Origin of the sequence: Pseudomonas sp. Q1 (assembly GCF_009935975.1) — a bacterium.
GTDB classification, from domain to species: Bacteria; Pseudomonadota; Gammaproteobacteria; order Pseudomonadales; family Pseudomonadaceae; genus Aquipseudomonas; species Aquipseudomonas palleroniana.
The window spans coordinates 56,420-114,090 of record NZ_QODI01000016.1; the positions used below are offsets into that span (position 1 = coordinate 56,420).

The window sequence follows — 57,671 nt, forward strand, 5'->3', positions numbered from 1 at the left end:
CTCAAGGAGTACCTGGCCGGTCATGAGCCTGACCTTGAGCGCCTGGCGCGCCGTGCGATCAACCTGCTGGAGAGTTTTTCGATCCTCAACGCTCTGGAGCAGATGCGTCAGGAATCCACCCACATTGCCTTCGTGATCAACGAGTTCGGCGATTTCATGGGCGTGTTGAGCATGACCGACATTCTGGAGTCCATTGCCGGTGAATTGCCCGATGCCAGCGAAATCGAGGGGCCGGATATCGTCGAGGAAGGCAACGGCTTCCGCGCCAACGGCGCATTGACCCTGAGCCAGGTCAGTCAGCGCACCGGCTTCAATGCCGTGGCCACCGAGGATTACCAGACCCTGGCCGGCCTGGTGATGAGCCTGCTCGACCGCCTGCCGGTGGTGGGCGACAGCCTGGAACATGCAGGCTGGCGCCTGGCGGTGGCGGCGGTGGAGGAGCGGCGGGTCACGCAGGTGCGTCTGATGCCCCTGGCTGGGCATAGCGGCTGAATATCGCTTCGATGGTTTGCTCCTGGGTTTCCCAGGGGCCAAACCCCTTGAAGACTTCCTTGAGTTTGCCATCCACATGAGTGACCAGGGTCGGGGTGCCTGTCACCGGCTCAAGCCGCGGGGTGGTTGCCGTATCAAGCACCAGGCTCTTCACCCTGTGTTCATAGGCTTTGGCGACGGGCTCGAAAAGCTGCACGGCACGCACGCACGCTGGGCAGGTCGCTGAAACAAACAGCAGGAACACCGTCTCGTACGCGGCCAGTATCGAGTGATAGTCCTCATTGCTGTTAATGACCTCTTTAGCGATTCCCATGATGATGTCCCTGTCGACGGATGGTTTTCGGACCAACGCTAAGCCCAGGGATTTCCCGCGTCTACTGTCAACCTTCACAGGTACCTGCACCTCACGCGCCGCGGTCGCGCTCCAGTCGCTCGCGTTCCTTGCGCGCCTGGCTCGCACATTTGCGGTATTCCTCATTGTCCCGAGAGGCCTTGGCCTTGCGATAGCCGTGGTGGTTCTGGCTGGTGTAGTTGGTGTCGAAGGCTTCCTTGAGTTTTTGCAGTTCTTGCGTGCATTCGTGGCGGTCGCTGGCGGCTGAAACGCTGCCGGAGGCCAGAAAGCTGAGCAGAACCAGAATAAGGCTGAGCTTCATCAGTGAGGTCCTTGTGGGGCGGCAATCTGCCAAGGCTAGTCCAGCGCAGGCGTTTTTGCACCGGTGTGGGCGCACTCGAAGGGGGCGCGGTAACACGCTTGTGACGCACTTTGCTGGAGCAATCACTGCGTGGTGGGGCATTGGGTAGCAAGGTGACCCTGGATGCTGGCGCAACGCCTTGTATGGTTATTTGAATTAGCGCGCTGATTTATAACGACTTTATCCCGCTCATATTTTTCTGCTGGCGCCTGTGGCACACTTTCTGCTGTCTATTCCGTTGTTACAAACCAAGTTCCGGTATAGCGGAATACACAATCCCTGGAGTGCTTGTCATGCATCACCGACCTTCCGTGTTTAAAGCGTGTGTTTTTCTCTTCGCCGCATCGGCTTCCCTCGCAAGCCTGGTGCAGGCGGCGGACAGCAAGCTCGATGATGTGCTCAAGCGTGGGCATCTGATCGTGGGTACAGGCAGTACCAATGCGCCGTGGCACTTCCAGGGAGCGGATGGCAAGTTGCAGGGGTTTGATATCGACATCGGCCGCATCGTGGCCAAGGGATTGTTCAACGACCCGAGCAAGGTGGAGTTTGTGGTGCAGTCCTCCGACGCCCGTATTCCCAACCTGCTGACCGACAAGGTCGACATGAGTTGCCAGTTCATCACCGTTACCGCCAGCCGTGCGCAGCAGGTTGCCTTTACCTTGCCGTACTACCGCGAAGGGGTGGGCCTGCTGTTGCCGAACAACAGCAAGTACAAAGAGATCGAAGACCTGCAGGCCGCCGGCGACGGCGTCACCGTGGCCGTGCTGCAAAACGTGTATGCCGAAGAGTTGGTGCACCAGGCACTGCCCAAGGCCAAGGTCGATCAGTACGACAGCGTCGACCTGATGTACCAGGCCGTGAACTCCGGTCGCGCCGATGCCGCCGCCACCGACCAGTCTTCGGTCAAGTACCTGATGGTGCAGAATCCCGGTCGCTATCGCAGCCCGGCCTATGCCTGGAGCCCGCAAACCTATGCGTGCGCCGTCAAGCGTGGCGACCAGGACTGGCTGAACTTCGTCAACACCGCGCTGCATGAAGCCATGACCGGCGTGGAGTTCCCGACCTACAAAGCCTCGTTCAAGCAATGGTTCGGCGTAGATCTGCCGGAGCCTGCGATTGGTTTCCCGGTTGAATTCAAGTGATGTGTAAACCGCGGGCGCCGCACATGGCGCCCCGTTTCAGGTACTGCCGACCATGAACTATCAGTTGAACTTTGCCGCCGTGTGGCGCGACTTCCCCAGCTTGCTGGCAGGGCTTGGCCTCGGCCTTGAGCTGGCGTTGCTGTCGATCGCCATCGGCTGCGTGATCGGCCTGATGATGGCGTTTGCCATGCTGTCCAGGCACCGTGCGTTGCGCCTCTTCGCCTCGGTGTATGTGACGGTGATCCGCAACACGCCGATCCTCGTGCTGATCCTGTTGATCTATTTTGCATTGCCCAGCCTGGGCATCCGTCTGGACAAGATCCCGTCGTTCATCATCACCTTGTCGTTGTACGCCGGTGCCTATCTGACTGAAGTGTTCCGCGCCGGGCTGTTGAACATTCCCAAGGGCTTGCGTGAAGCCGGCCTGGCCATCGGCTTGGGTGAGTGGCGCATCCGTGCCTACATCACGGTGCCGGTGATGCTGCGCAACGTGCTGCCGGCGCTGTCGAACAATTTTATTTCGCTGTTCAAGGACACCTCGCTGGCCGCCGCCATCGCGGTGCCCGAACTGACTTACTACGCCCGCAAGATCAACGTCGAGAGCTACCGGGTCATCGAAACCTGGCTGGTCACGACGGCGCTCTATGTGGCCGCCTGTTACCTGATTGCCATGCTGCTCCGTTACCTGGAACAGCGTCTGGCGATCCGTCGTTAAGGAGGGTTTCCATGTACGAATCTCCCAGCTGGTTGCACGAGTTGTGGGTCGCCCGGGATACCCTTTGGGCGGGGTTTGAAACCAGCGTGTATTGCTCGGCGCTGGCGATTGTTTTCGGCACGCTGATCGGCATCGTCGCCGGGTTGATCCTGACGTACGGCAAGTTCTGGATGCGTGCACCGTTTCGTCTGTATGTCGACCTGATCCGCGGTACGCCGGTGTTCGTGCTGGTGCTGGCGTGTTTCTACATGCTGCCGGCCCTCGGCTGGCACATCAGCGCATTCCAGGCCGGCGCGGTCGGGCTGACGTTATTCTGTGGTTCCCACGTCTCGGAAATCGTGCGCGGCGCACTGCAAGCCATTCCGCGTGGGCAACTGGAGGCGGGCAAGGCCATCGGCCTGACGTTCTACCAGTCCCTGGGTTACGTGCTGTTGCCCCAGGCGCTGCGCCAGATCCTGCCGACCTGGGTTAATTCCTCCACGGAAATCGTCAAGGCCTCGACCTTGCTCTCGGTGATCGGCGTGGCCGAGTTGCTGCTCAGCACCCAGCAGGTGATCGCACGTACCTTCATGACCCTGGAGTTCTACCTGTTCGCGGGTTTTCTGTTCTTTGTCATCAACTACGCCATCGAGCTGTTCGGGCGTTACCTTGAAAAGCGGGTGGCCTTGCCATGAATCAACCTCAAACCCAGCAACCGCTGCTGAACATCAGTGGCCTGCGTAAACAATACGGTCAGGTGGAAGTGCTCAAGGGCGTCGACCTGTCCATGCAACGCGGTAACGTGGTGACGCTGATCGGCTCCAGCGGCTCGGGCAAGACCACGCTGTTGCGCTGCGTCAACCTGCTCGAAGAGTTCCAGGGCGGGCAGATCACCCTGGACGGCGAGTCCATCGGCTACAGCGAAGTTGCCGGCAAGCGTGTGCGCCACCCCGAGCGCGTGATCGCCCAGCACCGGGCGATGACCGGCATGGCGTTCCAGCAATTCAACCTGTTCCCGCACCTGACGGCGCTGCAGAACGTCACCCTTGGCCTGCTCAAGGTCAAGAAGATGAACAAGGATGAAGCCGTGGCCCTGGCCGAAAAATGGCTGGACCGCGTCGGCCTGCTGGAGCGGCGTAACCACTTCCCCGGGCAATTGTCGGGCGGCCAGCAACAGCGCGTGGCGATTGCCCGCGCCATTGCCATGAACCCCAGCCTGATGTTGTTCGATGAAGTCACCTCGGCCCTCGACCCGGAACTGGTCGGTGAGGTGCTCAGTGTGATCAAGGGCTTGGCGGAAGAGGGCATGACCATGCTGCTGGTCACCCACGAAATGCGCTTCGCCTATGAAGTGTCTGACAAGATCGTATTCATGAACCAGGGGCGCATTGAGGAACAAGGTTCGTCGAAGGACATCTTCGAACGCCCGCAATCGCCGCGCCTGGCTGAATTTTTGAAGAACATTCGTTTTTAATCAGGAGTTATTTTATGAGCATTACTCGTTACGGCACCGGCAGCACCGCCGGCGGCGGCCAGCCACGTCCTTTTGCGCGTGCGGTGGAAGCGGACGGTTGGCTCTACGTCTCGGGCCAGGTGCCGGCGGTGGACGGTGAAATCATCACCGGCGGCATCGTCGAGCAAACCCGGCAGACCCTGCGCAATGTGGTGGCGATCCTCGAAGAGGCCGGTTACGAACTCAAGGACGTGGTCCGCGTTGGCGTGTGGCTGGAAGACCCACGGGACTTCTGGAGTTTCAACAAGGTCTTCGGCGAATACTTCACCCCGGAACACGCTCCGGCGCGGGCCTGCGTACAAGCCAGCATGATGGTCGATTGCAAGGTCGAGATCGATTGCGTGGCTTACAAGAAAAAAGGCTAAATGCCCCGACTCTAAATGATTGTTCCCGCGCTCTGCGTGGGAACGCCGCCTCGGACGCTCTGCGTTCGCTTCTGTGACGCAGAGCGTCACGGTATGCGTTCCCACGCGGAGCGTGGGAACGATCAATAACTCGGACCGATTACCGTTATGACCGAAGACACCATCAAACGCCGCGCCAAAGGCCTGGACCGTGCATTCGATATCCTCGATTTTCTCAAGGAAGTCGGCCAGCCCCTGCGCCCGAATGATATTGCCAACGGCATCGGCAGCCCCAAGTCCACGGTCTACGAATTGGTCGCCTCCTTGCTCGAGCGGCGCATCCTGGAAACCGTGGGCAAGGACGGCCATGTCTACCTGGGCCGCCAGCTGTATTTTCTCGGCCAGGCGCACCTGCGCCATTTCGACCTGACCCGCGAGGCTGACCATGCCTTGCAGGAAATCGTCAGCCAGACCCGCGAAACCGCGCAGATGTGCCTGCTCAACGGGCGCAAATACACCGTGGCGCTGATGCGCGAAGGCGAGCGGCATTTCCGCATTTCGTCGGACATCGGTGAAAACGCGCCGATCCCATGGACCGCGTCCGGGCGCCTGTTGCTGGGGCACTTGAGCGACCAGCAGATCATCGACTTGATCGACCCCGACGACTTTATCCTGCCGGACGGCCAACGCTTGCCGCTGGAGACGTTCCTGGCGCAAATCCGTCAGGCCACCCTCGACGGGTTCTTTTCCTTCGACAGTGTGGCCGACACCTTTACCCATTGCTTTGCCGCCCCGGTCAGGGACGCGCAGGGCGTCAGCATCGCGACGCTGTGCATCGTCGCACCGCGTGCGGATGCCATCACCCATTACCACGACTATCGCCGGGTGCTGATCGAAAGCGCCAACAACCTGGCCCGTCGCATCAACGAATAGGAGCATGTCATGTCTGCCTTCAATGCTGTCGAAAAGGGCGCCGCCGCAGTGGGAGCCCACCTGGTCCGTGATGTCAGCCTGCCGGCGCTGGTGCTGCATCGCGACGCCCTGGCACACAACATCCGCTGGATGCAGGCGTTTGTCAGCAACAGCGGCGCCGAGCTCGCGCCCCATGGCAAAACCAGCATGATGCCCGCGCTGTTTCAGCGCCAGATCGCGGCAGGCGCTTGGGGCATCACCCTGGCCAACGCCGTGCAAACCCGTGCGGCCTATGCCGGTGGTGTGCGCCGTGTATTGATGGCCAACCAGCTGGTGGGCGCACCGAACATGGCGCTGATCGCCGACCTGCTGGCCGATCAGGATTTCGACTTTCACTGCATGGTCGACCACCCGGACAATGTCGCCGACCTGGGCCTGTTCTTCGCCGCCCGTGGCCTGCGCCTGAACGTGATGATCGAGTACGGCGTGGTCGGAGGCCGTTGCGGTTGCCGCAGCGAGCAGCAAGTGCGTGACCTGGCCAAGGCGATCAAGGCGCAGCCGGCGCTCGCGCTGACCGGCATCGAAGGGTATGAAGGCGTGATCCACGGCGAGCATGCCGTCAGCGGCATTCGCGAGTTCGCCGCCAGCCTGGTGCGTTTGGCGGTGGAGCTGCAAGACAGCGGCGCTTTCGACCTGCCCAAGCCGATCATCACGGCATCGGGCTCGGCCTGGTATGACCTGATCGCCGAGTCTTTCGAAACCCAGAACGCCGCCGGCCGTTTCCTCAGCGTATTGCGGCCGGGCAGCTATGTGGCCCACGACCATGGCATCTACAAAGAGGCGCAGTGCTGCGTGCTCAACCGCCGCAGCGACCTCGACGAAGGCTTGCGCCCGGCCCTGGAAGTCTGGGCGCATGTACAGTCGCTGCCTGAACCGGGCTTTGCGGTGATCGCCCTGGGCAAGCGCGATGTAGCCTACGACGCCGGTCTGCCGGTGCCGCTCAAGCGCTACAAGGCCGGTATTGTGCCGGCGCAAGGTGATGATGTGAGCGCGTGCAAGGTCACGACGGTGATGGACCAGCATGCGTTCATGACCGTGGCGCCGGGGGTCGAACTGCGCATCGGCGATATCCTTTCGTTCGGTACTTCGCACCCGTGCCTGACCTTCGACAAGTGGCAAGTCGGCTGCCTGGTCGATGAGCAGTTGCAGGTGATCGAGTCCCTGGAAACCTGCTTCTGAACCGAGTCGCTCCTTTCGCGAGCACGCCCGCCCCACCGTTGAAATGCATTCCAAATGTGGGAGCGGGCTTGCTCGCGATGAGGCCATCAGCCACACCCGAGACCATCGCTATGAGCACCCATCCGCACATCGCCCTGATCGGCGAATGCATGATCGAATTGCAACACCGCGCCGACGGCAGCCTGCACCAGAGCTTCGGCGGTGACACCTTGAACACGGCGGTGTACCTGCGCCGTGAGCTGGGCGACAGCGGCAGTGTCGACTACGTCACCGCGCTGGGCGATGACAGTTTCAGCGATGCCATGTGTGCCCAGTGGACACAAGAAGGCGTGGGCCTGGGCATGGTCCAGCGCTTGCCTGGGCGCTTGCCGGGGTTGTACTGCATCCAGACCGACGCCAACGGCGAGCGCAAATTTCTCTATTGGCGCAACGAGGCCGCCGTGCGTGATTGTTTCACCACGCCTGCGGCCGAACCGATCCTCGCGGCCTTGCCGGGTTACGACGTGGTGTATTTCAGTGGCATCACCCTCGCGGTACTGGGTGAGGTCGGGCGTCAGCGCTTGCTGCAGGCCCTGATCGAAACCCGTCGACGCGGCGGCAAGGTGGTGTTCGACAACAACTACCGCCCCCGGCTGTGGGCCACTGTCGAGGCGGCGCGCGCGGCGTATCACCAGGTCATGGCCGAGGTGGATATCGCCTTGCTGACCGAGGATGACGAACGTGCATTGTTTGGCTATGCCGACAGTGAGCAGGTGTTCGCAGCGTATCCGAGTTTGGCCGAGGTGGTGCTCAAGCGTGGGGCGGATGCGTGTCTGATCCGTTGTGATGGCGAGCGTTTTGCGGTGCCGGCCTTGAAGGTGGAGAGGGTGGTGGACACCACGGCAGCGGGGGATTCGTTCAGTGCGGCGTATCTGGCTTGTCGGCTGAAGGGCGGCTCGCCTGAGCAGGCGGCTTTGGCTGGGCATCGATTGGCTAGCCGGGTGATCCAGGTGCCAGGGGCATTGATTCCCAGGTGAATGGCCGCCTCTGGCGGATCGGGAGCAAGCCCCCTCCCACAGTTGTGGGAGGGGCGGTGCGACGGTTCGACTTGCTCCCGATAGCGGTTTGAAGTCGAACACTCAGTCGCGGTAGAACACCTGTACCAGGTGGTACCCGAACTTGCTCTTGATCGGCCCGTGAACCACCTTCACCGGTTTCTTGAAGATCACCGCATCGATCGCCCCGACCATCTGCCCTGGCCGTACTTCGCCCAAGTCGCCGCCGCGCTTGCCCGATGGGCAGGTGGAGTACTTTTTGGCCAACACATCAAACGCTTCGCCCTTGGCGATGCGTTGCTTGAGCTGTTCGGCTTCTTCACTGGTTTTCACCAGGATGTGACGGGCTAGGGCTTTCATCTTGTTACCTTGCAACGGTCAAACGTCAGGGCGCGCGATTATGCCTGAACTCAGGCGTCAACGCCGATCATGCTGCGGATTTTCGTGGCCAGCAACTCGATGGAAAAGGGTTTGGCGACCATGTCCATGCCGTCTTCCAGAAAGCCTTGGCGCTCGGCGGCTTTTTCGGCGTAGCCGGTCATGAACAAGACCCGCAGGCCCGGGCGGTGCTGGCGGGCGATTTCCGCCAGTTGCCGGCCGTTCAGGCCCGGCAGGCCGACATCGGTCACCAGCAGGTCGACACGCAGGTCCGACTCCAGCAACGGCAGCGCCGTGCGTGCATCGCCAGCCTGGTGCGCGGTGTAGCCCAGTTCACCGAGCACGTTGACCACCAGCATCCGCACGGCAGGGTCGTCCTCGACCACCACGACGGACTCACCGGCCAATGCCAACGGGGCTTCGCTCAAGTTCGCGGGCTGGCGGCTCTCCAGTGCGGTGCCATGCAGACGCGGCAGGTACAGGCGCACGCAGGTGCCCTGGCCCGGTTCGCTGTGAATGGTCACATGGCCGCCGGACTGCTGGGCAAAGCCGTAGATCATCGACAGCCCCAGGCCCGTCCCCTGGCCGATGGGCTTGGTGGTGAAGAACGGGTCGAAGGCTTTGGCGAGGATTTTCGGCGCCATGCCGGTGCCGTTATCGCATACGCCGAGCATCACGTAATCGCCGGCCTTGACCGGTTCCAGGGTGGTGATATCAGTGCCGTCCAGATAGCTGTTGGCGGTTTCGATCAGCAATTCGCCGCCGTCGGGCATGGCGTCGCGCGCGTTGATCACCAGGTTGAGCAGGGCGTTTTCCAGTTGGCTGGCGTCGGTGTTGACCGGCCAGATGTCCTTGCCCAATTGCACCTTGAGCGTGATATGCGCGCCTTTGGTGCGGCGGAACAGATCTTCCAGGGAGGCCACCAACTGGTTGGGATCGATCGGCCGACGGTCCAGCGACTGGCGCCGTGAAAACGCCAGCAGCCGGTGGGTGAGGGCGGCCGCGCGGTGGGCGGAGGACACCGCCGCGTCGGTGAAACGGCCGATTTCGTCGCTGCGCCCGGCGGCGATATAACGCTGCATCAGGTCCAGGCTGCCAATGATGCCGGTGAGCATATTGTTGAAGTCGTGGGCGATGCCGCCGGTGAGCTGGCCCACCGCCTCCATCTTCTGCGCATGGCGCAGTGCGTCTTCGGCGCGCTCGCGCTCGAACATTTCGTTTTGCAGGCGCTGGTTGGCCTCGGCCAGCGCCTGGGTGCGCTGGGCCACGCGTTCTTCAAGGTTTTCGTTGAGGTGACGCAAGGCTTCTTCAGTGAGGATGCGTTCGGTCTCGTCGATCACAAAGATGTAGAAGCCGTTGACCGAACCGTCATTGCTGAAACGCGGCAGGTACTTCATCAAGGCGTGGCGCGCCCGGCCGTCGCGATGCGGGGTGATGGTCAGGAAACTGCAGGCCTTGCCCTTGAGGGCGGCGGCGATCTTGTCGGCGCGCCCGGCATACACCTCGTCGCCGAGCACTTCACGGATGCTCTTACCGTACAGCTCCTGGGGCGTCAGGCCGTACCAGTCGAGGTAGGCGCTGTTGTTCAGGCGAAAGCGCTCTTCGTGGTCGACGTAGCCGATCAGCACCGGCATGGCGTTGATGATCAGCTGCAATTCGGTCTGGCTTTGACGCAGGGCCTGCTCGGTGTGCTTGCGTTCGGTCAGGTCCAGTGCGGCACCGAGGAAACGTGCCGGGCGACCCTGCGGGTCCTTGTAGCAGCGGCCGCGGGCAAACACCCAGCGCAACTGGCCGTCGGCTTGCAGCAAGCGGTACTCCTCGGCGTATTCGGTGCCGAAGGTGATGCAGTGCTTGATGCTGCGCGCCACCATGCCACGGTCTTCGGGGTGCACGCCTTGCAGGTACGCGCTGATCGGCAACAGGTCGGCGTCTTGCGGGTCGACGCCGTGCAGGTAGGCGAAATGGGCGTCGGCGATAAAGCGGTCTTCGCTGATGTCCCAATCCCAGGTGCCTACCGCGTCGGTCGCGGCCAAGGCCAGTTGCAGGCGTTGTTCGGTGTTGTGCTGGGCCTTGAGGCTGTCTTCGGAGCGTTGCTGCAGTTCGAGGGTTTTGCTGCGGCGTTCGTTGGTTTCAATCGCGGTGACCAGGATGCCGGCGACCGTGCCGTGCTCATTGCGTACCGGGCTGTAGGTCAGGTCGAGCCAGATCTCGGTGTCGCGGTGGTTACGCTGCAAGACGAAGCGCTGTTCGCTGAAGGTGCGTACCTGCCCGCCAAGGACAGCGTCATAGATCGGCGCAGCGAAACTCTCAAGCTCCGGCCAGGTTTCATGTGCCGGTCGGCCCAAGGCCTCGGGGTGCTTGTTGCCGGCGAGCCGGGCGAACCCATCATTGTAGAGCTGGGTCAGTTGGCTGCCCCACAACAGCAGCATCGGCATCGGTGAGTGGACGACGATATCGACGGCGGTGCGCAGGCTTTGCGGCCAGTTAGCCGCATCTCCGAGAGGGCTTTGCGCCCAGTCCAGCCGCGCGATCAAGACTGCTGCTTCGCTGTCGGTGGATGTTCCATTCATGAAAAAAACCCTACGCTTGACGCTTTGAAATACGACAAAAGCCGATTATCCCGTGATAGGGGAACGGCTGACTACCCCACGAAAAATAGCATGCATTGGGCGTTTGTCTTCAAATCAGTGCGTCAGGCTGAAACCTTTCCGCTTCATGTCGCCAGTTCAGGGCGGTCGCGAAACTGCGCCAGGGCCTGCGGGTTGGCCAGGGCGTCGGTGTTTTTCACCGGCTCGCCGTGAACCACATTGCGCACCGCCAATTCGACGATCTTGCCGCTGATGGTGCGCGGGATATCGGAGACGGCGAGAATCCTGGCCGGCACGTGGCGCGGTGTGGTGTTGGCGCGGATCACCTGGCGGATCTGCTGTTGCAGGGCGTCGTCCAGCTCGATACCGTCATTGAGGCGTACGAACAGCACCAAACGCACATCGTCTTGCCAGCGTTGGCCGATGGCCAGGCTTTCCAGCACTTGCGGGATTTTTTCCACCTGGCGATAGATCTCTGCGGTGCCGATCCGCACGCCGCCGGGGTTGAGCACGGCGTCCGAGCGCCCGTGGATCAGCAGGCCGCCATGGGGGCGCTGCTCGGCGTAGTCGCCCTGAGCCCACACCCCGGGAAACTGACTGAAATACGAGGCGCGCAGTTTCTGCTGGTCCGGATCGTTCCATAAGCCGATCGGCATCGCCGGAAAATGTCGGGTGCACACCAGCTCGCCTTTTTCGCCGATCAACGGCCGGCCGTGTTCGTCCCACACTTCGATGGCCATCGCCAGGCTCTTGCACTGCATTTCGCCACGCCGCACCGGCAGCACCGGGTTACCGATCACAAAACAGGAGACGATGTCGGTACCGCCCGACATCGACGCCAGGCACAGCTCGGGTTTGATCTCGCGGTACACATAGTCGTAGCTGTGGGGCGACAGCGGCGAGCCGGTTGAAATCAGGCCCTTGAGGCTGTGCAGATCATGGCTCAGGCGCGGTTGCAGCCCGGCTTTTTCCAGGGTGGCGAGGAATTTCGGGCTGGTGCCGAACACGCTGATGTGTTCCGCATCGATCAGATCGATCAACCGCTCAGGCCCAGGGTGGAATGGCGAGCCGTCATATAGCACTGCGGTTGCGCCAAGGGCCAACACCGACACCAGCCAGTTCCACATCATCCAGCCACAGGTGGTGTAGTAGAACAGGCAATCATCCCTGGACAGGTCGGCATGCAGGCCGTGCTCCTTGAGATGGGTGAGCAGCACGCCGCCGGTGCCGTGGATGATGCATTTGGGCACGCCGGTGGTGCCGCTGGAATAGAGAATGTACAGCGGGTGATCGAACGGCACGGCCACAAACTCAGGCTCGCCGCCAGGTTGATAGAAGTCGTGCCACAGCGTGACCCTGGCTCGGCTGCGGTAGTCGTCGACCCGCGCCTGAGGCCGTGCGTACGGCACGATGATCAGCTGCTCGAGGGACGGCAGGCGTTCGAGGATTTCATTGAGCTTGGCGCTCTGGTCGATGTCTTTACCTGCATAACGGTAACCGGCGCAGGTGATCAACACTTTGGGCTCGATCTGGCCGAAGCGGTCGATCACGCCCTGGGTGCCGAAGTCCGGCGACGAACACGACCAGATCGCGCCGAGGCTGCTGGTGGCCAGCATGCCCACCAGGGTTTGCCAGGTGTTGGGCATGCACGCGGCGACGCGGTCGCCCTGGGTTACGCCGGCGTCGCGCAGGCTGCGCTGCAAGCCGGCGACATGCTGGGCCAGTTCGGCGTAGGTCAAGGCTTCGCGGTGGCCATCCTCACTGATGGCGACCACGGCCGGGTGCTCATCGCGGCGGCGCAGCAGGTGTTCGGCGAAGTTCAGCGTGGCGCCGGGAAACCACTGGGCGCTGGGCATCTCGGCCTCTTCGATCAGCGTCGCAATGGGCGGGCTGCGAAACGCTACGTCGAAATAGCTGACGATGGCCTGCCAGAAATCCGGGCGCTGGTCGATGCTCCACTGGTGCAGGGCGGGGTAATCGTCGAGCTGCACGCTGTAGCGTTGGTTGATGTAGCGGCGGAACTGGTCCATGCGCGTGTTGGCGATGCGTTCCGGGGAGGGTTGCCAGAGGATGTCGGACATAGGCGAATCTCTTGTTCGTCAACGACGATCAAATAGGGGGGCGGGCTGCCCACCCCTATTTGAATCTTCAGTGCCTGGATTACTGCGCCAGCCAGCCGCCGTCAATATTCCAGGCGGCGCCGCGCACCTGGGCACCGGCTTCGCTGCACAGGAACAGCACCAACTCGCCCAGCTGCGGTGGGGTGACAAATTCCAGCGACGGTTGTTTCTCGGCCAGCAGGTCGTGCTGCGCCTGCTGCGGATCGACACCCGCGGCGGCACGATCGTCAATCTGCTTCTGCACCAGCGGTGTCAGCACCCAGCCTGGGCAGATAGCGTTGCAGGTGACGTTGCTGGTGGCCGTCTCCAGGCCCACGACTTTGGTCAGGCCGATGACGCCGTGCTTGGCCGCCACATAGGCCGCCTTGCCCACCGAGCCGACCTGGCCGTGCACCGACGCGATGTTGACGATGCGCCCCCAGCCCTTGGCCTTCATCCCAGGCAAGCTCAGGCGTGTGCTGTGGAACACCGAGGACAGGTTGATCGCGATGATCGAGTCCCAGCGCTCCACCGGGAAATCTTCTACCGCCGCCACATGCTGGATACCGGCATTATTGACCAGGATATCGACGCCGCCGAACTCACGCTCGGCATAGGCGATCATGTCGGCGATCTGCGCCGGATCGCTGACGTCGGCCGGGTGGTGGCCGACCTTGCCGCCGAACGCCTGTACCTGGGCGATCACCGCGCTGGCATCGCCGAAGCCGTTGAGGATCAGGTTGGCGCCGGCCTTGGCCAGGCTCAGTGCGATGCCCAGGCCGATGCCGCTGGTGGAGCCGGTAACCAGGGCGGTCTTGCCATTCAAAGTCGTCATGAAAACCTCACACAATGCCGGTGACGTAGAAAGTACCAATCACCACGAAGACCGCGAGGGTCTTGATGAGGGTGATGCCGAAAATGTCCTTGTAGGCTTCGCGGTGGGTCAGGCCGGTGACCGCCAGCAGCGTGATCACCGCGCCGTTGTGGGGCAGGGTGTCCATGCCGCCGCTGGCCATGGCCGCGACCCGGTGCAGCACTTCAAGCGGAATATTGGCCGCGTGGGCCGCCGAAATAAAGCTCTCGGACATCGCCGCCAGGGCGATGCTCATGCCGCCGGAGGCGGAACCGGTGATACCGGCCAGCAGGGTCACGGTAATCGCCTCGTTGACCAGTGGGTTGGGGATACCCTTGAGCCAGTCCGCCAGCACCAGGAAGCCCGGCAGCGAGGCAATCACCGCGCCGAAGCCGTATTCCGACGCGGTGTTCATCGCCGCCAGCAAGGCGCCGCTGACCGCACTTTTGCTGCCGTCGGCAAGCTTGCTCTTGATCGCCGACCAGCCGAATGCCAGCACCATCAGGATGCCCACCAACAGTGCCGCCTGCACCGCCCAGATCGCGGTGAGCTTGGCGATCTCGGTGGTCACCGGCGCGCTCATGCCCGGGAGGCTGAGGCTGTGGGTCTTGCCGTACCACTGTGGAATCCAGTGGGTGAACAACAGGTTCATCACGCCCACCAGAATCAGTGGCGACAGGGCGATCCAAGGGTTGGGCAGCCTCAGGTTTTCGGCGGTTTCCGGTTCGTTGCGCAACTCGGTGCCATAACCCTCGGCGGCGCGTTGTGCCTTGTTGCGCTGGCGTGTCAGGTAGAGCATGCCGGCGCAGAACACGAAAATCGTGCCGATCAGCCCCAGCCACGGCGCTGCCCACGCCGTGGTGTTGAAAAAGGTGCTGGGGATGATGTTCTGGATCTGCGGTGTGCCGGGCAGGGCGTCCATGGTGAACGAGAACGCGCCGAGGGCGATGGTCGCCGGAATCAGGCGCTTGGGGATATTGCTCTGGCGGAACATCTCGGCGGCGAACGGGTACACCGCGAACACCACCACGAATAGCGACACGCCGCCGTAGGTGAGCAGGGCGCAGACCAGCACGATCACCAGCATCGCCTGGCGGGTGCCGAGCAGGCGGATCGCTGCGGCAACAATCGAACGCGAAAAGCCCGACAGCTCGATCAGCTTGCCGAACACCGCACCAAGCAGGAACACCGGGAAATACAGTTTGATGAAGCCGACCATTTTCTCCATAAACACCCCGGTAAAGGCAGGGGCGACGGCGGAGGGGTCGGTGAGCAGTACCGCGCCGAGGGCGGCGATGGGCGCAAACAGGATAACGCTATAGCCACGGTAGGCAGCCAGCATCAGCAGCGCCAGGGCTGCCAGGGCAATGATCACACTCATGGTGTGTCTCCAGATTGTTATTTTTGTGGGGTGGTGCTTTGGAGAGGAGCTATAGCTAGATGCATGCCAAATAGATTAACTTATTGATATATATAGAAATATTTTGATTTATAAGCAGTATTTAGAATATTTGTCTCTTAATTGAGACAAGTGTAGATCCAATGTGGGAGGGGGCTTGCTCCCGATAGCGGTGTTTCAGTCGGTACTTGTGCCAGCAGGAATGCAGCTATCGGGAGCAAGCCCCCTCCCACAGAAGGATGTCTCTACTTTGAGATTTGTATCTCTTTATTGAGATTGGATGATGCCCAGCGCCACCATCTTCTTGTACAGCGTCGACCGCCCAAGCCCCAGGCGCCTGGCCGCCTCCACCACATTGCCGTCACAGGCTTGCAGTGCGCCCGTGATCACCTGCCGATCAAAGCGTTCCCGTGCAGTGCTGAACGACTCACCCTCGATCGCCCGCAGCGTACTGCGCTCCACCGGGCTGAACGTACCGATCGCCGCTCGAATGTCTGCGGCATTCAACACCAGGTCATCACTCAACAACGCCGCACGCTCCAGCACATTGCGCAGCTCGCGGATATTCCCCGGCCACGCATGTTGCGCCAGCAACCCCAGAGCCTCGGGGGCGAGTTCGTGGCGGCTGAGCAGTTCTTCAAGAATCGCCTCGCTCAGCGCCGGGATGTCCTCCAGGCGCTCACGCAAGGGCGGCACCTGGATCGGCAGCACGTTGAGCCGGTAATACAAGTCCGCACGAAACTCACCGCGCTTGACCGCCGCTTCCAGGTCCATGGAGGTGGCGGCGATCACGCGCACATCGCTGTGCAGCATCTCGTTGGAGCCGACCGGTTCATATTCCTTTTCTTGCAGCACCCGCAGCAGTTTGCTTTGCAGCGGCAGCGGCATATCGCCGATTTCATCGAGAAACAGCGTGCCGCCCTGGGCGATCTGCAGTTTGCCGGGGCGCCCCTTGCGGTCGGCGCCGGTAAACGCGCCGGGGGCGGTGCCGAAGAATTCGGCCTCGAGCAGGTCTGCGGGGATGGCCGCGCTGTTGATACTGACAAAGGCTTTGCTCGCCCGATTCGAAGCGCCATGAATCGCCTGGGCGAGCAGCTCCTTGCCGGTGCCGGTTTCGCCCAGCAGCAATACCGGTGACTCGGCACTCGCACTGCGGCGTGCCCGGCGTTTGACTTCCAGGCTGGCAGTGCTGGTGCCGATAAAGTGGGCGAAGTTGTACTTGCTCTGACGCTTGCGCAGCAGCGAGCGGGTCGACGCCAGCTCCTGTTGCATGCTCAGGTAACGTTCGATCATCGGCGACAGGTTGCGCAGTTCATCGAACAGCGCAAAGCCAATCGCCCCGATCACTGCCCCGGCATCGTCATGGATCGGCAGGCGCATCACCACCAGCGGGCCTTTGGGCGTGTCCTGGATATCCAGCAGAATCGCCCGGTCGGTGCGCACCACTTGGCGCAGCAGGCTGTTGGAAATGACCTTCTCACAGGGCTGGCCGATGGCTTCGTCAGCGCTGTTGAGCCCGAAGCGCTTGGCGTAGCGCTCGTTCATCCAGACGATATTTGCGTCGCGGTCGACAATCACCGTGCCTTCACTGGACTGCTCGATGATCTCGAACAGCGACTGGATCGCCTGGCCGCGAACCTGTTGGTAGTCCTTGAGGCTGGTACTCATGCGTGCAGAATCCTGTAGGCGCGAGCTTGCTCGCGAAAAACATCAACGATAACGCAGCGCTGCCCGATACCCCGTGTCGCCTATTTGTGCTTCGCGAGCAAGCTCGCTCCTACAAGGGGATGTGCGCCGCTGCCAGCAGCTCTTTGGTGTAAGGGTGTTGCGGTGCATCGAACACGTCGTGGCTCGCGCCGCGCTCCACCACTTTGCCGTCCTTGATCACAATCATGTCATGGGCCATGGCGCGTACCACGGCCAGGTCATGGCTGATAAACAGGTAGGTCAGGCCGTATTTTTCCTGCAACTCACGCAGCAACGCTACCACCTGTTTCTGCACTGTCCGGTCGAGTGCCGAAGTGGGTTCGTCGAGCAGCATCAGTGCAGGCTTGAGCACCAATGCGCGGGCGATGGCGATGCGTTGACGCTGGCCGCCGGAAAACTCATGGGGGTAACGATGCCGGCTCTCTGGGTCGAGGCCCACATCCTTGAGCACCTGGATCACCTGGGCGTCGCGATCTTCCAGGCTGCACGGCGCATGCACTTCCAGGCCTTCGCTGATGATCTGCTGCACCGACATGCGCGGGCTGAGGCTGCCATAGGGGTCCTGGAACACCACCTGCATCTGCTTGCGCCACGGGCGCATCTGCTGAGGGTTCAGCGGGTCGAGGGCCGCGCCCTGGAAGCGGATGCTGCCGGTGGACTCCAGCAGACGCAGGATCGCCTGGCCCAGGGTGGATTTGCCCGAGCCAGATTCGCCGACAATCCCCAGGGTCTTGCCGCGCTGTACGCTGAGGCTGATGCCATCCACTGCGCGCAGGTAGGTCTTGCGTCGAAACAGACCGCCGCCGAGCGGGAATTGCACGCTCAGGTCGTCCACCTGCAACACCGTTTCGCGTTCATCACGGCACAGCACGTCACCGCTCGGCTCGGCGTCCAGCAGCAGGCGGCTGTAAGGGTGCTGCGGTGCGTTGAACAAGGTCTGGCAGTCCGCCTGCTCGACAATGTCCCCGGCGCGCATCACGCACACGCGTTGAGCAATGCTGCGTACCAGGTTGAGGTCGTGACTGATCAATAGCAGCGACATGCCCAGGCGTTCCTGCAGGGACTTGAGCAGCAGCAGGATCTTGCGTTGCACGGTGACGTCCAGCGCGGTGGTCGGTTCGTCGGCGATCAGCAGTTCCGGCTCGCACGCCAGGGCCATGGCGATCATCACCCGCTGGCGCTGGCCACCGGAGAGTTGGTGCGGGTAAGCCTTGAGCCGCTCCCGGGGTTTCTGGATGCCCACCAGGTCGAGCAATTGAAGGATGCGCGCCTGCGCCGCCTTGCCGCCCAGGCCCTTGTGCAGCAGCAAGGTTTCGCCGATCTGTTTTTCGATGCTGTGCAGCGGGTTGAGGGAGGTCATCGGCTCCTGAAAGATCATTGCAATCCGGTTGCCACGCAGCTTTTGCAGGGTGGCTGGCGACGCCCCGATCAACTCCTGGCCACGGTACTTCACCGAGCCTGTGGTGCGCGTACCGGCTTCGGGCAGCAGTTGCAGGATCGAATGCGCCGTCACCGACTTGCCCGAGCCCGATTCACCCACCAGCGCCAGGCATTCGCCAGGACGGATATCCAGGCTCAGGTTGCGCACCACGGTCTGGCCGCTGAAAGCGACGCTGAGGTCGCGGATTTCGATCAGGTTCATACGGCGTCACTCATGAACGTGGGTCGAAGGCATCACGTAATGCCTCACCGATAAAGACCAGCAGCGACAAGATCAGCGCCAGGCTGAAAAACGCCGTCAGGCCCAGCCAGGGCGCTTGCAGGTTCTGCTTGCCCTGGGCGATCAGCTCGCCCAGGGAAGCGCTGCCCGCAGGCATGCCGAAGCCGAGGAAATCCAGGGCGCTCAAAGTGGAAATCGCCCCGGTCAGGATAAACGGCAGGTAGCTCAGGGTGGCGGTCATGGCGTTGGGCAGGATATGCCGGCGAATGATTTTGCCATTGCCCAGGCCCAATGCCCGTGCGGCCTTGACGTATTCCAGGTTGCGTCCGCGCAGGAACTCGGCACGCACCACGTCCACCAGGGCCAGCCAGGAAAACAACGCCATGATCCCCAGCAGCCACCAGAAATTCGGCTCGACGAAACCCGAAAGGATGATCAGCAGGTAGAGCACCGGCAACCCGGACCACACCTCGAGGATGCGCTGGCCGAGCAGGTCGATCCAGCCGCCGTAAAAGCCTTGCAATGCGCCGGCAGCGATGCCGATAGCGGCGCTGATGGCGGTGAGCGCCAGGGCAAACAGGATCGACACCCGGGCGCCGAAGATCACCCGCGCCAGTACATCCCGTGCCTGGTCATCGGTGCCCAACCAGTTCACCGCAGACGGTGGGCTGGGGGCGGGGCGGGTCAGTTCGTAGTTGGGCGTGTCGTCGCTGAACGGAATCGGCGGGAACAGCATCCAGCCGCCGTCCTGCTTGATCAGCTTTTGCACGTAGTCGCTGCGGTAATCGGCCTGGAACGGCAACTGCCCGCCGAACTGCTGTTCGGTGTAGCGCTTGAAGACCGGGAAATACAGCTCGTTCTTGTAGCTGAGCACCAGGGGTTTGTCATTGGCGATCAGCTCGCCGCCCAATGTCAGGATAAACAGCCCGATAAACAGCCACAGTGACCACCAGCCGCGACGGTTCTTCTTGAAACGCTCGAAACGCCGACGGGCCACGGGGGAAAGATTGAGCATCAGGCGTTCCTCGCGGCGAAGTCGATACGCGGGTCCACCAGGGTGTAGCAGAGGTCACCGATCAGTTTTATCAAGAGCCCGAACAGGGTGAAGATAAACAGCGAGCCGAACACCACCGGGTAATCGCGGGACACCGCCGCTTCGTAGCTCATGCGGCCCAGGCCATCGAGGGAAAAGATCACCTCGATCAGCAGCGAGCCGGCAAAGAACACCGCGATAAACGCTTGGGGAATGCCCGAGATCACTAACAACATCGCATTGCGGAACACATGCCCGTACAGCACGCGTCGCTCGCTCAAGCCCTTGGCGCGGGCGGTCACCACGTACTGGCGCGTGATTTCATTGAGGAACGAGTTCTTGGTCAGGATAGTCAGCGTGGCGAACCCGCCGATCACCAATGAGGTGACCGGCAAGACCAGATGCCAGAAATAGTCGGCGATTTTGCCCACGGTGCTCAGCTCTTCGAAGTTTTCCGACACCAGTCCGCGCACCGGGAACCAGTTCAACGAAGTGCCGCCGGCAAAGAGCACGATCAGGAACATGGCGAACAGGAACGCCGGCATGGCATAGCCGATGACAATCGCGGTGCTGCTCCACACGTCGAAACTGCTGCCATGGCGCACGGCCTTGCGAATCCCCAGGGGGATCGACACCAGGTAGGTGATCAGCGTGGCCCACAGGCCGAGAGAAATGGTCACCGGCATTTTTTCGAGGATCAGGTCGATCACAGTCTTGCCGCGAAAGAAGCTGTTGCCGAAGTCCAGTTGGGCATAGCTCTTGAGCATCAGCCACAGGCGTTCCGGCGCGGGCTTGTCGAAGCCGTACTGTTTCTCGATGTCGGCGATCAACTTCGGGTCCAGGCCCCGGCTGGCGCGCGAGCCGCCGCTGACGCTTTCGCCGGACGAGCCGCCGACGCCACCGCCGCCGATCCCCTGCAAGTGGGCGATGGCCTGTTCCACCGGGCCACCGGGCGCGGCCTGTACGATCACGAAATTCACCAGCAGGATGATCACCAGCGTCGGGATGATCAGCAGCAGGCGCCGTACGATGTAGGCAAACATCAGTGGGTCGCTCCGCGTTTTTTCAATTCGGCGTTCATTTGCTCATTGGTCAACGGTGTCGGACTGATCTCCCACCAGGTTTCCAGGGCTTCGTCGTTTTTGGCCTCGATGGCGGGGCGGCCGAAGCGGTTCCACCAGGCCGCCGAGGTGCCGGGCGGGTAGTAGTTGGGAATCCACAGGTAGTTCCACTGCAGCACCCGGTCCAGGGCGTGGGCGTAGGTGAGCATCTGGGCTTGGGTGTCGGCTTTGACCAGGCCCTTGATCAACGTGTCGACGGCCGGGTCCTTGAGCACCGCGTAGTTGTTGGCGCCTGGATCGTAGGCCGCAGCTGAACCGAAGTAGTTGTACAGCTCCATGCCGGGTGAGGTGGTGACCGGGAAGCCGATCACGATCATGTCGTAGTCTCGGGCCATGATTCGATTCACGTATTGGGAAGCGTCGATGCGCCGGATATTCAGGGTGATGCCGATCTGCGCCAGGTTGCGCTTGTACGGCAGCAGCAGGCGTTCCAGCCCGGCCTGGGCGCTGAGAAAGGTGAACTCCAGCGCTTCGCCGTCGACGTTGACCAGTTTGTCACCGTCGGGTTTCCAGCCGGCTTCTTCCAGCAGGGCCAGCGCTTGCAGCTGTTTGTCGCGGATCATGCCGCTGCCGTCGGTGACCGGTGCCTTGAACACCTGGGTGAACACCTCGTCGGGCACTTGCCCACGCAAGGGTTCGAGAATCGCCAGTTCCTCTTGTGTGGGCGGTTGGCTGGCGGCCAGCGGGCTGTTGGAGAAGAAACTCTGCTGGCGGATATACATATTGCGCATCATCTGCCGGTTGGCCCATTCGAAATCCCACAGCATCGCCAGGGCCTGGCGCACGCGGCGGTCCTTGAACATCGGTTTTTGCACGTTGAACACATAGCCCTGGGCCGGTTGCGGCATTTCCTTGGCCAAATGGGCGCGTTGCAGGCGGCCATCGTCCAAGGCCGGCCCGTTGTAGCCGATGGAATAGCCGGTGGCGGAAAACTCGCGGTTGAAATCATAGGCGCCACCGCGCAGCACCTGGCGGGCGACTTCGGTGTCGCCGAAATATTCCAGGCTCAGGTGGTCGAAGTTGTACAGCCCACGGCTGACCGCGAGGTCCTTGCCCCACCAGTTGGGGTCACGGGTAAAGGTGATGGTGCTGCCGGAGTCGATCTTGCTGATGGTGTACGGGCCACTGCCCAGTGGGGCTTCGTAGCCGCCGCCGTTGGCGAAGTCGCGGGTTTTCCACCAGTGTTCGGGAAACACCGGCAGGGTGGCGACATCCAGGGGCAGGGTGCGGTTTTCATTGCTGGAAAAGTCGAAACGTACCTGGCGCTCGCCTTCGACTTCGACGTGCTTGACGTCGGCGAACAGCGTCCGAAAGCGCAGGCTGCCCTGGGTCATCAGCAGGTCGAAGCTGTAGCGCACGTCTTCGGCAGTGATCGGCGTGCCATCGGCGAAGCGTGCCTTGGGGTTGAGGAAGAAGCGCAAGGACAAACCGTCATCGGCGCGTTCCATCTTCTCTGCCACCAGGCCATACACGGTGTAGGGTTCATCCAGGGAGCGCTGGGCGAGGGGCGCATAGAGCCAGCCGTCGACCTGGGATACGCCGATGCCTTTGTCGATATACGGCAGCACGTGGTCGAAGCGCCCGATCTCGATGGCCGAGCGCCGCAGGCTGCCGCCCTTGGGGGCGTCGGGGTTGACATAGTCGAAGTGGCTGAAGCCGGCGGGATACTTGGCCGGTTCGCCGTACACCGTCAGGTAGGTCTGCGGGGCCGCGATCACGGCGGTACTGGCCAGCAGCAGGGCCAGGGAGGTACTGAGCAGTCTGGAAAAAGCCAATCGCATTATCAGCCTTGAACGCCGGGTGAAGAAGAATAGGGACTTGTACGCTAACGGCATCCGTGTCGCCAGTCATCACATGCACAACGGCCCACCAAGAGGCGGGCCGTTGTTTATCGCATCAGCGCGGACGGGATCAGTCCTGGCGGCTGGTGACTTCCAGCAGGTGGTAACCGAACTGGGTCTTCACCGGGCCTTGCACGGTATTGATCGGGGCGCTGAATACGACGGTGTCGAATTCCTTGACCATCTGGCCTGGACCGAACGAACCCAGGTCACCGCCTTGACGGCTGGAAGGGCAGCTGGAGTTGGCTTTGGCGATTTCTGCGAAATCAGCGCCGCCTTCGATTTGGGCCTTCAGTTCGTTGCACTTGTCTTCAGTGGAAACGAGGATATGACGGGCGGTGGCTTTGGCCATGGGAGTAACTCCTTGAATGAAAAGGGTGAGCCTACCGGATTCAGGCGGTTATTTCCTGGCAAAGTTCCGATCCGATGAACCAGCGGTCATTCTTGAACGCCCAGGAACTGCCTGTGCTCAGCCCAGGACGATATAGTCATTTTGCTGAATGATGGGGCGATGCGAGCCTTGTACGAGGTGAATATAGCGGCCGTCCACCAGGTCGATGGGCAGGCAGTCGTCGACATCCATCACACGGTCGGTGTGGGCCAGAGACCAGTGGCTCAGCATCTTCTGTTTGCCTTTGGCCTTGGCTTCCTGCGGGTTGCGGGCCACGACCAGCACGTAGTGATGAGCTTCGCCAAAGGCGCCGGCTTCATAGCCGCCGAGGTTGATGAAGTACAACCGCTGGGCATCGGCGCTTGGCGCCAGGTGGCTCACTTCGACTTTCCAGCCATCCACACCGTCGACCCCCATCCACGCATCGATGTGCATACCGGACGGGCTGCCGAACCAGTTGTCGCGCAATTGCGGATAAGTGGCTTGCAGCGTATCCGCCACGGTAAAGACCACATCGTGCACTTCGATCCTGGCCCTGGGGTGCTTGCCCCCGAGCATCACTACAAACAGCATGGGAGAGCTTCCTGGCGAGTGGGCAAAACGTAACCATACTTCGATTGAACCCTTCTGTCCGCTCAGTGCCACACTCTAGACCTGCGAACTCATCAGGAGATTGTCATGCGTACCATTGATCTGGCTGGCGTTCCTGTGCCGGTCATCGGCCAGGGGACCTGGCGCATGGGCGAAAACCCGGACCAGCAGCGCGCCGAAGTGGCCGCGCTGCAGTTGGGTATCGACGAGGGCATGCGCCTGATCGATACCGCCGAGATGTACGGCGAGGGCGGCGCCGAACGGGTGGTCGGCGAAGCCATTCGCGGCAGGCGTGACCAGGTGTTCCTGGTCAGCAAGGTGTACCCTCACAATGCCAGTCACCAGGGCGTTCCACGAGCCTGCGAAGCCAGCCTGCAACGCTTGGGCACGGACTACATTGACTTGTATCTGTTGCATTGGCGTGGCCAGTACCCCCTTGAAGAAACCGTCGAGGCGTTCGAGCGCCTGCGTGAGGCCGGCAAGATCGGCCGTTGGGGTGTCTCCAATTTTGATGTCGCCGACCTGCAGGAGCTGGCATCGCCGGCCTGTGCGACCAACCAGGTGCTCTACAACATCGAAGAGCGCGGTATCGAGTTCGACTTGCTGCCGTGGTGGCAGCAACATCATTTGCCGTTGATGGCTTATTGCCCGATTGCGCAAGGCGGTGAGCTGTTGTCCAGTTCCACGCTCAAACAGGTTGCTCATCGTCATGGTGTGACGCCTGCCCAGGTTTGCCTTGCTTGGGTTTTGCGTCAGGAGGGGGTGATTGCGATCCCCAAGGCGGTCAAGCCCGAGCATGTGCGGCTTAATGCCGGGGCTGCGAAACTGGTGTTGGATGAGCATGATCTGGATGCGATTGATCGTGTATTTGGTGCGCCCAGGCGTAAGCATCCGTTGGCGATGGTGTAGCCCCTGTGGTGAGGGGGCTTGCTCCCGTGGCGGCCTATGGGCCGACCAGGGTGTCGGAATGGGTTGTGTACATATCCATTGCTGCGATAACGGCGGCTTAGGGTTCCGCTCTTACAGCGGCTCACTTTTGGAAAGGCCCAAAAGTAAGCAAAAGGCCTTTGCCCCACCACTCGGCACCTCGCTCAGGCTCGGTGTGCCCGAACACAGGCTTGAATCCGTGGGCCGCCACCACGCGCCATCCATGGCGCGGGGCGGCTAACCCGGCGTCCTGCCGGGTTACCCACGGATTCAAACCTGCGTTCGGCCAGCGTGGTTTAACGGGGCGCCTGAGATCAAGATCCAAAGCAGATCTAGAGCAGATCAAAAGCAACATCAAAACACTGCAGACAGTGCGTCACGGCCGTTGTTGCTGTAGGTACCCACGCCTCCAGCAGCAGGAGCGGCGCCTTCCCTGGCTGCCGGTCCTGCGGGAGCCTTACTTAACTGGCCACTGGGCTGCGCCAGTCGTCAGAGCCGGACGTGCCGGCGACTTCGTGGGTCCAGACGATTTTGCGATAGGTGAAATACACATCCTCCAGATGGGTGAAATGCGCGTTGTCGGGGTCCTGGCAATTGGGCATGCGCGATTGAATGTCCACGATGGTCGCGCCCTCGAGCTCCATGGTGAAGTAGTGTTCCTGGGTTCCGGCTGACGAAGTGCGGAACCATTCGAGCCGGCACGTCACTTCTTCGCCTGAGGTCAGTGCGCTGAATAGCAGCGGTGAGGATTTGTCGAAAATCTTGCTGATCATGAGGGGCTTATGTACCCGTTGCCCCGTCGGCTGGCCTGATTGCGGGTCGCGGGGAATGATCACCTGGTGAGCAAATGCCTGCACCAGGATCTGATCTTCATGACCTTCCTGAAAAAGATTGCCTACTGAGTCCTGGGTGAATGTACCCGCCGTAATCAAACCTTGTTTGACGCCGGTGACGGAGAGGTACGCGGGTGTTGGCATGACTGGTTTCCTTGCCTGATTAAGTAGGGATTGCCGAACGGCTTCGTTGCCGGACGGGCAAGTAGTTCCTATAACAAGAAGCGTGCCTGAAATTAGAAGGTGCAATGAAATAAGGGGGCGGAAGAGTTGAGCGGAGAATGTTGGAAAGTTGTGGTGAGGGTTTTGCCATTTTTTTCGGTAGTTGTTTGCGCATATATGTGCAGTTAGTTGCTCATGCGATTCGGGCTGTCACTGTTGAGTCCTGGGATGTGACGCGGTTTTTTTTAATCCATTTGACTGTGCAATTTGTTGCGCAGGTCTCGGTTTTATTGGTTTGTAGGAAAATCCTTAAGTGATTTTCTGTTGCTTGATGATTGGCTCCGGCATGGCTAGTGTTCGCACACTTCATTCACTCGCTGGGTGAAAGTTAAATGGCATTCTGATGCGCATCTAAAGAGCGGTTAGTTTGTTTTTTTTCTGTGATGGATAGTTGTGTGCGCCTCTAAATGGATTACTCAGAAAAGCTTTGCGACTATTACCTTGAATTGGCGCGGCGACCGTGTTCGCCAAACGCGTTTGCTGGAAGTGATATGCGCTTTTCAGGCGAGTTCGAGGCACTGGAAGCGGAGCTGGGCAAAGCGCATTCGATTCATGGCGCGAGCCTGCCCGATTGGCAGAAGGTCAGTGAGCTCAGCGAGCACTTTTTGCGTGAGCATTCCAAGGACCTGCGAGTCGCCGTCTGGTTGACCTGGGCCCTTCATCAGCGTGATTCATTCGCCGGACTGTTGGCGGGGCTCGCTCTGCTGCGGCATCTCTGTGAGCATCACTGGGTTGTGGTCTACCCGGTCAAGCCGCGTACACGCGTTGCCGCGTTGGGCTGGTTGGTGCTGCGGCTGGAGCAGCTCTTTGCGCAGGACCTTTCGCTTCTGGATCAGCGGCCGTTGTTTCAGGCGTTGCATGACCACCTCATCCGACTCGATGAGCTATGGGATCAGCATCTTGGAGCGGACGCACCCTTGTTGTTACCGATCCGCAGGCAGCTGTCGGAGCGCTTGGCACGTACTTCGCGAAGCGCGGCTGAGCCTGGCGGTGTCTTGAGTGTGATTGCCCAGGTCAAGCAAGCGACCACGCAATTGCTCAAGCCGGAGCCGGCGGTGAACAACGAAAAAGACGCGCACAAATTACTACGCGCCTTGCAGGAGCAGGCCCGTCCTTTGTGCGCCTGGTGGTTGCGCCAGAGTGCCAGTGACGTGCGTGCATTGCGCCTGAGCCGAACCTTGGCGTGGCTGACGCTCATCAATTATCCCGACGCCAATGGTGAGCGCGTTACGGCTCTGCGCCCGCTCTCTGCCGACAAACTCAAGCGTTGTCAGGAGCGCCTCAGCCAAGGTCATTACGCTGATCTGTTGCTGGAGCTTGAAGTCAGCCTGGCCGGTGCATTGTTCTGGTTTGACGGACTGCGTATGGCCTGGGAGTGCCTTGAGGCGTTGCAGGCAGAGCCCGCCAGGACCGAGCTGGAAATGCACTTTGCTTTGCTCCTGCAACGCCTGCCGGGCTTGCCTGACTACAGGTTCGACGACGGAACACCGTTCGCGGATCCGGCCACCTGTGAATGGATCACCCTGCATGTCATGCGTCACCTGCAAAGGACCGAGCCCTCCAGCGTTGTGCCCGATGTGGCAGGCGAGTCCTGGGACGCGGCCTTGCAGGCGGTGATGCCGGTGCTGCGCAAGGAAGGACTCAAGGCCGCGGTTGCTGTGCTCAAGCAAGGGCAGCAGGCGGCACGCGGCGAACGGGCCCGTTTCCACTGGCAACTCGCACTCGCCCGGTTGTGCATGCGGGCCGGCAAGCACGACCTGGGCAGGGTTCAGCTGGAACAACTGGACCTCGAATTGCAACGCGCCGGGCTCGAACGCTGGGAGCCGCAACTGGCTCTGCAAGTCGCTCGGCTGCTGTATCGCTGCTATGACCGCTTGCCACAAAGTCACGCCGTGCGCGAAAGCAAGGATCTCACCCATCGCCGGTTGTGCCACTTCGACCTTGAAGCAGTACTTGAATGAAGCCCGATCAAAAAGGAGAAACAACATGGCCAAAGACGGTTCGGTAGCCCCCAAGGAACGTATCAACATCACCTTCAAACCTGCGGTCGGCGGGGTTCAGGAGGAGGTCGAGCTACCGCTGAAGTTGCTGGTGCTGGGGGATTTCTCCCAGCGTGAAGACCCGCGCAAGCTCGAGGATAGAAAGCCCATCGGCATCGACAAGAACACCCTTGACGAGGTGTTGGCGAAACAGGCGCTCAGCTTGACGCTGAGTGTGCCCAATCGCCTGCAGGAGGCGGCTGACGTCGAGGAGCTGGCCGTCGAGGTGCGGATCAATTCGATGAAGGATTTCAACCCGGCGAATCTCGTCGAGCAAATTCCCGCATTGCAGAAGCTGATGGTACTGCGTGAAGCGTTGATGGCACTCAAGGGGCCGCTGGGTAACACCCCCAGTTTTCGCAAAGCCATCGAACAGGCGTTGGCCGACGACGGTTCCCGCGCTCGGGTTCTGGCCGAACTCGGGTTGAACAATCCAGACGCCTGACACTTTCAGTAAAAGGACACTGACAGCATGACGACCACCCCAAGCAACTCGCAGCCGCTGCAAGGCTCCGCCGAGGGCAGCATCCTCGATAACATTATTGCCCAGACATTATTGAGCGCCGACGACGAGGCTTACGGCATCGCCAAGCGCGGCGTGTCGGCGTTTATCGAAGAGCTGGTCAAGTCGCACAACCGTGCAGAACCGGTCAAGAAACACCTGGTCGACCGGATGATTGCCGAGATCGATATCAAGCTCAGTCAACAAATGGATGAGATTCTGCATCATCCGGATTTCCAGGCGCTGGAGGCTTCCTGGAGAGGGTTGCTGTTACTGGTCGAACGCACCGATTTTCGCGAGAACATCAAGATCGAACTGCTGAATGTCTCGCGCACGGACCTGCTGGACGATTTTGAAGACGCCTCGGAAATTACCCAGTCGGGGCTGTACAAGCATATCTACAGCGCCGAGTACGGCCAGTTCGGCGGTCAGCCGGTAGGCGCGATCATCTCCAACTATTACCTATCCCCCAGCGCACCCGATGTGAAGCTCATGCAATACGTCGCCAGTGTCGCGTGCATGGCCCATGCCCCTTTCATCGCCGCTGCCGGCCCGAGCTTCTTCGGGCTGGAAAGCTTCACCGGATTACCCGACCTGAAGGACCTCAGGGACCATTTCGAAGGCCCGCAGTTTGCCAAGTGGCAAAGTTTTCGGCAGAGCGAAGACGCCCGTTACATTGCCTTGACCGTACCGCGCTTTCTGCTGCGAACCCCGTACGATCCCCTGGAATGCCCGGTGAGAACCTTTGCCTACCAGGAAAATGTGGTCAACAGCCACGAGCATTATCTATGGGGTAATACCGCCTACGCGTTTGCCACACGGTTGACCGACAGCTTCGCGCGTTTTCGCTGGTGCCCGAACATAATCGGCCCACAGAGTGGCGGGGCGGTCGAAGATCTTCCCTTGCATCATTTCCAGAGCATGGGTGAGATCGAAACCAAAATTCCTACCGAGGTCCTGGTTTCAGATCGGCGTGAATATGAACTCGCACAAGAGGGCTTCATTGCCCTGACCATGCGCAAGGGCAGTGACAACGCAGCGTTCTTTTCCGCCAGCTCAGTGCAAAAGGCCAAGACCTTCGGCATCAGTGAAGAGGGCAAGGCCGCCGAGCTGAACTACCGGCTTGGCACCCAGCTGCCTTACATGATGGTCGTGAACCGCCTGGCCCATTACCTCAAGGTGCTGCAACGCGAGCAATTGGGCTCGTGGAAGGAGCGCACGGACCTGGAGCTGGAGCTCAACAAGTGGATTCGCCAATACGTGGCCGACCAGGAAAACCCCAGTGCCGAGGTGCGTGGGCGTAGGCCATTGCGTGCAGCGCGCATTGTCGTCAGCGATGTCGAGGGCGAGCCGGGCTGGTATCGGGTCAATTTGAGTGTGCGCCCGCACTTCAAGTACATGGGGGCAGACTTCACATTGTCCCTGGTCGGAAAGCTCGATAAAGAATGAGCGGAGGCCAGGGAATGCCCCATCGCAATAGCCTGTTCGAGCGCCTGGAATGTGAGGGCTCGAGCCGAACGTGCAGCGTGATGTCAGTCGCCGCACATCTGGGAAAAATGCTCAGTACGCGTGCAGGCAGTGTTCAGACATTGCCGGACTATGGTCTGCCCGACCTCAATGACATGCGGCTCAGCCTGCACGAGTCGCTGTCTCGGTCGCGCTTGCTGATCGAGCGTTTTATCCGGGCTTATGAACCGAGGTTGGCGAATGTACATGTCAGGGTGTCTCCCCTTGCTCGGGAACCCCTGGCCTTGGCATTTGCCATTGAGGCCGAAATGGCCATCGACGGTGTCAACCAGGCGGTCGTGTTTCATGCACGCCTGGATGATGCAGGACGGGTTGAGGTCGGCACCGATGGCTTTTAACCGTTATTTTCAGAGCGAACTCAGTGCACTTCGCCAGCTGGGTCGGCGTTTTTCCGAGCGTAATCCTGCCTTGGCACCGTTTCTCGCGGAGCCGGGCCAGGACCCGGACGTCGAGCGATTGCTTGAAGGGTTTGCGTTCCTGACCGGTCGCCTGCGCCAGAAGCTGGAGGACGAACTGCCGGAGCTGGCGCATTCCTTGATGCATCTGCTGTGGCCCAACTACATGAGGCCCTTGCCGTCGTTCAGCATCCTGCAATTTGACCCTTTGAAACGCGCGGGCCCCAGTGTTCGTGTGGCGCGGGATACGGCAGTCGAGAGTCTGGCTATCCAGGGCGAGCGCTGCCGCTTTCGAACGTGCTACGCCACGGATGTCATGCCACTGCAACTGTGTGGCCTGGAGTATCTGTGCCGAGGCGAGGGCGCCTGGTTGGACCTGCGCCTGGTGATGAGTGCCGAAGGGCATTTCGGTGACTTGGTGTTCGACTCGTTACGCCTGCATCTGGCTGGCGACCGCTACGCGAGCCAGGCGCTTTATCTTGACCTGTTGCGCCATCTGGATGGCATCCATCTATTGCTGTTGGACGAGGCTGGCTCGCAGGTGACGTGGCCCGATGGCCAGCCCATGACGGTAAGGCTCGGTGCCGGCCAGGTTCAACCGGTGGGGTTTTCCCAGGAGCAGGCGCTGATTCCCTATCCGCAGAACACATTCCGTGGTTACCGCCACTTGCAGGAGTACTTCGCATTTCCCGAGAAGTACCTGTTTGTCGATATTGCGGGGCTGGATGTACTGCACACACTCCCACGAGCATCGCTGGAACAGGTGCACGGCATGGTCATGCGTTTTGAATTGCGCACCCAGACATCCAGCCCCCTGCGGCCCACCCTGGACAACGTCAAGCTGTACTGCACCCCCATCATCAATCTGTTCAAGCTGGATGCGGTGCCCATTCGGCTGGATTGCAAACAGGATGAGTACCTGTTGATGCCCGGGGATTACACGCCGGGCCACGCGGCGGTGTTTGCGGTGGACCGGGTCATCGGCTGGCGTCCTGGCGGGTTGGGCTACCAGACGTATGTGCCGTTCGAATCGTTCGAGCATGACGGCGATTCCGAGTCTCTGGAGGTGCGTCCCAGCTACAGCATTCGTCAACGCCTGTCGGTGCAGCATGACGGGCTCGACACCTGGATGGGATTCGGCCGTCGTCGCGAACAAGGTCATGAAACCGTATCGGTCGAACTGACCTGCACCAACTGCAACTTGCCACGGCGGCTGCGAGCAGGCGAGATCAATCAGCCCAGTGAGCAGACCCCGGAGTCCTTGACGTTCCGAAACATCACGGCGCCCACCGCAAGTTTCGCGCCGCCACTGGATCAGGACTTCCTGTGGAAAGTCATCAGCAACATGTCGCTCAACTATTTGTCGCTGGCCGATATCAACGCCTTGAAAGTGATTCTCGAAACCTACGATCTGCCGCGTTATCACGATCGGCAAGCGTTGAAAGTCAGCCGCAAGCGCTTGGGTGCACTGCGTTCCATCAGCCACGAGGCTGTTGATCGATTGCATCGAGGGTTGCCCGTCCGGGGGTTGCGGGTGGACCTGAGCATCGACCCCCAAGGCTTTCTGGGGCAGGGCGACATGTTTGTGTTTGCGTCGGTCCTCAACGAGTTCTTTGCGCTTTACGCCAGCCTCAACTCGTATCACGAGTTGCGAGTCATCAGCACACAAGGAGATGTGTACCTATGGCCATCCCGGATGGGACAGCAGCCCCTGCTTTGACCCTGATCTGCCAGGTTATCCGCGAGTACACGCTATTCCAGGCCGTGCTGCAGGTGATGGAACGATTGCGCGGTGCTCATCCGTTGCTGGATGACGACACGCTGTACGACCAACTGGAGTTCCAGGCCAATCCAGGGCTGGGATTTGCAGGGCATGACATTGACCGGGTGGAGTTCTTCAGGGAGCACGGGCAATTGCGTGCTCGCCTGCGCCTCAACGTATTGGGGCTGTTCGGTGCCGGATCTCCTTTACCGGCCTTTTATGCCGAGCAGGCCTTTGCCGAGCAGCCGAATGGGAATCCTACCCGCGACTTTCTCGACCTGTTTCACCATCGCCTGCAACGGCTGATGCTGCCGATCTGGCGTAAATACCGCTACCGGGCCTGTTTCCAAACGGGGGCCCGTGATGCTTTTTCCGAGCAGATGTTTGCACTGATTGGCTTGGGGGGCACTGCGATACGAGAGGCCTCGCAACTCGACTGCAAGCGTTTACTGCCTTACCTGGGGCTTTTGAGCCTGCGCGCCCACTCGGCCGCCTTGATTGAGTCGGTGCTGCGTTACTACTTCAAGCACGACCTCATAGGGATCGAGCAATGGGTCGAACGCACGGTGGAGATTACCCACCCACAGCGCAATGAACTGGGGCGCGGCAACAGCTCGCTCGGTCTCGACCTGGTGCTGGGGCACCGGATTGCCGACCGCAGTGGCAAATTCAGGGTGCACATTCTGGCGCTGTGTTGGCGGCGCTTTCACGAGTTCCTGCCCATAGGGCCTGCGTATCAGCCCCTGTGTTCGCTGGTGCGCCTGGCCACGCGTGACCCACTGGAATACGACCTGCGGCTGGTATTGGCGCAAGGGGAAGTGCGGGCGTTGCACATCGGTGAGAGCAATGTCTGTCGCCTGGGTTGGACCAGCTGGCTGGGAACCGAGCGCGCCGATGGTGTGGTCACCCTCTCCGGTAATTTTCATTAGGGACTGATGGTTATGATGAATGTGGACCTGCAACAACTGATCCGCACCTTGACGGCCCAGGCACGCCAGGACCTGGAGCGCGCGGCCGAGCGGTGCGTGATGCGCGGCGGTCGTGAAGTGTTAGTGGAAGATTTGCTCCTGGCCTTGCTTGAGCATCCCGAGGGAGTAATGGCCAAGGCGTTGGCAGACGCCAATGTCAACGCCGGTGAGCTGCATGCAGCCTTGCAGCCCCGCAGTGAGCAGAGTGCAACCCGCAACCCGGTCTTCGCGCAGGCACTGGTGTGTTGGCTGCAGCAGGCATTGATGGTTGCTCATGTTGAGTTGGGGCAGTCTTTCGTGGACCACGGCGCATTGTTGCTGGCACTCCTGCGTCACCCACTGGAGTACGCGGGCAGTGGTTATCACGAGGTACTGAGCCGCGTGGATGCAGATCGGGTACGTGATTTTCTGACGAGCCAGCCTGCCGAAACCGAACCGTTAGCCAGCGCTTCTCTACTGCAGCGTTTTACCCATGACCTGACCCGACAGGCGCGTGAAGGGTTGATCGACCCGGTGCTGTGCCGTGATGGGGAAATCCGCCAGTTGATCGAGATCCTGGTACGACGACGCAAGAACAACCCGATGCTGGTTGGAGAGGCCGGAGTGGGCAAAACGGCGATCGTCGAAGGGCTTGCTCGGCAGATCGTTGCTTCGCAGGTGCCTGCGGCTCTGAAAGGGGTTCGCTTACTGACCCTGGATATGGGCTTGTTACTGGCAGGTGCCAGCCTCAAGGGCGAATTCGAACGGCGTCTCAAAGGCCTCATCGATGAAGTGAATGCATCGCCGGAGCCGGTGATCCTGTTTATCGACGAGGCCCATACCCTGACCGGTGCCGGGGCACAGGCGGGCGGTGCCGATGCGGCAAACCTGCTCAAGCCGGCGCTGGCGCGGGGAGCCTTGCGGACCATCGCCGCCACCACCTGGTCGGAGTACAAGCAGTACATTGAGAAGGACCCGGCGTTGGCGCGGCGCTTCCAGCCAGTGTCGGTCGATGAACCCAGTGTCGAGGCGGCGGTGTCCATCCTGCGTGGCCTGGTTCCTGTTTATGAGGAAAGCCACGGCGTTTATGTTCGCGATGATGCTGTCGTCGCGGCAGCGCATATGAGCGCTCGCTATCTGGTGGGGCGGCAGTTGCCGGACAAGGCTGTGGATGTGCTGGACACCGCCTGTGCCGCGGTTCGCACGCGCCAGGCAATGCCACCTGAGGCGTTGCAGAAACTGTGTGTAGAGCTGAGCGAAGGTCGACGCCAACAGCGGGCGTTAAGTCGAGACACCGACCTCGGATTGCCCGTGGATACCCAGGCGCTGCAAGCCTTGAACCTGCGTCTTGAAGCGCTTGAGCGACAGCATCAGGCGTTGGAGCAGTCGTGCGGGCAACCCACTCGGAACCTTGAGGTGTGCCCGCATCAGGTGGCTCGCGTTATCAGCGCCTGGACCGGCATCCCGGTCGAGCAGTTGGCCCTTGAACCGGGTGAAAAAATCCTCGGCCTGGCCGGCGCCCTGCGTAAGCGCATCCTGGGACAGGAGCACGCGGTGCAAGCCCTTGACCGCGCTTTACGTGCTGTTGCCGCCGGCCTGAACAACGCGGATGCGCCCGCAGGCGTATTTTTGTTGGTGGGGCCGAGCGGTGTCGGCAAGACTGAAACGGCACTGGCCCTGGCGGATCTTTTGTATGGCGGCGAGCGTTTTGTTACCACCATCAATATGTCCGAATACCAGGAGAAGCACACGCTCTCGCGCTTGATCGGGGCGCCTGCGGGTTATGTCGGTTACGGCGAAGGTGGGGTGCTGACGGAGGCCGTACGCCAGCGCCCTTACTCGGTGGTGTTGCTCGACGAGGTAGAGAAAGCCGACCCGGAGGTGTTGAGCCTGTTTTACCAGGTTTTCGACAAAGGGCGCGTCAACGATGGCGAGGGGAGGGAGATCGATTTTCGCAATACGTTGCTCCTGCTGACCTCCAACCTCGGCAGTGACCGCATCAGTGAACTGTGTGGCGATGGATGCCGGCCTGAGCCCCAGGTGCTGCAAGACGCGATCTACCCCATTTTGCGCAACCACTTCAAGCCGGCCTTGTTGGCACGGATGCGCGTCGTGCCGTATTACCCGCTCTCAGGCGACGTGTTGGGTGATGTAGCGAAACTCAAGCTGGCGAATGTGGGCACACGCTTACATCAACGCAAGCTTGCATTCACCTACACACCTGAGTTGGTTGCGCATATGACCGAGCGTTGCGCCGATGGGGACAGCGGTGCGCGATACATCGATCAATGGATTGAGCGCCACTTGCTGCCACAGATGGTGGACGGCCTTCTCGACGCTACGGCCAGGGATGAGGCGATGTCCCGGGTGCATGCGAGCCTCGATGGGAGTGGCTGGCCCACCTGCGAGTTCAGCCAATGACCGACAATCGCTTTGCACAACAGCCCGGTCCGCAGGCTGATACCGATATCTTTCTGGATTGCTTCACACGCTTGGGGCTCGACTGCGATGAAACCTCACTGCCCGATGTGTGTGTCGCAGGCGCGGCGCGACTGAGCGGGTGTGAACTCAGCCAGTTATACCTGCTCGATGAAGTGAGCGATCGGCTCGATCTGATTGCCCAGCATATGCCCGGGAGTACGTGGCGAGCTGGCGCAGGCGAGTGTCCTGACCTGAGGAACCAGCAACTGCTGCATTACACCTTGAGCCAGGGGCGTGCGCTTGGCTTGGACACGGTGCAAAACAGTCTGTATGACATCGGTTTCTTGCCGGCCTTGGGTGCACCTTGGTGTGCCCTGTTGAGTGTGCCGCTGTTCAACCGGAGCGGTGGCGCCACGGGTGTATTGCTATGCGCCAGCCGGCGCTGCATTCAATTGCAAGACCATGCAGTGGCGTTGGGGCAACTGGGTAGTTTTGCCTTGAACCAACTGCGGATGCTGCGGCAGATGCAACCGGTGTCCGGCATTCCAGACCCGAGGCGCAGTATGCCCCTGGCCGGAGCGTACGGCTTGATCGGCACCAGCCCGGCGATGGAGCAGACCTGCAAGTTGCTCGGCAAGGTCCTGCATTCCCCTTACACCGTGTTGCTCTGTGGCGAGACCGGTACCGGCAAGGAGGTGGTCGCCCGTGCCATCCATGCAGCCGGGCCGCGTGGCGGCAAAGCCTTCGTGGTGCAGAACTGCGCAGCGTTCCCCGAAGGGCTGTTGGAGAGTGAGCTATTCGGTTACCGCAAAGGTGCGTTCACCGGCGCCGAACGCAATTATGCCGGGCTGTTTGACGCGGCCGACGGCGGTACGTTGCTGCTCGATGAAATCGGCGATATGCCGCTTGCGTTACAGGCCAAGCTGCTGCGGGTATTGCAGGAAGGCGAGGTACGCCCGTTAGGCGCCAATGCGGCCCATAAGGTTGATGTACGCATCATTGCGGCCACCCATCGCGACCTGGCTGCGATGGTTGCCGAGGGTAGTTTTCGTGAAGATCTGTATTACCGGCTCGCTCAGTTCCCGATCCAACTGCCTGCCTTGCGTGAGCGCGACGGCGACGTGCCGTTGCTGGCGCGGCATTTCGCGCAGAACGCGTGCACGACGCTGGGGAGGGCGCCGGTGGGATGGTCGAATGCTGCCCTGGATCAACTGTTGAATCATCGCTTCCCCGGCAACGTTCGCGAACTCAAGTGCCTGGTCGAGCGCGCCGTACTGCTGTGTGACGACGACGTGATCCTGCCGACGCACCTGTCGCTGCCACCGACACCGGCCGCATCGGCTGGCGATGATGTAACGCTGCGCCAGCGCATGGAGCGGGTGGAACGGGTGTTCCTGCTCGATTGCCTGCACAAGAACCGTGGCAATCGGACCCGCACCGCACGGGAATTGGGCGTCGCCCGACGCACGCTGCTCTATCGACTCGCTCGTTTGAACATTCCCCAGTGGGACGCGAGGGAAGAGTGCTGAGTGCGAACTTGAATCTTGCTGGAACACATGCCGCCTTCATCGAAATGAGCCGGCCTGCCTTTTCATTCTGGGAGAAACCAAATGCCTGACCGTCCATGGCAAGCCGTGGTGCTTGTGTTGTGTTTGCTAGGTGGCTGTAACGCCAACTACGTTTTCGATGACGCCGATTATCGACCGCTGGGTGACCCGCAGGCGATCACTCGTGGCCAGTGAATGGGAATGTCTGACGATGCAGCTCGTACTTGAAGTGTGTGGGAGCGATGGCGGCGCACCCGTGCCCTTGGCCCGTAAAGTCTTTGACCGTGTCGGCGGCGTGATTGGCCGCGGTTCCGGTTGTGACTGGGTGATTCACGATCCCAGTCGATTGCTTTCCAGCCACCATGGGTTGATCGGGTACCGCGAGGGCCGCTACTTCTTGACCGACATCAGTCGCAACGGGATTGGCGTGGCGGGCAGCCCCGAGCGCTTGCGCAAAGGACAGGCGCGCCCCATCAGCCATGGTGACGTTTTTCAGTTGGGGGCGCTGGTGATACGTGCCGGGTTGATGGAAGCACAGCGCGGTCCGGAAGCAGCGCTGGTCGGCGCGGGAGGACCGATCCCCGATGACGCCTTCCTGGGGCTTGACCCCTTGCAGACGCTGGACCTTGAACAGCAGCGGCAGGTTGCCTCGAATGAGCTGCAAGCCTTGAGCGAGAGCAGCGAGGAGCCGGGTGCCTGGCAGGAACGACACGCGACCGACAGGGCGTTTCTGGTCATGCCTCGCCGGGCGGAGCCGCCAGTGGAGGCCGCCACGGACGCAATTTTCGCGCCCGGTGCCGCCGTTGAGGAGCCGTTTTGGACGCCGTTTGCTGCTGCCCTGGGCATGGATCTGGACCACCTTGACGGACCGGGCCGTGCGGCGTTAGCTATCAAGGTGGCGCACCTTTTTCGCGTGGCGATCGAAGGGTTGCAACAAAATCTGCGCACCCGTGAAGCGCTGAAGAACGAACTGATGCCGGCATCTGCCGACAGGTCGGCGCAGAGGCAAAATCCCTTGGCGGTCTGTGTGGATACCCCGGCTGTATTAACCGCGATGTTAGGTGCGCAGGCGCTGGATCAATGCTCTGCCGAGCGCGCCATTACCCAGGCCCATCAAGACGGGCAAATCCATCAGGTGGCTCTGCTGGCGGCGTGTCGCAGTGCATTGCGTCACACACATGCCGTCTTCGCCCCTGGGCATTTGCTGTTGAGCCTGGAGTCCCAGCGCAAGCCTTCCAGGTTTTTCAGCGACGCTGGGTACTGGCGGGCTTACCAGCGCCATTACCAACGTCTTGCCGAGGACGATCAGTTCAACGATCCCCTGCTGGGCCGCGAGTTCACCAGGGCTTATGAGGAACAGGTACATCTGGCCTCAGCCCTGCACATCGATTATCCAGGATGATATTCATGCATCGCACACCCCTCAGATTCATGCTGTGCTTGTGCAGCCTGTTGGCCGGCTGCACGGCGCTGTCACCTTTGTCGACATTGACCAAACTGGATGTGGTGCTGACAGCCACCGAACAGGTAAACCCCGACCTTCACGATCGACCCTCGCCGGTGGTGGTGCACCTGATTGAACTGCGTCATGCCGTAGCCTTCGAGAATGCCGACTTCTTCAGCCTGTATAACCATGCTGAACAGGTGCTGCCAAAGGATTGGGTGAGCAGTGAAGAGATCGAACTGCGTCCGGGTGACCGCCTGGCCCTCAAGCTTAGTGTTCGACCGGAAAGCCGTTTCGTGGGGGTACTGGCGGCCTATCGGGATTTGCCGCATGTGCAGTGGCGGCTGCTACTGCCAGTGACGCCGCGACACCTGAACCGTGCCGACCTGGTACTGGACAAAGCCGGGGTTCGTATTGCCGGCCCGCTCTCCGGCACGGAGATGCAATGACATGCAGGTTCACAAAGTCATCTGGCAGGAAGGCATGCTGTTACGGCCGCAGCACTTGCAGCACAACGACCGCTATTACCAGCAGCAACTCAACCGCACGCGCTTGTTGGGCAATGATGCCTGGGGCTTCCTGACGCTGGAACTCAATGAGCAGTACCTCAACCTGGGCAAGCTGGTGATCAACCAAGCCAGTGGCGTTTTGCCGGATGGCAGCTTCTTCGACCTGAGCGCAGTCATGGAGCCTCTGGTGCTGGACGTGCCTGCCGATTCGGGCAAACACGCGGTTTACCTGGCGCTCCCCCTGGCCACCGGCAATCAGGTTGAAACCCGTCAACCGTCCCAGAGCGAGGTGCTGGCCCGCTATATCGCCTGTGAAGTCGAAGTGGGGGATTCGAACGCCGGCATGGGTTCCCCTTGCCGGATCAACTGCGCACGCCCCGATTTGCGCCTTCTGCTGGACGAAGGGGAGAGCGATACGGGCTTCGTGAAACTCAAGGTCGCCCAGGTACTGGTGTCGTCGGGTGAAAGTGGTTTGAGCCTGGACAGGGAGTTCATGCCGGCCTTTATTTTTGTGCAGGACTGCGGGTATGTGTCGTCGTGCCTGCAGGAGGTCATCAGCCTGCTGGCCAGTCGAGGGGATGCCATTGCTGCGCGGATGTGCGGCGAGGGTACGGCAGCCGGAAGCCATGTGGGCGATTTCCTGATGCTGCAAGTGATCAATCGTACCGAGCTGGAGTTGCGTCATTACTTGAGCCAGCCTTTGGTGCGCCCTGAGACGCTGTTCCGGGCACTGGTGTCGTTGCTTGGTGAGTTATCAACGTTCACCCACGACAGCAAGCGTGCCCACCTGGACGTGCATTACCAGCATGCTGACCAGGCAGGCAGCTTCCGCGGCCTGATGGCGCAAGTGCGTGCCGCGTTGTCGGTCGTGCTCGAACAGCACGCCGTCGAGCTGACGTTGCAGCAACGTCAATACGGGGTGTTGGTCTGCCCGGTGAGCGACTTGAAATTGCTCGGCACTGCGACATTCATCCTGGCGGCGACTGCGCAATGTGACTCTGAGGAACTGCGCAATCGGCTGCCGGCCCATCTGAAAGTCGGCCCCGTCGAACGCATCCGTGAGCTGGTCAACCTGCATCTGGCAGGCATCAAGGTCAAGCCATTGTCTGTGGCACCGCGACAGATTCCATTTCATGCCGGCAAGACCTATTTCATGCTCGATATGAATGCCCACGACATCGCGCAGCTGGAGCAGTCAGGTGGCTTCGCTTTCCATGTAGGCGGGGATTTTGCCGGGATTGAACTCAACTTCTGGGCCATTAGGAATTGAACGCTATGGACAGTGACTACCCGCAGGACGAAAAGACCGTGCTGCTTGACCATGAAGGTCGCGGGCCGGCACAGGGGCCGATGACCGACTTTCCAGCGCCGCCGCGTTATGAGCAGTTGGAAGACCGGATGATTTATGCGGGCCATCTGTTGGGGGCGCAGCGTTTCAAGGTGGGCCTCAACCCCCTGGTGACGGCGGCCTGGGAGCTGTTGTCGGAGTTGGTCCAACTCAAGGGCTGCTCCGCACGTGAGCAACTGGATACGATCAACGACCGGTTATTGTCGGCGGTCACTCAATTCGAAGCCCGCAGCTTGCAGAGCGGCATCGAGAGCAGCCAGGTCATGTCGGCGCGCTACGTATTGTGCAGTGTCATTGATGAAGCCGTCGTCACCACCCCGTGGGGGGCCAGAAGCGACTGGTCGAAGATGAGCCTGTTAAGCCGTTTTCACCATGAAACCTTCGGCGGCGAAAAGGTCTTTCAACTCCTGGAACGATTGTCTCGCGACCCGGTGAAACACCTGGCCGTCCTGGAGTTGATCTACCTGTGCCTGAGTTTGGGGTTTGAAGGCAAATATCGGGTCATGGAGCGAGGCGGGCTGCAACTCGAAGCCATTCGCGATGGATTGTATCGACAGATCCGGCAAGTGCGCGGCGATCTGCCGGTGGAACCTGTGCTTCCTGCCAGGGACTTGTCGCGTCGCCGCAGGCCGTTACGCCTGATCCCAGTCCCGTGGTTTGTGGCCTTTGTCTTGGCCTGTTTGTTGGTGATGTACACCGGGTTTTCCTGGGTGCTCGGCAAAGAGCGGGCGAATGCGCTGCAACCCCTTCAACTGTCGGCGTCGGATTTGAACCAGACGCCCTTGTAAACGCTGGGAGCAATGAATGAACGCATTCTTCAAGGGCGCGGGCGCTGTGCTGGGCACGGTTTGGGTCTGGAGCCTTTTACTGGTGCTGTGCAGCGCTGCTGTGGTGTGGCGGATCGGGCCGTTATTGGCCGTGGACGATCATCGGTTCTGGCAAGGTTCGGCGGCCCGGCTGGTCAGCATCAGTGTGTTGTTTCTGCTGTGGGGCATTGCGATGGCGCTGGCGGGCAGGGGCCAAGTTGCCGGCCTCGCGAAACCGGGGCGGCGGGCACGCCGGCAGCCATTGAAATGGGTCGAGGAGGAGCACCGGCATGTACGCGGTCGGTTCAAGCAGGCCGTTCAGTTGTTGAAGACGTCCCGGCGCTATGGCGAGCATAACCAGCGTTGGCGCCGTGACTTGCCCTGGTATCTGTTGATCGGTGAGCGCGGCAGTGGCAAGACGCAGCTGTTGGCCGCCGCCGGCTTGCCGTCGCCGTTCGACCAGGCAGGGGGGACGCCGACGAGCGGCGGCGTTCACTGTGACTGGTACTTCGCCGACGAAGGCGTGCTCATCGATACGCCGGGGCGTTACCTGTTACAGCCTGACGTTTCAGTCGATGCGACCGGTTGGACAGCGCTGCTGCGCCTGCTCAAGTGGCGGCGCCGCGCGCGGCCGCTCAACGGCGTGGTGGTGACGCTTTCGGTAGAGCGGCTGACGAGCGACAGTGAGCATGATCTGGAGCAGCATGCACGGGCAGTGCATTCACGTTTGCAGGAAATCCAGCAGGTGCTGCATGTGGATGTGCCGATCTATCTGGTATTGACCCAGGCTGATCGGCTGCCGGGGTTTGCTGAGTTCTTCGACTCGCCCCTGGGGGAAGCTGCCGATAGCTTGCTTGGCCAGCCACTTGAGCCTGGCAAAACGGGTATTGAAGTCGCTCAGGTTCACCTGGCGTTCGAGCAGTTGCTGCAACGTTTGAATGATCAACTGATCGCTCGATTGCATCAGGAGCGTAATGCCGACCGTCGTGGCCAAATGCTGGGTTTCCCGCAACAGGTTGCGCGCCTGGGCGAGCGCCTTTGCCTGTTCATCGAGCTGGCTTTTTCCGCTCATCGCTATCAGCGCGTCAATGGTCTGCGAGGGTTCTACTTGACCTGCGCCAATGGCAGGCGCAACCACTTTGTCCAAGGCCTGTTCAGCCGGGTGATATTCGCCGAAGCCGACCTCGCCGGTTTGCAGGCCCACGAGCAACAGCGCATGCGGCGGCGTCAGGGGCTGCAGGCATTGGCAGCAGCGCTGGTGATCTGTGGGGTCGGGGGGCTGTGGATGTACAGCTATTCGCTGAACCAGCAACGCCTGGCTCAGATAGCGGCATTGGCAACTTCAGTTTCGAGCGTCCCGCAGGGTGGCGATGCCGCCTTGAATCTTGTGGCTGTGTTGGATGCGCACCTGTCGGCAACCCAGGTTTTCCCGGATGTGGCAGGCACCCGGCTGGTGGAGCGAGCAGGTTTGTATCAGGGCGAGTTGAGTCGCCCGTTCCTGGTTCGAGCCTATGAGCAGGCGTTGCACCAGCGGCTGCTGGCCTACGTCACGGCGCTGCTTGAAGACCAGGTACGCGCCAGCCTTGGGGATCGGGAGCGCCTGGTGGAAAACCTGCGCGCTTACCTGATGCTCAACCTGCGCGAGCGGCGCGATACCCGCTGGCTGGCGCAACAGGTGGCGGGCCATTGGGCCGCCGGTTTTGCCGGCAACGCTTCGGTGCAGGCGCGCTTGAATCAGCACTGGGTGCGCTTGCTTGAACAGCCGTTCACGGCGCATCTCAACGAGGAGTTGGTGGCACAGGCACGTGCAGAGCTGCGAGGCGAGTCGTTGGCGGAGGGGATTTATCGCGTGCTGCGCGAGCAGTCGCGCCACCTTGAACCGCTGCGCCTGGCCGAGGGCAAGGTATTCGCCGCCATCGACCCACCGATTCCGGGTTTCTATACAAAAAAGTATGTGCAGTATTTCGAGGCCCAGGGGCCGCGACTGGTGAATGCTATCGCACAGGACAACTGGGTATTGGGGGAGGGCACTGATCTGGGGGCCATGGATTTGCGTCGGTTGATGGTCCAATTGCAGCAACGCTACTTCAGTGAGTATGCCGATGTCTGGGCTGCCGCTCTGGGCCGACTCAGGCTGCTGCCGACCGACAATCTGCGCCAGGACGCCGAGCAGCTGGCGGACCTGACCTCCGCTCAATCCCCGCTGATCCAACTGTTGCTGCAACTGCGTGAAAACACCCGTTTGCTGGCGGGGCATGAGCTTCTGGGCAAAGTGGCCCAGCAAACCGGTGAGCTGGGCCCCTTGACCTCGGCGGCGGCAGCGCAGGCGATGTTTCCCGACGCCGGGCGGCGGGCGTTGCAACGGCGTTTTGAACCCTTGCATCAATTGCTCGATGAGCAGGAAAACCCAGGCGCGCAATTAACCCAGGCATCGCGCTTGCTGGACGAATTGCATCTGCAATTGGCGGCCCTCAACCGAGACAGCTCACCGGAGCAGGCGGCTTTCCTCAGGGTCAAGCGGCGCATGGAGGGGCAACCGGATGTACTGGGTACGCTGCGTGATGCAGCCGCCCGTTTGCCGCTGCCGTTGGCGGGCTGGGTCGAGGGCATCGCTGATGACAGTTGGCGTCACTTGCTGGAACAGGCCTATACGCATGTCAACCAGCGCTACCAGAGCGACGTGCACCCACTCTATGCCAGGGCGATTCGCCAGCGTTATCCGTTCAACGCCCATGCAACCAGCGATGTGGCCCTCAGCGACTTTCATGAGTTTTTCAAGCCTCAGGGCGTTCTGGTGCGTTTTTATGAAGGTTACCTGCGACCCTTCGTCAGTGCCGACGGCAACCGCTACCGGTTACGGGGCATGGATGGGCAAAACTTACCGGTCTCACGCTTTCTGTTGGACCAACTGACGAAAGCCCAGGTGATCCGTCGCGGTTTTTTCACTGAGGAGCAGGGAGAGCTGTCAGTCCGGTTTACCCTGGCGCCCTATAGCCTGGACCAGTCGGTCAGCCGGGCGATCCTGCGGGTTGGCGACAAGCAGTTGGAGTACCGCCACGGGCCGATCCTGCCCATGATGTTCCATTGGCCGACCGACGCGGATAACGGTCGCAGCAGCCTGGTTCTGGAACGAGGCGCTGGGCAACGGCCATTGGGCCTTGAAAAAAATGCCGGGGCCTGGTCGTTGTTCAGGTTGTTTGACTTGTTGCAGAAAGAGCCTGCCAGTGGGCGCAACGCCCAGTTATTCAAGGCGAACCTGTCCGGCTTGCGCGCCAACTTCTTGCTGACCAGTCAACGTACGCCCGGGCCGTTTGAAATCGATACCTGGCGCACTTTCCGATTACCGGAGCAGCTATGAGCTGCGGCCTGCATCAATGGCGCAGTGCCGGGCGTTCGCAGCAAGGGCGAGCGCGAGCCCGCAATGAGGACGCCTTCCTGGACTGCCCGCAGCGAGGCTGCTGGGCTGTGGCGGATGGCATGGGCGGCTATCGCCATGGCGAGGTCGCCAGCCAGTGGGTGGTCAGCAGCCTGGCGGCAATGTCGGCCGAGGGTGACCTTGATCGACGGGTTGGCGCGCTCCGCCAATGTTTGCAAGACGTCAATCAACGGTTGGGCGATGTGCGAATGGCGCCCGCCACGGGCGGCGACGTCATGATGGGCAGCACCGTGGTTGCACTGTTGCTTGAGCACGGGCGTGCGGCCTGTATCTGGGCGGGTGACAGTCGCTGTTATCTGTGGCGCGATAAGAGTCTTTACCAGTTGTCGAGGGACCATTGCCTGGCGCAGCGCCTGATGGATGAGCGCCTGTTGAGCGTGGCGCAAGCCCAGGCTCACCCCGATGCCAGGGCCTTGACCCGCGCCGTGGGCGCGCGTTCGCGGTTGCAGCTTGAGGTGCTGGAACTCAGCACCCGCCCAGGCGATGTATTTTTATTGTGCAGTGACGGTCTGTACCAGGCACTCAGCCATGGCGATCTGGGGTGTGCGTTGAGCCTGGGAGCACCCCGGCAGGCGGTGGACCACTTGTTTGCCAGGGCGTTGTGCCGGCCAACGGCGGATGACCTGACCGCTGTCGTGGTGCAATCTTGAACGCCGCGTCGACCCCTCCCGGCCTGCTCGTGGGGCGCTATCACCTTGAGCGCGTGTTGGGGCGGGGCGGGATGGGCGTGGTGTATGGCGCACGAGACCTGTTGCACGAGCAGTTTGGTGAGCCCTGCTCCAGGGTTGCGCTCAAGCGGCTGGATGAGACTTTTTCGGCGTGCCCCGATGCACATGTGCTGTTGTTCAGCGAGTTTGCGTTGACACGCAGCCTGCGCCACGACCGTGTGGTGCGCATGTTTTCGTTCGAGGTCGACACCCACAGCCAGGTCGCGTTCTTTACCATGGAGTGGCTGCACGGCATGACCCTGGATCGGTTGTTGCTGGAATGCCCGGAGGGTTTGCCCTGGCGGGAACTGCAACCCTTGGCCATCCAGTTGCTGGATGCGCTGGTCTATATCCATCAGCAAAACATACTGCATGGGGATGTGAAACCGGCCAATGTCATGGTCGGTGAAGACGGGGTGCGTTTATTCGATTTTGGCCTGGGTTATACGCCGGCATGGGCGAAGTCGGGTTTGCCGAGTCTCAGCCGCGACCGTTTCAACGCCTGGACGCCCGCGTATGCGGCCCCGGAGCTGCTGGCCGGTGGCGCGTTGACGGCTGCTGCAGATGTGTACGGTGTCGCGTGCGTGTTGTATGAACTGGCCCATGGCCAACGTCTGGGTGAGCGCAGCTGCATCGCCAAGCTGACCCGGCCCAGGCAACTGCCTGGGCATTGCTGGCCTGCACTGCGCTGTGCGTTGGCTACGAGCCCCGAGCGGCGCAGTGTGACGGCAGCCGAGTTGCGCGAGGCCTTCGGCCGCAGGCGGTCTTGCTGGTGCCTCTAGGGTAGGGGGCAAACGGTCACGTCATACAACTGGGCTGACAAGAGGGGGCCCCTTAGTGTGAACGACGCGGCTCGATATCAGGGGAGGGCCGGCTGAGATGACGTCGAGCGCGTTTCTGGGCCTTGCGGCGTATCCAGTTTTGCAAGGGCGCCAGCAGGAAAAACATCAGGTAGGCCGTGAGCACCAGGGTCAGGTCTATCCAGGTTTCAGCGACTGGGCCGTTAAAGATTTCAATGACGTTTTTGATGATGAACAGCAACGCTACGCTGCACAGCCACAGCACCATGGTGACAAAGATCGGGCGCATAGGGTTTGGGCGTTTGTCTTGCATGGTAAAACTTCTCCTGAGTGCCTGCTTCCGTTCCAGACAACATCCTTGAGTGGGTAGCCCGGTTTTCATCCGGTCTGCAACATCCATTAATGCGCAGAACGGCGCGGATGATACCGACTCAGATCAGTTTAGGGAGCAGGTTATGTCGGAAAGTTCCTATTATTCATCTGGAAATTGGCGTAACTGATGGGCTTCCACCGCCAAAATGCCCCTGGACAAGTGGCAAAAGGCTTTCGCTTCCGCCATCAGGACGTGTAGCGTTGCAGCGAGTCACAGGCAGAGGGACGGGTCATGGCGCAAACGCTGTTCAAGCTTTTCCTTACTCAGCGCCTGGCGGCCCTGGCCAGTACGGATTCATTGCGCGCGATTCGTGAGGGGTTGCTGTGGATCCTGCCGTGCCTGCTGGTGTCCGCCGGCTTCCTGATCCTGTCCGAGTGCGCCAGTGTGCTGGGGTTCAGCTCACAGGTAGTGGGCTTTCTATCGGGGGTGCACAACCAGATCAGCTCGGTTATCCCCCTGTTGGTGGCCGCATCCATCGGGTACATGCTGGCCATTCAGTATCGCTTGCCACAGCTGCCGGTCGCTTTCCTGTGCCTTGCCCACGTAGTAGTGGCCACGTTCGTGCTGCGTGATTATCCCCGGGCTTCGGCGACCTTCGTGCTGTTCATCGCGATTGCGTCACCGTTGATCAATGTGCCGGCCATCGCCTGGTTGCACCGCTTTCGTTGGACGCGCCTGGTCAACGAGGACCTGGTGGGGCACAACCTCAAGGGCACTATCAACATGGTGTTACCGGGTGCAATCACGGCGCTGTCATTGGTGCTGGTGTTGGCGTCTTTGCTGCAGATTCCCTATGTCGGGCAACTCCAGGGGCCCCAGGTGCTCGATGCGCTGCAAACGCCCTACGGCAGCGGGTTGTTCGTCACGATGATGAATTCGTTGTTGTGGTTTTTCGGCATTCACGGAGTGTATGCCATGCAGCCGCTGTTCGATGTCCTGGACCAGGCCGTAGTGCTCAACGGTGCGTCGCTGGCGGCGGGGGAGCCCAGCCAATACCTGCTCAACAGCGGGCTGTTGGGGTGTTTCGCATTTATCGGCGGCTCGGGCGCGGCGTTGTGCCTGCTGTTTGCGATCCTGCTGTTTTCCAAGAGCCACACCGTGCGCCTGCTGGCGATTGCCAGTTTGCCGCTGTCGTTGTTCAACGTCAGCGAGGTGCTGCTGTTTGGATTGCCGATCATCCTCAACCCGCGTCTGTTCATCCCCTTCCTGCTGGCGCCTGCGCTCAACGCCATGGTGGCCCTGATGGTGGTGCAGATGGGCTGGGTATCGCCGGCGGTGGCCAGCGTGCCGTTGACCGCACCGGTATTGCTCAATGCCTACCTGAGTACCCATGGCGACATCGGCGCGGTGGTGTTGCAACTGGCACTGCTGGGGCTCGGCACTCTGGTGTATGCACCGTATGTGCGGGCGATGCATCGCCAGGCCAATGAAAGCGGTACGGTGTACCTCAAGTCGCTGGACATGACTTTTCGCGGCCTCGAGGAAAAAGGCCGCTTGCTGGAGCTGGACCCCGTGCTGGCGTCCCATCGCAGCGCAGCGCGCCAGGCGGTGGAGTTCAGCCGGATTCAGCAGATCAGCGATTACGAGTTCTACTTGGAGTTCCAGCCCCAGGTCTCCATCCGTACCGGCCTATGCACCGGTTGCGAAGCCTTGATGCGTGCCCGCGACAACCAGGGCGTGGTGCATTCCCCCTGGGAGTTCCTGCAATGGCTGGCGCAGGCACGGCTGATGCCCGACGTGGACGTATGGGTGGCGTCCCAGGCCGTGCGCCAGTATCAGCAATGGAAGAAGGTTGGCTTCGAGTTGCCGATGACCATTAATATTTCCAGCTCGACCCTGACGCACGCCGCCTATGGTGATCGCCTGGTGCAGATCCTTGCCCAGGCTCATGGGCGAGTGTCAGTGGAAATTACTGAAGACGCATTGGTCGGTGATATCCAGGCCACGCGCCAGACCATCCAGAAACTGCAATCGATAGGCGCCAAGGTGTATATCGATGACTTTGGTACCGGGTTTTCGGCGTTGAGTTACCTGCACCAGTTTCCCGTGGACTTCATCAAGATCGATCGCAGTTTTGTCGTCGCCCAACGCGACCCCAAGGGGGCCCAGGTGCTGACCGGCATGTTGCGTTTCTGCGAGGCGCTGAACCTGGGCGTCGTGGTCGAGGGCGTGGAGACCGCCGAGCAGTTGGCCTTCTTGAACACCGGCACTGAATTGTTTGTCCAGGGCTGGTATTTCAGCAAAGCGCTGCCCAGCGATCAGATGCCGGATTTCGTGCGCGAACGCGAAACTTTGGCGCAGGTCTAGGCCGATTCGTAACCGCGTCGCGTGCGTTCTATCTCGTCGAGCAGGTTATCGATGCCCGCCAGGCGTGCGCGGTTGTCGTGATCCCAGGGGTGAAAGCCCGGTTTGAAATAATGCAGCCATGGCCGCAGCATGCGCGGGAACACCCCTTTGGGACCGTACAAAAACTTGAGCATGCGCCAGAAACCCTTCAAGTGCCCGCCTGAGGTGCGATCGGCCAGCAGCAGGCGCAGGTGAAAATCAAACACCACCAACCAGAACAGCACCGTCGTGGTAAGCATGGTGCCGGTGCGCAACAGGTAGCGCAGTGGGCCGGGCTTGATCACTGCGTTCCACACATCGAACGCCACCGCCTTGTGTTCGGTTTCTTCGAAGGCGTGCCAATACCACATTTGCTGGTAGCCCTTGAGCGAGTCGCCAAAGCGCGACGGGTCGCTGAGCAGAATCTCCGCAAGCATCGCGGTGTAGTGCTCAAGGGCGATGGTCACCGCCAGGTTGAACGAAGGCGGCAGGTGTTTTTTTTGCAGGTCGAGGATGAATTTGAGACGACGGTCGAGGGTGTGTGCCGGCAACCCGGCCGCTTGCAGCAGATCGTTGTAGGCCACGTGTTCGCGGCTGTGCATCGCCTCCTGGCCGATAAATCCCTGGATCTCGGCCTTCAAGGCGGGATCTTCAATCTGTGCGCGGTAGTGGCGCACACTGTCCATGAAAAACAGCTCGCCCTGGGGAAACAACAATGACAAGGCATTGAAGAAGTGGGTGATGAACGGGCCTTGTTCATGCCAGTTCTTGATGCGCTCGGCAGGCAAGGCAAAACGGATATCGCGGCGGATCGGCAGCATGGTGCGTTCTCCTGTTCAGTGACGGGGCTCGTCGTTGGTTTCAAACACCGGCCTGCGTGGCTTGGGGGCCATGCGTTTGCTGGCGACGACCACGAGCGCTTGATAGGCCGCCGGCAGGCAACGGGCGAGCAGGTCGAGGAAGTAGGCGTCACGGCCGATCAGCACGCGGCGTTTGTTTTTGCGGATGCCGTGCAAAATCACCTTGGCAGCCTGATCGGCGTCGGTGATGAACAACTTTTCAAAATCGGCGCGGGCCTGTTGTTCGCTGTGGATGAGAAAGCCGGTCATGTTGGCGTCGATACGGCTGCTGCGGCAGATGTCGGTGCGGATGCCGCCGGGGTGCACGCAGGTGGCCGAGACGCCGCAACGCTGCAGGTCAAGTTCCTGGCGCAAGGCTTCGGTAAAGCCGCGCACGGCGAACTTGGTGGCGTTGTAGCCGCTCATGCCGGGCTGGGCGAACAAGCCGAATACGCTGGACGTGTTGATCACATGCCCATCGCCGCTGGCTTTGAGGTGCGGCAGAAACGCCTTGGTGCCGTGCACCACGCCCCAGAAGTTGATGTTGACGATCCACTCCAGGTCAGCGTAGTCCACGCCTTCGACGGTGCTCGACAGCGCCACCCCGGCGTTGTTGAAGATCAGGTTGACCTGGCCATGGTCGGCGACGCAACGGTCGGCCCAGGCCTCCATCGCTTGGCGATCGGACACATCCAGCACCTGCGTGGTGACCGTCACCGGCGACGAGCTCGAGGTCCGGACCAGCGCCAGTGTCTGCTCCAGGCCCTGGCTGTTCTTATCGGCGAGTGCCAGGTGGCAGCCTTCCCGCGCCAGGGCCAAGGCCAATGCGCGGCCCATGCCGGATGCCGCGCCGGTGATTGCCGCCACGCGGCCGTTGAATGACTTCATGACAGGCTGCCTTCTGCGCGGGAGTGGGGCGCTGGAACCGGATGGAGGGAGGGGCTGGTCGCGATCGGATGGGTGACGTAATCCTTGAGCGCGAATTGGCGGGTCACCTGTTTGAAGCGCCAGGTCGAACCGGGCCACAAGGTGGTGTTCTTGCCGGTGCGCGGGTCGAGGTACCAGCTGCGGCAGCCACCGGTGTTCCAGATGGTGCGCTTGAGCTTGTCCTGCAACCGACGGTTATAGGCATCTTCGACGGCGGGCTTGATGTCCACTGTGGCGATGTGATGACGCCGCATCTGCTTGAGGGCATCGAGGATGTAGCTGACCTGGGCCTCGATCATCAGAATCATCGAGTTGTGGCCCAGCCCGGTGTTGGGGCCGACGATCAGGAACAGGTTCGGGTAGCCCGGCACGGTGGTGCCTTTGTAGGCGTGGGCGCCCTCGCGCCAGGTGTCCATCAGGTCGATCCCGTCGCGGCCGATGATGCAGTCCCGAGGCAATGGGTCGGTGGCCTGGAAACCGGTGCCGAAGATCAGGCAATCGGCCGGGTGCTTGATACCGTCACGGGTGATCACGCCGTCGGCTTCGATACGCAGCACACTATCGGTGATGACCTCGACATTACTGCGCGAGAGCGCCGGGTAATAGTCGTTGGAGATCAGCACGCGCTTGCAGCCGATGGTGTAATCCGGCGTCAGGGTTTTGCGCAGGGAAGGGCGGGTGACTTGTTTGTGCAGGTGGCGCAGGGCGATTTTCTGCACCATTTTCATCAGGCGCGGGTGCCGGGCGAAGCCGAGCACACGCCCTTCCAGCGCCCAATAATACGCGCCGCGCACCAGCCGTTGCGTGAACGGCAGGTGCTTGAACGCCCAGCGCTCGAAGCGCGAAATGTCTCGGTCCGGTTTGGGCATGATCCACGGCGGTGTGCGTTGAAACAGCTGCAGATGAGCCACCAGCGGCGCGATCTGCGGTACGAACTGAATGGCGCTGGCCCCGGTGCCGATCACCGCCACGCGCTTGCCCCGCAATGAATAGGTGTGGTCCCACTGCTGGGAGTGGAAGCGCTTGCCCTTGAAGCTGTCCAGCCCGGGAATATCCGGCAGCGCCGGGCGCGACAGGCCGCCCATGCCCGAAACCAGCACGCGCGCACTGATCTGTCGTCCATTGCTGAAGCTGAGCTGCCAGCGTTGCTGCTGTTCATCGAACACGGCGCGTTGCAGGCCCATGCCAAAACGCAGGAAGGGCGCCAGCTCATAACGCCGGGCGCAATGCTCCAGGTACGCGCGGATCTCCGGCTGCGGGGCAAATTGCCGGGTCCAGTCCGGGTTGGGGGCAAAGGAAAACGAGTACACATGGGACTGCACGTCGCAGGCGCAGCCAGGGTAATGGTTGTCACGCCAGGTGCCGCCGAGGGTCTCGGCTTGCTCGGCGATCAGGAAGTCGGTGACCCCGGCCTCCTTGAGTTTGATCGCCATGCACAGCCCGGCGAACCCTGAGCCGATGATGGCGATATCAATGACGTCGCTGTAGGCATTCATAGCTTGTCCTTCGTGGGCATCGGTTGTGCTCCTGTTTTTGTTGTGTCTTTTGGATAGAACACCATTGCAAAGGAAAATTGAATTAATTATTTTAAAAAAGATTTTAAATAATCTACCTGAAAATATCGCTTACGCTAGGACCTTGTTGCGCAGGTCCGACTTTGTCCGACGGACGAGTAGGGTCTGCATGAGGTTCAAGTCCAGGGTGTGGACGATGGCTGAGGCCTTGATCAATACCGGTCGGGTCGCCAGCAGCAGGGAAGCAGAGGACCGAGCTATGGCTGTCGAATGGGTTGTCGCTGCGGCTGTGTGTGTGGGGGCAAGCGCTGTGTTATGGGGTTTCAGCGCCTGGATGACCCGGCGTATTGAAGCGGCTGTTCCGATCAACGGGCGTTTCGTGGAGGTCGATGGCGAGCGCTTTCATTATGTAGAAGAAGGCAAAGGCCCACCGCTGGTGATGATCCACGGGCTGATGGGCAGCAGCCGCAACCTGACCTACGCCTTGTCCGGCCAGTTGCGTGAACGTTTTCGGGTGATCACGCTCGATCGCCCGGGATCGGGTTATTCCACCCGGCATAGCGGTACCGCGCCGGACCTGCCGGCCCAGGCTCGACAAATAGCCGCGTTCATCAAGACCCTGGACCTGGATAAACCACTGGTGCTTGGGCATTCCCTGGGCGGCGCGATCGCCCTGGCGCTGGCGCTCGATCATCCCCATGCGGTCAGCGGCCTGGTCCTCGTGGCACCGCTGACCCATCCGCAACGTATGTTGCCGCCGGTGTTCCTGTCATTGGCGGTGCGCCCGGCCTGGTTGCGTCGTTGGCTGTCGCACACCCTGACGATGCCCATCGGCCTGCTGACCCAGAGGGCGGTGGTCAAGGGGGTGTTCGCTCCGGATGCTCCGCCGACGGATTTCGCCACACGCGGTGGCGGGTTGCTGGGCATGCGTCCCGACAACTTCTACGCCGCTTCTACCGAGATCAATCGGGTCAACGATGACCTGCCGGATATGGTCAAGCGCTACCCGCAACTGAGCCTGCCCATCGGGTTGATCTATGGTGCGCGGGACAAGGTGCTCGACTTCCAGAAGCACGGCCAGGCCCTGGCCAGCAAGGTGCCAGGGCTGAAACTGCAGGTGGTGGAAGGGCGTGGCCATATGTTGCCGATCACCGCTACCGAGCGGGTCGCTGCGGTGGTGGAGCAGATCGCCAAACGCGTGCGGCCACTGGAAAGCGCCACGGTGCTGCATCCGCCGTTTGCCCTGGCGAGTCAATAATTTTGCAATCGAACCTGCGGTTCGGCGGCGTCAATGCTTGCCCTAGACACCTGACCCCGGAGCCGGAAAAGAGACTGCTCGGTCACGTCCGAAAGGCCCTTAGAAATTAGTTGACGACCTAACGATTCCGCGCTATTTATTTAAAAAAATTATTTCAATATCTAATTTGAAACAATTTTTGAAATGCCTAAGAGCGAATAAAATAATGAAAAAAACGCCTTTTATCGCATGGTTGGTTTTCCGGGGCAGTCAGCGCTCCGTGAACCTGTTGTCCGCTAGATTTGTCACCCCCGCCACCGGTCTCGTACGGAGGTTGCCATGAATCAGTCCCTGGCCACTTCCAACGTCTGGACCGACGGCAAGCGCCACTTGTGGTGGCTTGGCATCATGCCTCTGGCAACCCCATTGCTCTCTGGTGCGCTGGCCATCACCACCGGTGTGCAGCAACTGTGGTGGGTCGGTGTCCTGGTCATCTTCGGCCTGATCCCGTTGATCGATGGCCTGCTGGGTGAAGATGTCAGCAACCCGCCTGAATCCGCCGTCAACCACCTTGAATCGCAAAGCTATTACCGCTGGATCGTCTACACCGGCGTCGTGTTCGTCATTGCTTCGGTGGTGATCACCGGTTGGCTGGCGGCGGGCGGTATCGACTGGATCATTCAGGGCGGCCTGTTGCAGGCCACCGCGCACCTCGACCCGTCGAGCTGGCCGGCCCAGGCCGCCAGCTACCTCACTGCACGCACGCAGCTGCATGGATCGGTAAGTTGGTTCACTTATCTGGGCATGGCACTGTCCACCGGCGCCGCCACCGGGATTGCGATCAATACCGCCCACGAGTTGGGGCACAAACCCAAACCCCTGGAAGTGTTTCTCGCCAAGGTGACCCTGGCGCCGACGTTCTACGGGCACTTCTACACCGAACACAACCGCGGCCACCACGTGCGGGTCGCGACCCCCGAAGACCCGGCCAGCTCGCGCCTGGGTGAGAGCTTCTGGGCGTTCCTGCCACGCTCGGTTTGGTTCAGCGCCCGCTCGGCCTGGAACCTGGAGCGCGAGCGCTTGCGCAAACTCGGCTTGCCGGCCTTGCATTGGAAGAACGCTGTCCTCAGCGCGTGGCTGTACAGCGTGGTGTTGTGGGGCGCGATGATTGTGTGGCTTGGCGTCGCCGTGATTCCTTTCCTGATCATCCAGGGTGTCTACGGGTTCTCGTTGCTGGAAGTGGTGAACTACGTCGAACACTATGGCCTTAAACGCCAGAAGTTGCCCAACGGCCGTTATGAGCGCTGTTCGCCTCGGCACTCGTGGAACAGTAATCGGATTGTCACCAATATCTTTCTGTTCCAACTGCAACGGCACTCCGATCACCATGCCAACCCCACACGCAGTTATCAGTCGTTGCGTCACTTCGATGAGTCACCGCAACTGCCTTATGGATACGCGAGCATGATTGTCTGGGCTTATGTGCCGTACTTGTGGCGCCGTCGCATGGATCATCGAGTGCTGAATCATTACGGCGGCGATATCCACCTGACCAATCTTCAGCCGTCAAAACGCCTGAAGTATCTGGAGAAATACGCGAACGGTACGGCACCGTTCTGATAGCAACCTTGTCGTCGGGCTGACTCGGGATCCAGGTATTGCGCAGGTTCCGATCGCCCAAAGTTTAAAGATTGAATGCAAGTGAGTTGTTTGACCCGAACAAAAATAATTTCAAGGGAAGGACCTGCACCATGCAAACAGCTGCCAAGTTCACCACTCATATCGTGCTGGCCGCCCTCGGCCTGATTGTCTACCAACAGGCCCAGGCTGCCCGTATCGAGCCTGCGGGCAGCGCCTTCACGGCCCAAGGCCCGATCAGCTTTTCCAAGGGCGCCCTGATCAGCGCCGACTGCACCATCAAGGTGGCCGGCAAAGTGGCGGCCGATGGTTCGTCGGTGAACGTCGACAAAGTTGAGTTCGATGGCGGCCTTAAATGCAGCCGTGTCGAAGCCATCAACTTGCCCTGGATCCTGGTCGCCAAAGATACCCAAAGCGGTTCCATGTCGAAGATCAGCGTGGATGTGCACGCCTTCGGCCTCGGTGGCAAGTGCGGTCCTTCGACCGCCAACGGCACTTGGGATAACGCCACCGGCAAGTTGGAAGCCGCCAACGTGCCGATCGGCGAGGACTGCAAGATCAAGACGGTGTCGATCAAGATGCCGCCCAACTTCAAAGTGGTTGAATAAACACAGTCGAAAGATGCGGTGGTAATCGAATTGAGATTTGGCTGGAAAGGGAAGTTCTGCAGTTTCACCGTGACCTCTCGTTCATGGCCATTACCCCTGGCGAAATGACTTCGCCATAACATGTGAGGAAAAACAATGAAAAGCTTGAAAACCCTCGTTTGTGCAACTTCTTTTGCAATGTGCTTTGGCGCGGCTTCGATGGCCAGTGCGGCTTCGGTTGCTCCGGATGGTCCGTTCTCCACCAATGCCGGCACCATCGTTGTGAAATCGCCATCTTCCTTCGGGGCTGCGGTGACCTGCGGGATTACCTTCACCGGCAACGTCAGCGGTGGCGTGGCTTCCATCAACGGCGCGACCCTGACCGGTGGCGGCCTGTGCGCGTTGCCGACGCTGACCAACCTGCCATGGGTGCTGACTGCGGCGACGGGTACCACCGGTACCGTGACCAACGTCGGCTACAAAATCTCCTCGATTCCTGCCACCAACTGCGGCCCTACCACCATTGCGGTGGCCTGGAACCCGAGCAGCAAAACCCTGTCCGCGGCCAACCAGGCGCTTAGCGGCAACTGCACCGTGGTTTCCCTGAGCGTGGTAGCGCCAACGCTGACGGTGAACCCGTAAACCGTAACTCCTGAGGGCTGATCACCCCGGTACACACAGGCGCCTCGCCAGAGGCGCCTGTTCGGGTACCGAACACCGGCAGGGGCCGGGCGTAGATAATAATAAGGAGTACCGCATGAATAATAAGAAACCACATGCTCACACGTTACTGGGGCTGGCCTTGCTGGGCGGCCTGATGACCACGGGGCCGGTCGAGGCGGGCGGGTTTTCTACGCCTACCTACGGCGCACCGGGTTGGGGGCGTGCATTCGGGGGCGGTTCACTGTTCAAGAACGATCCGAGTGCCGCGTACAACAACCCGGCGGCGATGGCGTTCATCGACTCCACCATTGCGCAGCAGACGGTCGATTACGCTCGGGTCAAGATCAAATATTCCGGCCAGGCTTATGACCACAACGGCAACCCGGTGACCAACACCCCGGTTCTGGATGACCAAGGCAATTTGGGCGATCCGACTCTCAATACCAACAATGGCGGGCAAGGTGGCTTTACCGCCTGGCTGCCGACCGGCTTTCTGGTGGTGCCCATCGGCGACCGCTTCGCCTTTGGCCTGAGCCAGGTGGTACCCCAGGGCATGAAAACTACCTGGGATCAGAACTCGAAGCTGCGCGATTTCGCGGTCGACACCAAAATCGAAACGGTCGGCCTCACAGGCTCGCTCTCGTTCAAAGTCAATGATGAGTTCTCGGTGGGTGCCGGTTTGATCTATCAGCGCAGCCAGGGCTTTGTCAGCCAGAACATTGACGTGCTTGCGGCTGCGGATGTTTCTCCCGGGCTGGGAGGCACTGGTTTTCCAACCGGTGTCGGGCATTCATTGATGCGTGTGAAAGTCGATAACAGTTCAGTGGGCTGGTTTGGCGGCATTGTCTGGAAGCCGACGCTGCAAGACACACTGGGCCTGAACTATCACGCCAAGATCAAAAACAAGATGACCGGTAAATACAACATTTACACGGATGCGATTGGCCGCAACACCATGACCAACCCGATCGGTCCAAACGGCGAAACCCTGGTTGAAATGGCTTATCCCGGCCTCAAGCTGTTCCCGGATGGCGCGCATGCCAGTACTCAGCTGGACATTCCGGCGACCGCCGCCGTTGACTGGGTGCACCAGTTCAATGACCGCTGGGCGTTGGGTGTGAGCGTCATGTGGACCGAATGGTCTTCGTTCCAGGACCTGACGCTCAAGTCGCAAGGTTCGACGATTGTCGCTATTCCCTACAACTACAAGAACGCCTGGATGACGTCGATTGGCGGCGATTACAAAGCCACCGACGAACTGACCCTGCGTGCCGGTGTGGCGTACGACCAGACCCCCACCCGCAATTCAACCCGAGACCCACGGATTCCTGATGGTGACCGCTACTTCCTGGCGTTCGGTGCCGGTTATGACATCAAGGCCGTGCCTGGCCTGTCGGTGGATGCCGCGTATTCGCACCAGTTCGTCGAGAAGGTCAACCTGAGGACCAAGAACGTGGATCGCCTCGGAGCCGCGCAGTTGGATGGCAAGGCCGAGTCGTCCGGTGATGTGGTCAGCCTGTCGGCCACCTACAAGTTCTAAAGCGTCTGGCACGGCAGTCGTGGGGCAGGGCGTCCAGCGCATCTAGAGGCTCGGCTCCACACTGTCGTCGGATTGGGCGGTTGGCCCTTGTGACGCTCCTGATATTTTCCTTCGTAACCTGAAAAAGGCTGAC

51 protein-coding genes (1 of these 51 cut by a window edge) are annotated in these 57,671 nt (G+C 60.8%); 32 read left to right on the forward strand and 19 right to left on the reverse strand.

The annotated features are described in order from the left end of the window. On the forward strand, positions 1-492 hold the final stretch of the coding sequence (locus tag DK870_RS23265) for a TerC family protein (RefSeq protein WP_161549790.1). The gene continues 1,077 nt to the left of window position 1, outside the view; only the last 492 of its 1,569 coding nucleotides appear in the window; its start codon lies off the left edge, out of view; it ends in the stop codon at positions 490-492. Here the strand turns inward: DK870_RS23265 and DK870_RS23270 are convergent. Beyond that, positions 449-805 (reverse strand): thioredoxin family protein, encoded by a 357-nt coding sequence (locus DK870_RS23270; protein WP_060752760.1) that lies wholly within the window; start codon positions 803-805, stop codon positions 449-451. The genes DK870_RS23265 and DK870_RS23270 overlap by 44 nt on opposite strands. A 91-nt stretch (positions 806-896) precedes the next feature. After that, complete coding sequence (locus tag DK870_RS23275) at positions 897-1,145, reverse strand: hypothetical protein (protein ID WP_161549791.1); 249 nt, start codon at positions 1,143-1,145, stop codon at positions 897-899. A 332-nt stretch (positions 1,146-1,477) separates the two neighbouring features. Here DK870_RS23275 and DK870_RS23280 point away from each other — a divergent pair, with 332 nt between their 5' ends. From DK870_RS23280 to DK870_RS23315, 8 genes are all read left to right on the forward strand, one after another. Next, entirely contained in the window at positions 1,478-2,326 is an 849-nt protein-coding gene (locus tag DK870_RS23280; protein WP_060752559.1) for a transporter substrate-binding domain-containing protein, read from the forward strand. A 52-nt stretch (positions 2,327-2,378) separates the two neighbouring features. Then, positions 2,379-3,041, forward strand: coding sequence for an amino acid ABC transporter permease (locus DK870_RS23285; protein ID WP_060752560.1), 663 nt, complete (start codon positions 2,379-2,381; stop codon positions 3,039-3,041). Positions 3,042-3,052: 11 nt separating this feature from the next. Continuing rightward, positions 3,053-3,715, forward strand: coding sequence for an amino acid ABC transporter permease (locus tag DK870_RS23290; RefSeq protein WP_060752561.1), 663 nt, complete (start codon positions 3,053-3,055; stop codon positions 3,713-3,715). Beyond that, a complete protein-coding gene (locus DK870_RS23295) occupies positions 3,712-4,494 on the forward strand; it encodes an amino acid ABC transporter ATP-binding protein (protein WP_161549792.1) in 783 nt (260 codons plus the stop codon). Before DK870_RS23290 ends, DK870_RS23295 begins: the two co-directional genes overlap by 4 nt. A gap of 14 nt (positions 4,495-4,508) precedes the next feature. Next, entirely contained in the window at positions 4,509-4,898 is a 390-nt protein-coding gene (locus tag DK870_RS23300; protein WP_060752563.1) for a RidA family protein, read from the forward strand. Between the two features lie 147 nt (positions 4,899-5,045). Beyond that, entirely contained in the window at positions 5,046-5,810 is a 765-nt protein-coding gene (locus DK870_RS23305) for an IclR family transcriptional regulator (protein ID WP_060752564.1), read from the forward strand. Positions 5,811-5,819: 9 nt separating this feature from the next. Next, positions 5,820-7,028, forward strand: a complete 1,209-nt coding sequence (locus tag DK870_RS23310; protein ID WP_161549793.1) for an amino acid deaminase — start codon at positions 5,820-5,822, stop codon at positions 7,026-7,028. A gap of 110 nt (positions 7,029-7,138) precedes the next feature. Next, entirely contained in the window at positions 7,139-8,044 is a 906-nt protein-coding gene (locus tag DK870_RS23315; protein WP_161549794.1) for a sugar kinase, read from the forward strand. A 102-nt stretch (positions 8,045-8,146) separates the two neighbouring features. Here DK870_RS23315 and DK870_RS23320 read toward each other — a convergent pair whose 3' ends face one another. The 12 genes from DK870_RS23320 to DK870_RS23375 all read right to left on the reverse strand — a co-directional run bounded on the left by DK870_RS23320 (position 8,147) and on the right by DK870_RS23375 (position 23,705). Next, positions 8,147-8,422: a peptidylprolyl isomerase gene (locus DK870_RS23320; RefSeq protein WP_060752567.1), complete on the reverse strand. Its 276-nt coding sequence runs from the start codon at positions 8,420-8,422 to the stop codon at positions 8,147-8,149. A 50-nt stretch (positions 8,423-8,472) separates the two neighbouring features. Next, positions 8,473-11,010 carry a PAS domain-containing sensor histidine kinase gene (locus DK870_RS23325; protein ID WP_161549795.1) on the reverse strand — a complete coding sequence of 846 codons (2,538 nt, stop codon included), beginning with the start codon at positions 11,008-11,010 and terminating at the stop codon, positions 8,473-8,475. Between the two features lie 143 nt (positions 11,011-11,153). After that, positions 11,154-13,109: an acetoacetate--CoA ligase gene (locus DK870_RS23330; protein ID WP_161549796.1), complete on the reverse strand. Its 1,956-nt coding sequence runs from the start codon at positions 13,107-13,109 to the stop codon at positions 11,154-11,156. Between the two features lie 79 nt (positions 13,110-13,188). Next, positions 13,189-13,962, reverse strand: a complete 774-nt coding sequence (locus DK870_RS23335) for a 3-hydroxybutyrate dehydrogenase (protein ID WP_060752570.1) — start codon at positions 13,960-13,962, stop codon at positions 13,189-13,191. 7 nt (positions 13,963-13,969) lie between these two features. Beyond that, positions 13,970-15,361, reverse strand: coding sequence for a GntP family permease (locus DK870_RS23340; protein WP_161549797.1), 1,392 nt, complete (start codon positions 15,359-15,361; stop codon positions 13,970-13,972). A gap of 285 nt (positions 15,362-15,646) precedes the next feature. Continuing rightward, a complete protein-coding gene (locus tag DK870_RS23345) occupies positions 15,647-17,047 on the reverse strand; it encodes a sigma-54-dependent Fis family transcriptional regulator (RefSeq protein ID WP_161549798.1) in 1,401 nt (466 codons plus the stop codon). A gap of 109 nt (positions 17,048-17,156) precedes the next feature. Then, positions 17,157-18,728: an ABC transporter ATP-binding protein gene (locus tag DK870_RS23350; RefSeq protein ID WP_090370575.1), complete on the reverse strand. Its 1,572-nt coding sequence runs from the start codon at positions 18,726-18,728 to the stop codon at positions 17,157-17,159. A 10-nt stretch (positions 18,729-18,738) separates the two neighbouring features. Beyond that, positions 18,739-19,761 (reverse strand): ABC transporter permease, encoded by a 1,023-nt coding sequence (locus DK870_RS23355; protein ID WP_161549799.1) that lies wholly within the window; start codon positions 19,759-19,761, stop codon positions 18,739-18,741. Next, positions 19,761-20,822, reverse strand: coding sequence for a microcin C ABC transporter permease YejB (locus DK870_RS23360; protein ID WP_060752575.1), 1,062 nt, complete (start codon positions 20,820-20,822; stop codon positions 19,761-19,763). The genes DK870_RS23355 and DK870_RS23360 overlap by 1 nt, the downstream gene beginning before the upstream one ends. After that, on the reverse strand, positions 20,822-22,681 hold the full coding sequence (locus DK870_RS23365; RefSeq protein ID WP_161549800.1) for an extracellular solute-binding protein: 1,860 nt from the start codon (positions 22,679-22,681) through the stop codon (positions 20,822-20,824). The genes DK870_RS23360 and DK870_RS23365 overlap by 1 nt, the downstream gene beginning before the upstream one ends. Before the next feature lie 130 nt (positions 22,682-22,811). Next, on the reverse strand, positions 22,812-23,093 hold the full coding sequence (locus DK870_RS23370) for a peptidylprolyl isomerase (RefSeq protein ID WP_090370581.1): 282 nt from the start codon (positions 23,091-23,093) through the stop codon (positions 22,812-22,814). Between the two features lie 117 nt (positions 23,094-23,210). Further along, the gene (locus DK870_RS23375) at positions 23,211-23,705 is read right to left on the reverse strand and encodes a DUF1543 domain-containing protein (protein ID WP_090370584.1); all 495 of its coding nucleotides are present in this window, start codon (positions 23,703-23,705) and stop codon (positions 23,211-23,213) included. 105 nt (positions 23,706-23,810) lie between these two features. Here DK870_RS23375 and DK870_RS23380 point away from each other — a divergent pair, with 105 nt between their 5' ends. Next, on the forward strand, positions 23,811-24,632 hold the full coding sequence (locus DK870_RS23380) for an aldo/keto reductase (RefSeq protein WP_060752579.1): 822 nt from the start codon (positions 23,811-23,813) through the stop codon (positions 24,630-24,632). Positions 24,633-25,111: 479 nt separating this feature from the next. Here the strand turns inward: DK870_RS23380 and DK870_RS23385 are convergent, their stop codons facing one another. Then, entirely contained in the window at positions 25,112-25,627 is a 516-nt protein-coding gene (locus DK870_RS23385; protein WP_060752580.1) for an Hcp family type VI secretion system effector, read from the reverse strand. 485 nt (positions 25,628-26,112) lie between these two features. Here DK870_RS23385 and tssA point away from each other — a divergent pair, with 485 nt between their 5' ends. The 16 genes from tssA to DK870_RS23465 all read left to right on the forward strand — a co-directional run bounded on the left by tssA (position 26,113) and on the right by DK870_RS23465 (position 45,877). Then, the gene (tssA, locus tag DK870_RS23390; RefSeq protein WP_161549801.1) at positions 26,113-27,666 is read left to right on the forward strand and encodes a type VI secretion system protein TssA; all 1,554 of its coding nucleotides are present in this window, start codon (positions 26,113-26,115) and stop codon (positions 27,664-27,666) included. A 25-nt stretch (positions 27,667-27,691) separates the two neighbouring features. After that, a complete protein-coding gene (tssB, locus tag DK870_RS23395; RefSeq protein WP_104994008.1) occupies positions 27,692-28,189 on the forward strand; it encodes a type VI secretion system contractile sheath small subunit in 498 nt (165 codons plus the stop codon). A gap of 27 nt (positions 28,190-28,216) precedes the next feature. After that, the gene (tssC, locus tag DK870_RS23400; RefSeq protein ID WP_161549802.1) at positions 28,217-29,695 is read left to right on the forward strand and encodes a type VI secretion system contractile sheath large subunit; all 1,479 of its coding nucleotides are present in this window, start codon (positions 28,217-28,219) and stop codon (positions 29,693-29,695) included. 14 nt (positions 29,696-29,709) lie between these two features. Continuing rightward, positions 29,710-30,111 (forward strand): type VI secretion system baseplate subunit TssE, encoded by a 402-nt coding sequence (tssE, locus tag DK870_RS23405; RefSeq protein ID WP_060752584.1) that lies wholly within the window; start codon positions 29,710-29,712, stop codon positions 30,109-30,111. After that, positions 30,101-31,888 (forward strand): type VI secretion system baseplate subunit TssF, encoded by a 1,788-nt coding sequence (gene tssF, locus DK870_RS23410; RefSeq protein WP_161549803.1) that lies wholly within the window; start codon positions 30,101-30,103, stop codon positions 31,886-31,888. Before tssE ends, tssF begins: the two co-directional genes overlap by 11 nt. Then, the gene (gene tssG, locus DK870_RS23415) at positions 31,852-32,859 is read left to right on the forward strand and encodes a type VI secretion system baseplate subunit TssG (RefSeq protein WP_161549804.1); all 1,008 of its coding nucleotides are present in this window, start codon (positions 31,852-31,854) and stop codon (positions 32,857-32,859) included. Before tssF ends, tssG begins: the two co-directional genes overlap by 37 nt. A gap of 12 nt (positions 32,860-32,871) precedes the next feature. Then, complete coding sequence (locus DK870_RS23420; protein WP_161549805.1) at positions 32,872-35,298, forward strand: AAA family ATPase; 2,427 nt, start codon at positions 32,872-32,874, stop codon at positions 35,296-35,298. Further along, entirely contained in the window at positions 35,295-36,827 is a 1,533-nt protein-coding gene (locus tag DK870_RS23425) for a sigma-54-dependent Fis family transcriptional regulator (RefSeq protein ID WP_060752588.1), read from the forward strand. Before DK870_RS23420 ends, DK870_RS23425 begins: the two co-directional genes overlap by 4 nt. A gap of 81 nt (positions 36,828-36,908) precedes the next feature. Continuing rightward, a complete protein-coding gene (locus DK870_RS23430) occupies positions 36,909-37,040 on the forward strand; it encodes a hypothetical protein (protein WP_048729418.1) in 132 nt (43 codons plus the stop codon). Positions 37,041-37,056: 16 nt separating this feature from the next. Continuing rightward, positions 37,057-38,247: a type VI secretion system-associated FHA domain protein TagH gene (gene tagH, locus DK870_RS23435; protein ID WP_178126903.1), complete on the forward strand. Its 1,191-nt coding sequence runs from the start codon at positions 37,057-37,059 to the stop codon at positions 38,245-38,247. 5 nt (positions 38,248-38,252) lie between these two features. Then, on the forward strand, positions 38,253-38,738 hold the full coding sequence (tssJ, locus tag DK870_RS23440; RefSeq protein ID WP_104994002.1) for a type VI secretion system lipoprotein TssJ: 486 nt from the start codon (positions 38,253-38,255) through the stop codon (positions 38,736-38,738). Between the two features lies 1 nt (position 38,739). Next, on the forward strand, positions 38,740-40,068 hold the full coding sequence (gene tssK / locus DK870_RS23445) for a type VI secretion system baseplate subunit TssK (RefSeq protein ID WP_161549806.1): 1,329 nt from the start codon (positions 38,740-38,742) through the stop codon (positions 40,066-40,068). Between the two features lie 5 nt (positions 40,069-40,073). Continuing rightward, positions 40,074-40,934 carry a type IVB secretion system protein IcmH/DotU gene (icmH, locus tag DK870_RS23450; RefSeq protein ID WP_090370611.1) on the forward strand — a complete coding sequence of 287 codons (861 nt, stop codon included), beginning with the start codon at positions 40,074-40,076 and terminating at the stop codon, positions 40,932-40,934. Between the two features lie 16 nt (positions 40,935-40,950). After that, complete coding sequence (tssM, locus tag DK870_RS23455; RefSeq protein WP_161549807.1) at positions 40,951-44,310, forward strand: type VI secretion system membrane subunit TssM; 3,360 nt, start codon at positions 40,951-40,953, stop codon at positions 44,308-44,310. Then, entirely contained in the window at positions 44,307-45,038 is a 732-nt protein-coding gene (locus DK870_RS23460) for a PP2C family serine/threonine-protein phosphatase (protein ID WP_161549808.1), read from the forward strand. The genes tssM and DK870_RS23460 overlap by 4 nt, the downstream gene beginning before the upstream one ends. After that, positions 45,035-45,877 (forward strand): serine/threonine-protein kinase, encoded by an 843-nt coding sequence (locus DK870_RS23465; protein ID WP_161549809.1) that lies wholly within the window; start codon positions 45,035-45,037, stop codon positions 45,875-45,877. Before DK870_RS23460 ends, DK870_RS23465 begins: the two co-directional genes overlap by 4 nt. Before the next feature lie 52 nt (positions 45,878-45,929). Here DK870_RS23465 and DK870_RS23470 read toward each other — a convergent pair whose 3' ends face one another. After that, positions 45,930-46,208, reverse strand: a complete 279-nt coding sequence (locus DK870_RS23470; protein ID WP_161549810.1) for a hypothetical protein — start codon at positions 46,206-46,208, stop codon at positions 45,930-45,932. 291 nt (positions 46,209-46,499) lie between these two features. On the opposite strand from DK870_RS23470, the gene DK870_RS23475 reads away from it, so the two are divergent. Continuing rightward, positions 46,500-48,575 carry a PTS sugar transporter subunit IIC/EAL domain-containing protein gene (locus DK870_RS23475; RefSeq protein WP_161549811.1) on the forward strand — a complete coding sequence of 692 codons (2,076 nt, stop codon included), beginning with the start codon at positions 46,500-46,502 and terminating at the stop codon, positions 48,573-48,575. Here the strand turns inward: DK870_RS23475 and DK870_RS23480 are convergent. Genes DK870_RS23480 through DK870_RS23490 form a run of 3 tightly spaced genes read right to left on the reverse strand, consistent with a single transcriptional unit; the run spans position 48,572 to position 51,855 of the window. Then, positions 48,572-49,414: a metal-dependent hydrolase gene (locus tag DK870_RS23480; RefSeq protein ID WP_161549812.1), complete on the reverse strand. Its 843-nt coding sequence runs from the start codon at positions 49,412-49,414 to the stop codon at positions 48,572-48,574. The genes DK870_RS23475 and DK870_RS23480 overlap by 4 nt on opposite strands. A gap of 15 nt (positions 49,415-49,429) precedes the next feature. Continuing rightward, positions 49,430-50,320: an SDR family oxidoreductase gene (locus tag DK870_RS23485; RefSeq protein WP_161549813.1), complete on the reverse strand. Its 891-nt coding sequence runs from the start codon at positions 50,318-50,320 to the stop codon at positions 49,430-49,432. Beyond that, entirely contained in the window at positions 50,317-51,855 is a 1,539-nt protein-coding gene (locus DK870_RS23490; RefSeq protein ID WP_161549814.1) for an NAD(P)/FAD-dependent oxidoreductase, read from the reverse strand. The genes DK870_RS23485 and DK870_RS23490 overlap by 4 nt, the downstream gene beginning before the upstream one ends. Before the next feature lie 277 nt (positions 51,856-52,132). Between DK870_RS23490 and DK870_RS23495 the strand changes: the two genes are divergently transcribed. From DK870_RS23495 to DK870_RS23515, 5 genes are all read left to right on the forward strand, one after another. Next, positions 52,133-53,131 (forward strand): alpha/beta fold hydrolase, encoded by a 999-nt coding sequence (locus DK870_RS23495; protein WP_178126902.1) that lies wholly within the window; start codon positions 52,133-52,135, stop codon positions 53,129-53,131. A 318-nt stretch (positions 53,132-53,449) separates the two neighbouring features. Further along, positions 53,450-54,730, forward strand: a complete 1,281-nt coding sequence (locus tag DK870_RS23500) for an alkane 1-monooxygenase (RefSeq protein WP_090370628.1) — start codon at positions 53,450-53,452, stop codon at positions 54,728-54,730. Positions 54,731-54,861: 131 nt separating this feature from the next. After that, positions 54,862-55,356, forward strand: a complete 495-nt coding sequence (gene praA / locus DK870_RS23505; protein WP_161549816.1) for an alkane oxidation protein activator PraA — start codon at positions 54,862-54,864, stop codon at positions 55,354-55,356. 135 nt (positions 55,357-55,491) lie between these two features. After that, positions 55,492-55,977: an alkane oxidation protein activator PraB gene (gene praB / locus DK870_RS23510; RefSeq protein ID WP_104993988.1), complete on the forward strand. Its 486-nt coding sequence runs from the start codon at positions 55,492-55,494 to the stop codon at positions 55,975-55,977. 115 nt (positions 55,978-56,092) lie between these two features. Next, positions 56,093-57,538: an outer membrane protein transport protein gene (locus DK870_RS23515; RefSeq protein WP_104993987.1), complete on the forward strand. Its 1,446-nt coding sequence runs from the start codon at positions 56,093-56,095 to the stop codon at positions 57,536-57,538. Positions 57,539-57,671 lie beyond the last annotated feature (133 nt).

Bases quoted from the DNA above. Each gene is read 5' to 3' on its own strand.
- DK870_RS23270 (WP_060752760.1), bottom strand. From the start codon at position 805: ATGGGAATCGCTAAAGAGGTCATTAACAGCAATGAGGACTATCACTCG.
- DK870_RS23275 (WP_161549791.1), bottom strand. From the start codon at position 1,145: ATGAAGCTCAGCCTTATTCTGGTTCTGCTCAGCTTTCTGGCCTCCGGC.
- DK870_RS23280 (WP_060752559.1), top strand. From the start codon at position 1,478: ATGCATCACCGACCTTCCGTGTTTAAAGCGTGTGTTTTTCTCTTCGCC.
- DK870_RS23285 (WP_060752560.1), top strand. From the start codon at position 2,379: ATGAACTATCAGTTGAACTTTGCCGCCGTGTGGCGCGACTTCCCCAGC.
- DK870_RS23290 (WP_060752561.1), top strand. From the start codon at position 3,053: ATGTACGAATCTCCCAGCTGGTTGCACGAGTTGTGGGTCGCCCGGGAT.
- DK870_RS23295 (WP_161549792.1), top strand. From the start codon at position 3,712: ATGAATCAACCTCAAACCCAGCAACCGCTGCTGAACATCAGTGGCCTG.
- DK870_RS23300 (WP_060752563.1), top strand. From the start codon at position 4,509: ATGAGCATTACTCGTTACGGCACCGGCAGCACCGCCGGCGGCGGCCAG.
- DK870_RS23305 (WP_060752564.1), top strand. From the start codon at position 5,046: ATGACCGAAGACACCATCAAACGCCGCGCCAAAGGCCTGGACCGTGCA.
- DK870_RS23310 (WP_161549793.1), top strand. From the start codon at position 5,820: ATGTCTGCCTTCAATGCTGTCGAAAAGGGCGCCGCCGCAGTGGGAGCC.
- DK870_RS23315 (WP_161549794.1), top strand. From the start codon at position 7,139: ATGAGCACCCATCCGCACATCGCCCTGATCGGCGAATGCATGATCGAA.
- DK870_RS23320 (WP_060752567.1), bottom strand. From the start codon at position 8,422: ATGAAAGCCCTAGCCCGTCACATCCTGGTGAAAACCAGTGAAGAAGCC.
- DK870_RS23325 (WP_161549795.1), bottom strand. From the start codon at position 11,010: ATGAATGGAACATCCACCGACAGCGAAGCAGCAGTCTTGATCGCGCGG.
- DK870_RS23330 (WP_161549796.1), bottom strand. From the start codon at position 13,109: ATGTCCGACATCCTCTGGCAACCCTCCCCGGAACGCATCGCCAACACG.
- DK870_RS23335 (WP_060752570.1), bottom strand. From the start codon at position 13,962: ATGACGACTTTGAATGGCAAGACCGCCCTGGTTACCGGCTCCACCAGC.
- DK870_RS23340 (WP_161549797.1), bottom strand. From the start codon at position 15,361: ATGAGTGTGATCATTGCCCTGGCAGCCCTGGCGCTGCTGATGCTGGCT.
- DK870_RS23345 (WP_161549798.1), bottom strand. From the start codon at position 17,047: ATGAGTACCAGCCTCAAGGACTACCAACAGGTTCGCGGCCAGGCGATC.
- DK870_RS23350 (WP_090370575.1), bottom strand. From the start codon at position 18,728: ATGAACCTGATCGAAATCCGCGACCTCAGCGTCGCTTTCAGCGGCCAG.
- DK870_RS23355 (WP_161549799.1), bottom strand. From the start codon at position 19,761: ATGCTCAATCTTTCCCCCGTGGCCCGTCGGCGTTTCGAGCGTTTCAAG.
- DK870_RS23360 (WP_060752575.1), bottom strand. From the start codon at position 20,822: ATGTTTGCCTACATCGTACGGCGCCTGCTGCTGATCATCCCGACGCTG.
- DK870_RS23365 (WP_161549800.1), bottom strand. From the start codon at position 22,681: ATGCGATTGGCTTTTTCCAGACTGCTCAGTACCTCCCTGGCCCTGCTG.
- DK870_RS23370 (WP_090370581.1), bottom strand. From the start codon at position 23,093: ATGGCCAAAGCCACCGCCCGTCATATCCTCGTTTCCACTGAAGACAAG.
- DK870_RS23375 (WP_090370584.1), bottom strand. From the start codon at position 23,705: ATGCTGTTTGTAGTGATGCTCGGGGGCAAGCACCCCAGGGCCAGGATC.
- DK870_RS23380 (WP_060752579.1), top strand. From the start codon at position 23,811: ATGCGTACCATTGATCTGGCTGGCGTTCCTGTGCCGGTCATCGGCCAG.
- DK870_RS23385 (WP_060752580.1), bottom strand. From the start codon at position 25,627: ATGCCAACACCCGCGTACCTCTCCGTCACCGGCGTCAAACAAGGTTTG.
- tssA (WP_161549801.1), top strand. From the start codon at position 26,113: ATGGATTACTCAGAAAAGCTTTGCGACTATTACCTTGAATTGGCGCGG.
- tssB (WP_104994008.1), top strand. From the start codon at position 27,692: ATGGCCAAAGACGGTTCGGTAGCCCCCAAGGAACGTATCAACATCACC.
- tssC (WP_161549802.1), top strand. From the start codon at position 28,217: ATGACGACCACCCCAAGCAACTCGCAGCCGCTGCAAGGCTCCGCCGAG.
- tssE (WP_060752584.1), top strand. From the start codon at position 29,710: ATGCCCCATCGCAATAGCCTGTTCGAGCGCCTGGAATGTGAGGGCTCG.
- tssF (WP_161549803.1), top strand. From the start codon at position 30,101: ATGGCTTTTAACCGTTATTTTCAGAGCGAACTCAGTGCACTTCGCCAG.
- tssG (WP_161549804.1), top strand. From the start codon at position 31,852: ATGGCCATCCCGGATGGGACAGCAGCCCCTGCTTTGACCCTGATCTGC.
- DK870_RS23420 (WP_161549805.1), top strand. From the start codon at position 32,872: ATGATGAATGTGGACCTGCAACAACTGATCCGCACCTTGACGGCCCAG.
- DK870_RS23425 (WP_060752588.1), top strand. From the start codon at position 35,295: ATGACCGACAATCGCTTTGCACAACAGCCCGGTCCGCAGGCTGATACC.
- DK870_RS23430 (WP_048729418.1), top strand. From the start codon at position 36,909: ATGCCTGACCGTCCATGGCAAGCCGTGGTGCTTGTGTTGTGTTTGCTA.
- tagH (WP_178126903.1), top strand. From the start codon at position 37,057: ATGCAGCTCGTACTTGAAGTGTGTGGGAGCGATGGCGGCGCACCCGTG.
- tssJ (WP_104994002.1), top strand. From the start codon at position 38,253: ATGCATCGCACACCCCTCAGATTCATGCTGTGCTTGTGCAGCCTGTTG.
- tssK (WP_161549806.1), top strand. From the start codon at position 38,740: ATGCAGGTTCACAAAGTCATCTGGCAGGAAGGCATGCTGTTACGGCCG.
- icmH (WP_090370611.1), top strand. From the start codon at position 40,074: ATGGACAGTGACTACCCGCAGGACGAAAAGACCGTGCTGCTTGACCAT.
- tssM (WP_161549807.1), top strand. From the start codon at position 40,951: ATGAACGCATTCTTCAAGGGCGCGGGCGCTGTGCTGGGCACGGTTTGG.
- DK870_RS23460 (WP_161549808.1), top strand. From the start codon at position 44,307: ATGAGCTGCGGCCTGCATCAATGGCGCAGTGCCGGGCGTTCGCAGCAA.
- DK870_RS23470 (WP_161549810.1), bottom strand. From the start codon at position 46,208: ATGCAAGACAAACGCCCAAACCCTATGCGCCCGATCTTTGTCACCATG.
- DK870_RS23475 (WP_161549811.1), top strand. From the start codon at position 46,500: ATGGCGCAAACGCTGTTCAAGCTTTTCCTTACTCAGCGCCTGGCGGCC.
- DK870_RS23480 (WP_161549812.1), bottom strand. From the start codon at position 49,414: ATGCTGCCGATCCGCCGCGATATCCGTTTTGCCTTGCCTGCCGAGCGC.
- DK870_RS23485 (WP_161549813.1), bottom strand. From the start codon at position 50,320: ATGAAGTCATTCAACGGCCGCGTGGCGGCAATCACCGGCGCGGCATCC.
- DK870_RS23490 (WP_161549814.1), bottom strand. From the start codon at position 51,855: ATGAATGCCTACAGCGACGTCATTGATATCGCCATCATCGGCTCAGGG.
- DK870_RS23495 (WP_178126902.1), top strand. From the start codon at position 52,133: ATGGCTGTCGAATGGGTTGTCGCTGCGGCTGTGTGTGTGGGGGCAAGC.
- DK870_RS23500 (WP_090370628.1), top strand. From the start codon at position 53,450: ATGAATCAGTCCCTGGCCACTTCCAACGTCTGGACCGACGGCAAGCGC.
- praA (WP_161549816.1), top strand. From the start codon at position 54,862: ATGCAAACAGCTGCCAAGTTCACCACTCATATCGTGCTGGCCGCCCTC.
- praB (WP_104993988.1), top strand. From the start codon at position 55,492: ATGAAAAGCTTGAAAACCCTCGTTTGTGCAACTTCTTTTGCAATGTGC.
- DK870_RS23515 (WP_104993987.1), top strand. From the start codon at position 56,093: ATGAATAATAAGAAACCACATGCTCACACGTTACTGGGGCTGGCCTTG.